The following is a 56,297-nucleotide window of genomic DNA, read 5'->3' as shown; positions in this document are numbered from 1 at the left end:
GTTGTTGAAGATCCACTCGACGTCGTAGCCCAGTACCGAGCGCACCGACGGACTGACGTAATTGAGGTGAAGCTGGTCGTCGGTGGAGAAGATCACGTCGCTGATGCTCTCGGCGAGCATGCGGTAGCGCTGCTCGCTGTCGCGCAGCGATTCGCTGGCTTCGAGCTGGTCGGTGACGTCCTTGGCCACGCCGATGATCCGTGTGACCTGGCCGCTGGCGTCACGGGTCAGCACCTGTTCACGGATGTCGTAGCGGCGCCAGCGCTGGTCGTGGTGACGGAAGCGCAGCTGGCAATGCAACTGTTCGACATAGCCGTTCTCGCGCTGCTGCTGGCGCAGGCCGCGATACAGCTCGGCGTCCTCCGGGTGCAGGAGGATTTCCCAGAAGAACTCGCCCATGCGGGCCAGCTCGTGGCGCTCGTAGCCCAGGGTCTGGCCCAGGTGGCGGTTGCTGAAGATCATCCGCAGGGACTGCACATCCTGCACGTAGAGCTGGTCGGGGACGGTGCGTACCACATCGGACCAGAAGCTTTCGCGCTCCAGCAGCGACAGCTCGACACGCTTGCGGCTGGTGATGTCGCTGATGCTGAGGATCACCGCCTGATAGTCGCGGCGCTGTTCGGGGAAGCGCACCATCAGCCACAGGTGCTGGTCGAGGCCCTGGTCGGTGGGCAGACGCACTTCCAGTTCCAGTTGCGCCTGGTGGTCCAGCACCGCGCCGACCAGATGCAGGCCGACCCCGTCGTTGTCCAGGGCATTGCCGGCGATCAGGTGACGCCAGGCGCCTTCGCTGCAATCGACGCCGAGCAGGTGCAGGGCGACCTGGTTGACCTCGGTGACCTTCAGTTCGCGCAGCAGCAGCTCGCGCAGGGTCGGGTCGGCTTCCAGGCGGCGCTCCAGGTCGTTGCGGCTGCGCAGGCGCAGGCGCTCGAGGAGGGTCGTGAGTCCGGACAGGTCGAGCACGCAGAGGGCCACGCCGGTGCTTTCGAAAATGTCCTGGTAGCGTCGGCGGCCTTCCTGCAGCAGCAGGTTGCGCCGCCGCATGTTGAACAGCGCGAGCAGCGGCAGCAGGGCGCAGAGCACGCCGAACATGGCCTTGCCGATCAGCGCCGGGAGCAGCTCGCGACGGCTGCGCTCGGCGTCGTGGAAGCCGCGCAGTTGCCAGTTGCTGTTGTCGATGAAGGCCAGCATCACGCTTTGCAGCGGCGCGTCCTCGCTGTTCGACGAGGGCGGCGGACGCAGGCGCAGGTGAGCGCTGATGACCTCGGCGCTCTGGCCGTTCTCCAGTTGCCACTGTGGTGGATTGGCATGTTCCAGGCGTTCGGCCAGTTGCTGGTACCAGGCCGGCTCGAAACGCAGCAGCCACCCGGGGCTGTCCGTGTCGTCGCTCTGGCGCAGCAGCAGGTAGACGAAGGCATTGCCCTCGGCGTTGTTGAAGAAATAAGCGTGCTGGTGACTGCGGCGCAGCAACTCGGCCATCTCGGCCTGGTCGGGCGAGTCGTCCAGGCTGTCGCGCAGGATCCGTCCGTCGGCCGCGACCCAGGCCAGGCTGTCGAGCGCCGGCAGGCGCTGGTGCAGACGGCCGAACAACGCCGGCATGGCCTCGGCGTCCGGTGGCGTGGCGCCGGCGGGCAGCAGGTTGCGGGCGCGCTGGGCTTCCAGGGCCAGGTTCAGGGTCATCCGCTCGGCCAGTTCGGCGTTGGCGTCGATGCTGTGCTGGCGGCGGTCGGCCAGGGTGTGCCGGTACTGCTCCAGGGTCTGCCACGACAGCAACGCCAGCAACAGCAGGACCAGGATCGCCAGGGCGCCCTTCAACGAGCCGCGCAAGGACTGACCCGACGCGGCGGAGGCTTTGCGCGAGGAAGACGGCAGATTGAGATTGGTCAAACGGTGATCCTGCGGTATGGCTGGGACGCGGCAGCGCGTGGTCAGTGCCGACCACACGGGCGGCGATCCAGGGCTGCACTATAAGCCGGACGCCCGAAGGGCGGCTAGCATGCCCTGAAGCGTGGCAAAGTGCCAGTCCTGTTCGTCGCCATGGTGTTTGCCGTCACTACCCTGTCACGCCTCGCGCTACAGGCTGCACCGGGCTGCCCCCTGCCCGCCGTCGCCCAGTTCGGGTAACCTTACGGGTTCCGACTATCCGTTGCACAAGGGTGAGGCCACGGCCTGTACCCGCCGCGATCCTGCCCCGGGAAAACCCGCGAGCGCAGCGACGCCGGCCCGATACCCGGTTTGTTCCAGCCCTGTCCGAGGACGGGGCTTTTCCAACGATTCGAGCGAGGTCCGCATTTTGGCTCAATACGTCTACACCATGCACCGGCTGAGCAAAGTTGTTCCGCCCAAGCGTGAAATCCTCAAGAACATCTCCCTGTCGTTCTTCCCAGGCGCCAAGATCGGCGTACTCGGCCTGAACGGCTCGGGTAAATCCACCCTGCTGAAGATCATGGCCGGCGTCGACAAGGAATTCGATGGCGAAGCCCGCCCGATGCCGGAGCTGAACGTCGGTTACCTGCCGCAGGAACCGCAACTGGACCCGAGCAAGACCGTGCGCGAAGTGGTCGAGGAAGCGGTCAGCGTGATCAAGGACGCCCAGGCCCGCCTGGACGAGGTCTACGCCGCCTACGCCGAACCGGATGCCGACTTCGACAAGCTGGCCGCCGAGCAGGCCAAGCTGGAAGCCATCCTGCAAGCCAGCGACGGCCACAACCTCGAGCGTCAGCTGGAAGTCGCCGCCGATGCCCTGCGTCTGCCGGCCTGGGACGCCAAGGTCGAGCACCTGTCCGGTGGTGAAAAACGCCGCGTCGCCCTGTGCCGCCTGCTGCTGTCCGCCCCGGACATGCTGCTCCTCGACGAACCGACCAACCACCTGGACGCCGACTCCGTCGCCTGGCTGGAACACTTCCTCCACGACTTCCCGGGCACCGTGGTAGCGATCACCCACGACCGTTACTTCCTCGACAACGTCGCCGGCTGGATTCTCGAACTCGACCGCGGCGCCGGTATTCCATACGAGGGCAACTACTCCGGCTGGCTCGAAGCCAAGTCCGACCGTCTGGCCCAGGAATCCAAGCAGCAGTCGGCCCACGAGAAGGCCATGAAGGAAGAACTGGAGTGGGTGCGCAAAGGCGCCAAGGCCCGCCAGTCCAAGTCCAAGGCCCGTCTGGCGCGCTTCGAGGAAATGCAGTCGCAGGAATTCCAGAAGCGCAGCGAGACCAACGAGATCTACATCCCGGCCGGTCCGCGCCTGGGCGACAAGGTCATCGAGTTCAAGAACGTGTGCAAAGGCTATGGCGACCGCGTGTTGATCGACAACCTGTCGTTCACCATGCCGAAGGGCGCGATCGTCGGTGTCATCGGTGGTAACGGCGCGGGTAAATCGACCCTGTTCCGCATGCTGATGGGCAAGGAGCAACCGGACTCCGGCAGCATCGAGATCGGCGAAACCGTGCAACTGGCCTGCGTCGACCAGAGCCGCGAGGACCTGGACGGCAGCAAGACCGTGTTCCAGCAGATCTCCGACGGTTCCGACCAGATCCGCATCGGCAACTACGAGATCCCGTCGCGTACCTACGTCGGTCGCTTCAACTTCAAGGGCGGCGACCAGCAGAAGTTCGTCAAGGACCTGTCCGGTGGTGAGCGTGGCCGTCTGCACCTGGCCCTGACCCTGAAGGAGGGCGGCAACGTCCTGCTGCTCGACGAACCGTCCAACGACCTGGACGTGGAAACCCTGCGTTCGCTGGAGGAAGCCCTGCTGGACTTCCCGGGCGCCGCCATCGTGATTTCCCACGATCGCTGGTTCCTGGACCGCGTCGCGACCCACATCCTGGCCTATGAGGACGACTCGCAGGCGGTGTTCTTCGAAGGCAACTACACCGAGTACGAAGCGGACCGGAAGAAGCGTCTGGGTGACGCTGCTGCCCAGCCGCACCGGGTACGGCACAAGAAGCTGGCCCAGTAAGGTCGGTTATTGATGCACAGGAATGGGGCCCTTGGTGGCCCCATTTTTGTGCCTGTGATTCGGGGAGCGCGTTGCGCTCCTTCGCGGTGGTTCGTCACACGACAAGCCACGCTCCTATGGGGTTGGCCTGCGCTTCCCCGGTAGGAGCGTGGCTTGCCCGCGAAGGACCGCAAAGCGGTCCCAATGTGTATACATTTATAGAAATGCACCAAAAAATTTCAGAAAAACGACATTTCGCCCTGTTCCGGTGCGATGGCTTCTTGGTAAAGTCGCGAAAAAACCAAAAAGTCCAACTCCCTCGGTGAGATGTCTACTCATGACTGAATCTGTCGATCACTTCCTCGCGCGTCTGAAACAACGCGATCCCGCCCAACCCGAATTCCACCAGGCTGTGGAAGAAGTCCTGCGCAGCCTCTGGCCTTTCCTCGAAGCCAATCCTCACTACCTCGAAGCCGGCATTCTCGAACGCATGGTCGAGCCCGAGCGGGCCGTGTTGTTCCGTGTGTCCTGGGTCGATGACGCAGGCAAGGTCCAGGTCAACCGCGGCTACCGCATCCAGATGAGCAGCGCCATCGGCCCGTACAAGGGCGGTCTGCGTTTCCACCCGTCGGTGAACATCGGCGTGCTGAAGTTCCTCGCCTTCGAACAGGTGTTCAAGAACTCCCTGACCTCCCTGCCCATGGGCGGCGGCAAGGGCGGTTCCGACTTCGATCCGAAGGGCAAGAGCGACGCCGAAGTGATGCGCTTCTGCCAGGCCTTCATGAGCGAGCTGTACCGCCACATCGGCGCTGACCTCGACGTGCCGGCCGGCGATATCGGCGTGGGCGCGCGGGAAATCGGCTTCATGTTCGGCCAGTACAAGCGCCTGGCCAACCAGTTCACTTCGGTGCTGACCGGCAAGGGCATGAACTACGGCGGCAGCCTGATCCGTCCGGAAGCCACCGGCTACGGTTGCGTGTACTTCGCCGAGGAAATGCTCAAGCGCGAAGACAAGCGCATCGACGGCCGCCGCGTGGCCATCTCCGGCTCGGGCAACGTCGCCCAGTACGCCGCGCGCAAGGTCATGGACCTGGGCGGCAAGGTCATCTCGCTGTCCGACTCCGAAGGCACCCTGCACGCCGAGGCCGGCCTGACCGACGAGCAGTGGAACGCGCTGATGGAGCTGAAGAACGTCAAGCGTGGACGCCTGAGCGAACTGGCGACCCAGTTCGGCCTGGAGTTCCGTGCCGGCCAGCGCCCGTGGAACCTGCCGTGCGACATCGCCCTGCCATGCGCGACCCAGAACGAGCTGGACCTGGCCGACGCCCGCGCGCTGCTGGCCAACGGCTGCATCTGCGTGGCCGAAGGCGCCAACATGCCGACCACCCTGGAAGCGGTCGACCTGTTCATCGAAGCCGGCATCCTCTTCGCCCCGGGCAAGGCCTCCAACGCCGGCGGCGTCGCGGTCAGCGGCCTGGAAATGTCGCAGAACGCCATGCGTCTGCTGTGGACCGCCGGTGAAGTGGACAGCAAGCTGCACAACATCATGCAGTCGATCCACCATGCCTGTGTCCACTACGGCGAGGAAAACGGTCGCATCAACTACGTGAAAGGCGCCAACATCGCCGGCTTCGTCAAAGTCGCCGACGCCATGCTGGCGCAGGGCGTGGTCTAAGGTTCGGGCTCCGGCTCGATGGCGATGACCTCGATCAGCTGATCGCCCGCCGGTCGTCGCCACACAACCTCGTCACCGGGTGCCGCTCCCAGCAGCGCCCGGCCCAGCGGGGAACCCCAGTTGATCAGGCCGGCAGCGATGTCGGCCTGATCTTCCCCCACCAGTTGCACCACCTGTTGCCGGTCCTGTTCGTCGATATAGGTCACCCGGCTGCCGATCTGTACCTTGTCCCGCGATGTCGCCGCCGGTACCACCTGGGCGCTCTGCTGTCGCGCGCCGAAATAGCGCAGGTCGCGTTCGGTATCGGCCAGGCGCTGCTTGTCGGCCCGCTCACCCTGGGCGAGGAGGTCGCTGCGCAGGCGATTGAGTTCCATCACCCGCTGCTGCAGGTCGGCGAGACCGCGGGCGGTAACGTAGTTGGGCTGGTCGCTGACCTTGCGCTCGACCGGCTGGCTGGCCTGGGCGGCAGCCTGGTCCTCGTTGACGAATGCTCGGCTCATGAACGGTCTCCTTTGCCAGAAGACCATGCTGGCAGGGTCGCGGTTTCAGCGGATGTCCGATTGCGACGCCGTCATCGCCGATAGGCCCGTGCCGCGTCACGGTCCTTTTCCTGTTGCCAGCGTTCTTCGCGCTCGTCCCAGTGGCGGTCGTAGTAGTTCTGCTGATCCTGGTTCCGGCGCATCGCCTGGCACTGGCGGAAGCCGTCGTCCCAGCCGGTTTCGTACTGGCGGTTGTGCAGGTAGCGCGGGACATCCTTGCGGAATTCGCCGGCCATGACCCCGGCGGCTTGCCGGCCACTGCCGCAGCCGTCCCCGAAGCCGTCGGCGTAGGCCGGTGGATAACCTTTTTCGATCAACTGCTGGTGGGTCGATTGACAACCCGTCAGGAACAGCACCGCTACAACCCAGTACCACCGCATCGCAAGACTCTCCGCATGATGGGGAAAGTCTAGGAGGGGGATTGTCGGTGTGTTGTCAAAAGGTGGTGAATGGCGTGTTCCGGGAGCGCCTCAGTAGTGATACCACTTCAACTCCAGCATCACCTCGTTCTGCGCCGTCGCCAGCTGGCTGAACTCGCGCCTGGCGCTCAAGCGCAGGCCCAGGCTGTCGCTCAATTCCCATTGCTGGTTGAGGCTCAGGCTGCGCCGCACCTCGCCATTGACGAAGTAATCCCCCTTGGCTTCGAGGCTCAGGTTGCCCAGCCCGTTGCGCCACAACACCCCGGTATTGAACCCGGCGGCAGGGGCGATGAACTGGGCGAAGTCGTTGTGGTGCTCGACCCGCACGGTGCCCAGGGCAAAACCGAGCAGGTCGTCGCCCAGCGCCCAGGTCCCGCCGGCGCCGCCGTTGACATGACTGACCAGCACTTCGTCGTCATGCTTGCCCGGCACCCGCTCCAGGCCGCCAGCCACCTGCCATGACCAGGGCTTGAGCAGATCGTTGCGCGGGGTCAGCGAGCGGATGGTCGCCAGGTCCAGGCGCTGCACCTGCCAGTCATTGCCTTCGTACTGGCGCAGCTTGAGCTGGAGAATCTCGATCTGCGCGCCGAGCGGGAAGCCATAGGCGTTGTCGTTGAGGTCGTGATAGGCCATGCGCAGACCATATTCGGCGAACGCGCGGTCCTCGCGGGTACCGACGCCGAGCTGCCAGGTGCGCGATTCATGACCGTCCTCGGGCAGGCCGGGACGCTCGATGTCCAGCGGCGGCGGCGGGTTGCGGTTGATCGCCCGCAGCAGTTCGAAACTGCGCTTGGCCTGCGCCGGATCGCGCTCCTGGCCGGTGGCGCGGTAACGCTCCAGGCGGTAGGCGGCGTCCTGCACCAGGGCCTGGCGCGGCTTGGGCAGGGCGCTGAACTCGGGGCTTTGCAGATAGGTAGTATCGGCAGCCAGCGTCAGCACCTGGCGCTGTTCGGCTTTTTCCAGCGGCGCGGCGCGGGCCAGCAATTCCCGTTCTCGCGACGGCCGGTAGTCCACCCGCTCGACCAGCCCGGCCTTCTTCACCGCCTTGACCGTGTCGGTGGGGATCGCGGTCAGGGGGAAATGCGAGGTCAGGTCCAGGCTCGGGCGGGCCACCTGGAGCAGTTCCAGCAGGCGATAGGAGCAGTTTTCGTCGAAGAAGAAGTAGTCGAAGCGGATCTGCTTGAGCTCCCAGATATGCTCGACCATGCGCCCGGTTTCCTCGGGCGAGAGGTTCAGCCGGTATTCCCACAGGTCGCGGTTTTCCAGGCTGCGGTACTCGGAAAGTTTCTCCTGGTAGGGGACGAAGGCGAACAGGCCGGGATAGCCGCCCATCAGGCCCTTCCAGGCATAGAGAATGCTGTTGTCGTTGCCTTCGATATAGGCGCCGAAGTTGACCGCGTAGCTGAGCAGGGCGGTTTCGTTGCTCTGCACGTCGGCCTGGTCGATGCGCAGCAGGGTGTGGCCGAACATCGACGACGGGCTGTTCAGGTAGGCGGCGGGGAAGATCAGCACCGCGCTGTGCGGCGCCACGTCCTGGAACCAGCGGGTGTATTCGGTGCAGTCGGGGGTCGGCAGATCGCCGAGCTGCAACTGCTCGCGCAGCCAGCGGGTGCGTGCCGGGTACACGCATTGGGCATGTTTGTCGCCCAGGCTGGCGGGCTCGTAGAGGGCCCGCACGGTGGCGGCCAGTTCGCGATCGGGATGGTGCGCACCGTCCTCGGCAAGAAAGAACCGTTCGTCGTCGACATAACTGCGCCAACCGCCCAGCTTGCCGGTCTCGTAGTGGCCCAGGGCAATCCAGTAGGGATCGGTGGCCAGGGCCTGGAGGCGCGATTCGTCCATGAAAGGTGCCGCGTGCAGCGGGGCACAGGCACAGAGCGCCAGAGCGGCGAGGCGTTTGAGCATGTCGGGCAACTACTTCTCGAATGAAGCCGATGGGATCAACGACCCGCTCCGTTCCCGGAGCGGGGTGACGCAGCGTCAGCGTCAGGCTGCAGGAGCGTACTTGGCCAGGCGGGCATCCGCCTTGAGCACGGCGAGGGTATTGCTGTGGACGTCTTCGGCGGTGATGTCCGCGGTCTTGAAGATGTCCTGGAAGTGCTGATGGGTGACGGCGGCGAAGTGCGCGCGGTCTTCGGGGGCCACACCGAGAACCACGGCATAGGTGGTCAGGGCTTCGCCCTGGCCCTTGGCCATGTCTTCGGAGAGCTCGTTCATCATGCCGTTCATGGCGAACCAGGATTTGCCGCCGTAGGTCAGCGCGGCGTTGGTCGAGCAGCCGTTGGTACCCGAGGTCATGCCGAAGGTGGCGTTGCCCGAGGTGCCGTTGGTGGTGGAGGCGAGGAAGTGAGCGGGAGTGCCGCGTTGGCCTTCGAACAGCATGTTGCCCCAGCCGCAGTCCGGTCCGCCGGGCGCCTGGGCCATGGCGTTGATCGAAACCGCGGTGAACAGAGTACCCAGAAGAATCCGTTTCATAGCGTTGTTCTCTTTTTGATTTGCAAACCAAAGGTCAGGGTTGTCCGGCGTGCCGCGGGGGGACTGCCGGATCGGGTCCGGTTATCTACCCGGCCGCGCAGTGTAAGAGTTTAGGCACGATCCCCGGGTTCGGTTATTAATTGCGAAATATTGCGTTAACACGCGTGGCTCATCACGTTTTGCGCACCCGTAGGCAAATGCGCCAAGAGCCTTGCAACGCGGGCGCAGGCGGCGCCAGAATGCCCGCATCTGCCCCGCCGAAGTAAGGAAGCCCGATGCCCGATTCTGTCGCTGCGAGCCTGCGTCTTGCGCCCGAAGCCCTGACCCGGCCGTTTTCCGCTGAACAGTTCGCTTTTTCCACAACCAATGATCTGGAGCCATTTCGCGGTGTGCTGGGCCAGGAACGTGCGGTAGAGGCCCTGCAGTTCGGCGTCGCCATGCCCCGTCCGGGCTACAACGTGTTCGTCATGGGCGAACCGGGCACCGGTCGCTTCTCGTTCGTCAAGCGCTACCTGAAAGCCGAAGGCAAGCGCCTGCAGACCCCGTCCGACTGGGTCTACGTCAACAACTTCGACGAACCGCGCGAGCCTCGCGCGGTGGAGCTGGCGCCTGGCAGCGCGAGCACCTTCATCGCCGATATCGGCAGCCTGATCGACAACCTCGTGGTCACCTTCCCGGCGGTCTTCGAGCACCCGTCCTACCAGCAGAAGAAGAGCGCCATCGACCGTGCCTTCAACCAGCGCTACGACCGCGCCCTCGACGTGATCGAGCGCGCCTCGCTGGAGAAGGACGTGGCGCTGTACCGCGACAGCAGCAATGTCGCCTTCACCCCGATGAGCGATGGCAAGGCCCTCGACGAAGCCGAGTTCGCCCAGTTGCCGGAAGCCGAGCGCGAGCGCTTCCACGAAGACATCGCCGCGCTGGAAGAGCGCTTGAACGAAGAGCTGGCGAGCCTGCCGCAGTGGAAGCGCGAGTCGAACAACCAGTTGCGTCAGCTCAACGAGGAAACCATTACCCTGGCCCTCCAGCCGCTGCTCGGCCCTCTGTCGGAAAAATACTCGGAGAACGCCGCGGTCTGCGCCTACCTGCAGGCCGTGCAGGTGCACCTGTTGCGTACCGTTGTCGAGCAGTTGGTGGACGACAGCAAGATCGACGCGGTGGCGCGCAAGATGCTCGAGGAGCAGCTTTCGCCGAGCCTGGTGGTCGGTCATTCCGCCAGCGGCGGTGCGCCGGTGGTGTTCGAACCGCACCCGACCTACGACAACCTGTTCGGCCGCATCGAATACAGCACCGACCAGGGGGCGCTGTACACCAACTACCGGCAGTTGCGCCCGGGGGCGCTGCATCGCGCCAACGGCGGTTTCCTGATCCTCGAAGCGGAGAAGATGCTCGGCGAGCCGTTCGTCTGGGATGCCCTCAAGCGCGCCCTGCAGTCGCGCAAGCTGAAGATGGAATCGCCGCTGGGCGAGCTGGGTCGCATCGCCACGGTGACCCTGACGCCGCAGATGATCCCGTTGCAGGTCAAGGTCGTCATCATCGGCGCGCGCCAGCTCTACTACGCGCTGCAGGACCATGATCCGGACTTCCAGGAGATGTTCCGCGTGCTGGTGGATTTCGACGAAGAGATCCCGATGCACGACGAGAGCCTGGAGCAGTTCGCCCAGTTGCTGAAGACCCGTACCAGCGAGGAAGGCATGGCGCCGCTGACCGCCGACGCGGTGGCGCGCCTGGCGACCTACAGCGCGCGCCTGGCGGAAAACCAGAAGCGTTTGTCGGCGCGCATCGGTGACCTGTTCCAGCTGGTCAGCGAGGCCGACTTCATCCGCCACCTGGCCAACGACGAAATGACCGACGTCGGTCATATCGAACGTGCGCTCAAGGCCAAGGCCACGCGCACCGGACGGGTTTCGGCGCGGATTCTCGACGACATGCTCGCCGGGATCATCCTCATCGATACCGAGGGTGCGGCGGTGGGCAAGTGCAACGGCCTGACCGTGCTGGAAGTGGGCGACTCCGCGTTCGGCGTGCCGGCGCGGATTTCCGCCACGGTATACCCGGGCGGCAGCGGTATCGTCGACATCGAGCGTGAGGTCAACCTCGGCCAGCCGATCCACTCCAAGGGCGTGATGATTCTCACCGGCTATCTCGGCAGCCGTTACGCCCAGGAATTCCCCCTGGCGATTTCCGCGAGCATTGCCCTGGAGCAGTCCTACGGCTATGTCGATGGCGACAGTGCCTCGCTGGGCGAGGCCTGCACGCTGATCTCGGCGCTGTCGAAGACACCGCTCAAGCAATGTTTCGCGATCACCGGCTCGATCAACCAGTTCGGCGAAGTGCAGGCGGTCGGCGGGGTCAACGAGAAGATCGAAGGGTTCTTCCGCCTTTGCGAAGCCCGTGGCCTGACCGGCGAGCAGGGCGCGATCATCCCGAAAGCCAACGTGTCCACCCTGATGCTCGACGAGCGGGTGCTGCAGGCAGTTCGTGCCGGGCAGTTCCATGTCTACGCGGTGAGCCAGGCCGACGAAGCGCTCAGCCTGCTGGTGGGCGAGCCCGCCGGCACGCCGGACGCCGACGGCCAGTTCCCGGAGGGCAGTGTCAACGCCCGGGTGGTGGAACGCCTGCGGGTGATCGCCGAGATGATCAGTGAGGAAGACCTCAAGGAAGCCGAGAAAGAGCAGGCGGAACAGGCACTTGCCGAGGTCAAACCGGCCTGACGGTTGGCTGGCGGGCGCCGCGATGGCATGACCATTCGGCGCCCGTTTGCCGCCGGTCGCTTGTGCCGAGCGGTTTTCTTCTATTCTTCAAAGCATGGATAGTCGTCGGTACAGGATGGAAACAGCCTTGTTCGAAGGCTGAACGAGATTCTTCCGAGGGTCGTCGCCATGCCGCGCAGCCTCAGCCTTACCCGCCAATGCCTGGGTCTGGTCACCCGCATTGAGTGCAGCATACGTCCCCTGGCCGGCGACACCGGTATGTGGACACTCCTGTTCGCCGCCGGCATGGCTGGCGAACAACCTTCCGCGATCAAGGCCCAGGGGCCGTTCCACGGTCCTTTCGTCGCCGAGTCGGTGCTCAATGCCATCGTCGACAGCCTGACCCTGCACGGCTATCAGCTCGCCGACGATCCGCAGATCTGGAGCGTTCATCTGCAGGCGCAGCTGCGTCGGGTCAACGGATACGTGCATCACTGAAGTCGTGGCTGTACAAAAAATGAACGGTCGCTAGACTGTTCCCGCTGCGAGGTACGCTCATGAACCTGCACGAACTGAACGCCCAGGCCCGCACGGGCCATATCCAGGAGATCAACCTGATCGCCATCGAAGGTGGTGACTATCTGCTGGAGGCGCGCGCCCACGGGCACGCACATGCTCTGACCGATGTCCGCGGCGGACGCCTGAAAGTGCATTCGCTGGTGGAAGCGCATCATCTGCTCAGAGGCCTGCCGACCCTGCCGCTGCACCTGGTGCATTGGTCGGTGCAGGACGAAATGTGCGGCATGCCCGATATGCCTGAAGAAGATCTCAAGCTGCCGCTGTCCGGTCGTTCGCCAGGTAGCTGATGCGCTTCGTCGCAGTGTGCTAGGCTGCTCGCCCTTTTCATGAAGGGCGCGGTCGTCAGTGCGCCCTGCTGCGGAGTAGATCAATGTCCGAAATCAACCTGTCCACCGACGAAACCCGCGTCAGCTACGGCATCGGCCGCCAACTGGGCGGCCAACTGCGCGACAACCCGCCGCCGGGCGTGAGCCTGGACGCCATCCTGGCCGGCCTGACCGACGCCTTCAACGGCGCCGAAAGCCGCGTCAGCGAAGCCGACCTGTCGGCCAGCTTCAAGGTCATCCGTGAAGTCATGCAGGCCGAGCAGGCCGCCAAGGCTGAAGCCGCCGCTGCCGCCGGCAAGGAATTCCTCGCCGAGAACGCCAAGCGCGAAGGCATCACCACCCTGGCTTCCGGTCTGCAGTTCGAAGTGCTGACCGCTGGCGAAGGCGCCAAGCCGACCCGCGAAGACAACGTGCGTACCCACTACCACGGCACCCTGATCGACGGCACTGTCTTCGACAGCTCCTATGATCGTGGTCAGCCAGCTGAATTCCCGGTGGGTGGCGTGATCGCCGGCTGGACCGAAGCTCTGCAACTGATGAACGCGGGCAGCAAATGGCGCCTGTACGTGCCGAGCGAGCTGGCTTACGGCGCGCAAGGCGTTGGCAGCATCCCGCCGCACAGCGTGCTGGTCTTCGACGTCGAGCTGTTGGACGTTCTGTAAGACCTGTCGGGCCGCTTATCTGCGGCCCGGACATCCTTTGTAGGAGCGTGGCTTGCCCGCGAAGGACCGCAACGCGGTCCCTGACAACACTGCAATCGGGGACCGCTGCGCGGTCCTTCGCAGGCAAGCCAGCTCCTACAGAGCAATCATGGCCCTACCAGGTCAGAACCCGGTATGCGGGGTATTCGGGCGCAACGCCCGGGCATAGCAGAACAGGAACAGGTTCCTCACCAGTTCCTTGAGCACGATCGGCTCACTTGAATTCAATCCGTTCAGATCCAGGTCGCCCTGGTCGCGCAGTTCGTCCAGCGCCGCCTCTTCGAGCACGGCACAGACCTCGCCGGTCTCGCGGTGGAGGATGCGCAGGTAGGGTTGTGGGCGGTCAAGCCAGGCGTCGATCAGATAAGTCATGGCTATTCTCCTTGAAAGCGTTCAGTGAGAATAATTCTTATTACCGGAATAGCAAGTGACAAATGGGAATAATTTGCATTTTCTGCCGAGGTGCGCGCCCGTGTCGCGCTGCGCACCTGGAAAGGCGGGGGATCAGACCTTGCGGACGAACTCCGATTTCAGCTTCATCGGGCCGATGCCATCGATCTTGCAGTCGATATCGTGGTCGCCGTCGCACAGGCGGATGTTCTTCACCTTGGTGCCGACCTTGACCACCAGCGAGGTGCCCTTGACCTTGAGGTCCTTGATCACGGTGATGGTGTCGCCGTCCTGCAGGACGTTGCCCACTGCGTCCTTCTTCACCACGTCATCGTTGGCCGCCTCGGCTTCGCCGCTGGCCGACCACTCGTGGGCGCACTCGGGGCAGATCAGTTGAGCGCCGTCTTCATAGGTGTATTCGGAGTTGCATTTGGGGCAGGGTGGCAAGGTGCTCACTAAATTTCCTCGGGTCATGCGTGCAGAAAACCCACATTGTATAGGGTTTTGCCTGACAGAGGAAAAGCGGGCCCGTCGAGCGACGGGCCCGGCGGGGACTCAGTGTGTGCGGGCGACCGCGAATTCGCTGAGTTCGATCAGCGCATCGCGGTATTCGCTGGCCGGCAGCACTTCCAGGCAGGCGATGGCGCGGGCCACGTAGTCGCGGGCCAGGTTGGCGGTGTAGTCCAGCGAGCCGGAGGCTTCCACGGCTTCGCGAATGCGTTCCAGGTCCTCGATTCCGCCTTTCTGGATCGCCTGGCGAACCAGGGCCGCCTGTTCAGCGGTGCCTTCGCGCATGGTGTAGATCAGCGGCAGGGTCGGCTTGCCTTCGGCGAGGTCATCGCCGACGTTCTTGCCCAGGGTCTGCGCGTCGCCCTTGTAGTCGAGCAGGTCGTCGACCAGCTGGAAGGCCACGCCCAGGTGGTCGCCGAAGGTGCGCAGGGCCTCGCGCTGCTCGTCGCTGGCACCGGCCAGGGCGGCGGCGCTGTGGGTCGAGGCCTCGAACAGCATCGCGGTCTTGCCGCGGATGACATCCATGTAGATTTCTTCGGTGGTACTGGCGTCACGCACTCGCGACAGCTGCAGCACTTCGCCCTCGGCGATGACCCGGGTGGCCTTGGAGAGGATCTGCATGACCGGCATCGAACCCAGCTCGACCATCATTTCGAACGAGCGCGAATAAAGGAAGTCGCCCACCAGCACGCTCGGCGCGTTGCCCCACAGGGCATTGGCGGTGGAGCGGCCACGGCGCATGCCGGACATGTCGACCACGTCGTCGTGCAGCAGGGTGGCGGTGTGGAGGAATTCGATGGTGGCGGCGAGCAGGCGCAGGTCGTCGCCTTCACGGCCCAGGGCCTTGCCGCAGAGCAGGACCAGCAGCGGACGCAGACGCTTGCCGCCGGCGGAGGTAATGTAGTCGCCGATTTTCGATACCAGCGGAACGCGGGAAGTCAGCTGTTTCTTGATGATCTCGTCAACGGCGCTGAAATCGTCCGCTACCGCGCGGTAGAAAGCTTGGGGTTGCATCGGCCACAGGTGCTCCATATAGGTTGCGCGGCATGCTAGGTTGCGGGTTCCGGCCTGTCAAGGCGCCCGGCCGGGCGGGCCTGGGCGCCACTTGCAAGGGCCGGATGGCTTGCGTACAATCGCGCACCCTACTTCCTGGGCAGCACCTGCCTTACGCAATTGCACCGGGCCGTTCCAGCCCCATGCAGCCATGCCAGCCAATACTCTTCCTATAAAGCGCTGGGTGAGCAGGATTATCGGAGAAATACCATGTCTTACGCAGTAATTGTTACCGGTGGCAAGCAGTACAAAGTCGCCGAAGGTGAATACCTGAAGATCGAGAAACTGGAAGTCGCCACTGGCGAATCCGTTACTTTCGACCGCGTTCTGCTGGTTGCCAATGGCGACGACGTGAACATCGGCGCTCCAGTCGTTGCTGGTGCAAAGGTTGTTGCTGAAGTGATCTCCCAAGGTCGTCACGACAAAGTGCGCATCATCAAGTTCCGCCGCCGTAAGCACCACATGAAGCGCATGGGCCACCGCCAGTGGTTCACCGAGATCAAAATCACCGGTATTCAGGCTTAATTCCAGCCTAATCCCCCTTCAGGAGAATTGAACTCATGGCACACAAAAAAGCTGGTGGTAGTACCCGTAACGGTCGCGACTCAGAAGCCAAACGCCTTGGCGTGAAGATGTATGGCGGCCAGGCTATCGTTCCAGGCAACATCATCGTCCGCCAACGCGGCACCCAGTTCCACGCCGGCTACGGCGTTGGCATGGGCAAGGATCACACCCTGTTCGCCAAGATCGCGGGTAAGATCAAGTTCGAAGTAAAAGGCGCCTTCGGTCGTCGTTACGTGAGCGTTGTCGCCGAGTAATCGCGCGCACGCTGGAAGAGCCCTGTCTTGCGACGGGGCTTTTTCGTTTTTGGAGTGAGTCTCTTGCAAAGCTGTCCGCATGGGCTGCTGGCGCTGTATTCGCTTGACGGGTTCGCCGCGCTCATTTTTGCAAGAGCCTTACGTTATCTGGTCACTCAGCTCGTCGGTCTGACGAGAGGCGGTTTTTATGAAGTTTGTTGACGAAGTATCGATCCGGGTCAAGGCCGGTGATGGCGGGAACGGTTGCATGGCCTTCCGCCGCGAAAAGTTCATCGAGAACGGCGGCCCCAACGGCGGTGACGGTGGTGATGGCGGCTCGATCTACATGGTCGCCGACGAAAACCTCAACACCCTGGTCGACTACCGCTACACCCGTCATTTCGAAGCCGAGCGTGGTGCCAACGGCGGCAGCACCGACTGCACCGGCAAGAAGGGTGAAGACCTGATCCTGCGGGTTCCGGTCGGTACCACAGTGATCGACGCCAGCACCCAGGAAATCATCGGTGACCTGGTCAAGGCCGGACAGAAACTGATGGTGGTGCAGGGCGGCTGGCACGGCCTCGGCAACACCCGTTTCAAATCCAGTACCAACCGTGCGCCACGCCAGACCACGCCGGGCAAGCCGGGCGAGCAGCGTGACCTCAAGCTGGAAATGAAAGTGCTGGCCGACGTCGGCCTGCTGGGTCTGCCGAACGCTGGCAAGAGCACCTTCATCCGCGCCGTCTCGGCCGCCAAGCCGAAGGTCGCCGACTACCCGTTCACCACCCTGGTGCCGAACCTGGGCGTGGTCAGCGTCGACCGCTGGAAGAGCTTCGTCATCGCCGACATCCCCGGCCTGATCGAAGGCGCCTCCGAAGGTGCCGGCCTGGGCATCCGCTTCCTCAAGCACCTGGCACGCACCCGCGTGCTGCTGCACCTGGTCGACCTGGCGCCGCTGGACGAAAGCAGCCCGGCCGATGCCGCCGAAGTGATCGTCAACGAGCTGGAGCGCTTCAGCCCGTCGCTGTGCGAGCGCGAGCGCTGGCTGGTGCTGAACAAGGCGGACATGATCCCGGAAGACGAGCGTGAAGCGCGGGTCAAGGAAGTGGTCGATCGCCTGCAGTGGGAAGGTCCGGTCTACCTGATCTCGGCCATCTCCCGCCAGGGCACCGAGCAGATCAGCCACGACCTGATGCGTTACCTCGAAGACCGTGCCGACCGCCTGGCCAACGACCCGGCCTACGCCGAAGAACTGCGTGATCTCGACCAGCGCATCGAAGACGAGGCCCGCGCCCAGCTGCAGGCCCTCGACGACGCCCGCACTCTGCGCCGCACCGGCGTCAAGAGCGTGGCCGATGCCAGCGATGACGACGATGACTTCTGGGGCGACGAGGACGACGAAGACGGTCCGGAAATCATTTACGTGCGCGACTGATCCGTTGCAGTACACTGAACGCCGCTTTTTCAAGCGGCGTTTTGTTATCTACAGAATCCACACAGATCGATAGGTTGGAAGAAGATGCGGAGCAAGGTGACAGGTGCCCAGCGCTGGGTCGTGAAGATTGGCAGTGCCCTGCTGACGGCGGATGGCAAGGGCCTGGATCGCGCGGCCATGGGTGTCTGGGTCGAGCAGATGGTGGCCCTGCGTGAAGCGGGCGTCGAGTTGGTGCTGGTCTCCTCGGGAGCCGTGGCTGCCGGCATGAGCCGTCTGGGCTGGACCAAGCGACCGAGTGCGATGAACGAACTGCAGGCCGCTGCTTCGATCGGCCAGATGGGCCTGGTGCAGGCCTGGGAATCGAGTTTCGCCGAGCACGGCAAACACACCGCGCAGATTCTCCTGACCCACGACGACCTCTCCGACCGCAAGCGCTACCTCAACGCCCGCAGCACCCTGCGCACCCTGGTGGAACTGGGCGTGGTACCGGTGATCAACGAGAACGACACCGTGGTCACCGACGAGATCCGCTTCGGCGACAACGACACCCTGGCGGCGCTGGTGGCCAACCTGGTCGAGGCCGACCTGCTGGTGATCCTCACCGACCGCGACGGCATGTTCGATGCCGACCCGCGCAACAACCCCGAAGCCCAGCTGATCTACGAAGCCCGCGCCGATGATCCGGCGCTGGACGCCGTGGCCGGCGGCACCGGTGGCGCGCTGGGGCGCGGTGGCATGCAGACCAAGCTGCGTGCCGCTCGTCTGGCGGCCCGTTCTGGTGCCCACACCATCATCATCGGCGGGCGCATCGAGCGCGTGCTCGACCGCCTCAAGGCCGGCGAGCGCATCGGCACCCTGCTGTCGCCGGAGCGCGGCATGCTGGCGGCGCGCAAGCAGTGGCTGGCCGGGCATCTGCAGACCCGCGGTACCCTGGTGCTGGACGCCGGTGCCGTGCAGGCGCTGCGTGAGGCCAACAAGAGCCTGCTGCCGGTTGGCGTGAAGACCGTGCAGGGCAGCTTCCGCCGTGGCGAGATGGTGGTCTGCGTCGGTCCGGACGGCGTCGAGGTCGCCCGCGGCCTGGCCAACTACAGCGCGCTGGAAGCACAGAAGATCATCGGCCAGTCGTCGGAAGCCATCGAGGGTCTGCTCGGTTACAGCGCCGAGCCGGAGCTGGTGCACCGCGACAACCTGATTCTGGTTTGAGGAGTGATTCGCATGTTCAAGGGACTGTTTGCCGCTGCCTTGCTGGCACTGCCGATGCTGGCTTCGGCGGATGTAGTGGGTGAGGTCTCCACGGTGTTCAAGGTCCTTGGGCCGAACGACAAGATCGTCGTCGAGGCGTTCGATGATCCGAAGGTCGAAGGCGTGACCTGCTACCTGTCGCGGGCCAAGACCGGCGGGGTGAAGGGCGGGCTGGGCCTGGCCGAGGACCGTGCCGAGGCGTCCATCGCCTGCCGTCAGGTCGGGCCGATCAAGTTCAGCGGGCAGCTCAAGGACGGTGAGGAAGTGTTCAAGGAACGCACCTCGCTGGTGTTCAAGACCATGCAGGTGGTGCGCTTCTTCGACAAGAAGCGCAATACGCTGGTGTACCTGGTTTATAGCGACCGTATTATCGAGGGCAGCCCGCAGAATGCGGTGACGGCGATTCCGATCCTGCCCTGGGCGCAGTGAGGCAGTCGGGGACCGCTTTGCGGTCCTTCGCGGGCAAGCCACGCTCCTACGAGATCAAGCGGTACCTCTGTAGGAGCGTGGCTTGCCCGCGAAGGGCCGCAAAGCGGCCCCAGAAACGCTCAGGCTGAAGTCTCTTCAGCCTCCTCCCGAACCACCGCCTTCTCCACATCCAGTCGGCTGATGTACTTCCAGTCCGCCTCGTCGATGTAGATCCCGTTCGGTCCGCTACCGCCTTCCAGGTCGATCGCCACCCGCGCCGACACCTGCGGCTTCACGCTCGCCAGGATCGGCACGAAGCCCAGTTGCAGGCTGGTTTCCAGCAGCGCGGCCTGGTTGCGTTCGTCGATGTCCGCCGCCTCGTCGAGGTAGTACGGCAGACGCACGCGGCCGGCCAGGTCGCGGTCCATCAGGTGCAGCAACAGGTACATGTTGGTCAGCGCCTTGATGGTCATGGTGGTGCCGTTGGACGCGGCGCCGTCGATGTCGGTATGGATCACCGGCTGGCCGTTGACCTTGGTGATCTCGAACGCCAGTTCGAACAGGTCCTTCAGGCCCAACTGGTTGTGGTTGGCCGCGACCAGTCGCGCCAGGTACTCCTTGGCTTCCTCGTTCTTGTTGTCCTGCTCGGCGCTCTGGCTCAGGTCGAACACCGACAGGGTCTCGCCTTCCTCGTACTGGCCGGCGCTGTGGATGATCTGGTCGATGTGCTTGAGCGCTTCCTTGTTCGGCGCGAGGACGATGCGGAAGCTCTCCAGGTTGGACACCTGGCGCCGGTTGATCTCGCGGTTGAACAGGGCCAGCTGGTGTTCGAGGCTGTCGTAGTCGCTGCGGATGTTGCGCAGGGTCCGGGCGATGTCGGTGACCGCCGCGCGACGCGCCTTGCCCAGGGTCAGGGCTTCGTCGGTGCGGTGCGCGTAGGCGTTGATCAGCAACTGCAGGCGACGCTCCATGTCGTCTTCGCTGTCGAACTTGGCCACGCCCTTGAGGCGTACCTGGGCGTACAGCGCTTCGATCTGGTTGTCGACGCGCAGCAGGCCCTGCCAGCTGTCCTGGTAGTCGTTGAGCAGCGGCAGCAGGTTGTCCATGGAGTCGTCCACCGGCTCCATGAACGGCGTGCCGAATGGCAGGTCCGCCGGCAGCAGCTGGCGACGGCGCAGGGCGTCGTCGAGAGTGCGCTGCTTGGCTTCCATGTCGGCGATCTGCCGGCCGACCAGTTGCAGCTTGGCGGAGAGCTGCTGGACGCGCTCGGTGAAGGCGTCGCTGGAGCGCTTGAGCTCGTCCTGCGCGGCTTCCAGCTGGGCCAGCTGTTCCAGCTTGTCGCCTTCCTCGGCACCCAGGGTCTGGCTGCGGCGGAAGTCTTCCAGGGCCTTCTGCGCGTCCAGTACCTGCTGGTACAGCGCCTCGGTCTGGGTCTTGCTCGCGGCGCGGTCGGCGGTCACGGATTGCTGGGTCTTGAGCTGCTTGAGCTCCTTCTCCAGGCGTTCCTTCTGGTCGCGCAGGGCGGCGCGGTCGGCCAGGGCCTGCAGGGCCGGCGGCTCGATATGCGACAGGTCGATGGACAGCCCCGGGACTTCGAAGCGCTCGCCCTTGAAGCCGTCCAGCAGCGTTTCGAGGGTCTTGATCCAGACGTCGCTCTCGTCCAGCTCGATGCCGCGCTCGCCCAGCGGCAGGCTGAACAGCGCACCGTTGAACAGGCGCATCAGGCGCTCGACGTCCTGCTGCGAGAACTCTTCGCGCAGGCGGGCGTAGCTGTTGTTGTCGGCGTGGTCGAGTTGCTGCTTCACCGACTTCAGGCGTTTTTCCAGGTCGCGCAGGCGCTCTTCCAGATCCTCGGCGCTGAACTGGCGGGACTGTGCCAGCGCACCGGCCAGTTCGTCGTGGGCGTCCTTGGCCGCCAGCAGTTGCTGCTCCAGCACCTTGACGTCGTCGACCAGGGCGAAGCGGTTCTTCAGCACCGACAGCTCGCCGAGCCAGCGCTGGATGCCGCTGATTTCGCGCTCCAGGCGCATCAGCTCCTGGGTGCCGTTGCGCTGGTCGTTCTGCAGCGCGTCCTGTTCGCCACGGTAGTGCTCGGACTGGATAAGCAGTTCTTCCTTGCGCGCGCCGGCGTAGTCCTGCCAGGTGCCGAGCAGCGAATCGAGCAGCGGCGACAGGCGGTGCAGCTTGCCGCGCAGGATGTCGCGCTGCGCCACGCCGTTGGCCAGGGCTTCGACCAGGGGGCCGGCGGCCACCAGCGAGTTGTAGTCCTGCTCCATCCGGCGCACGTCGCGGAAGGCTTCGTCGCAGGCGGCGATGTAGTCGACGCTGCCGGAGCGCAGGCTGTGCTCGAAGGCGTCGAGGAACAGCTGCTTGAGCTTGGCCGCGGTGATCTCGCGCATGTGCAGCAGGTTGATGAACAGGGCGCGGAAGGTCTTCAGGCTCTGCTCGCTGGTGGAACGCAGCGGGATCAGGGTCAGGTCCAGCGGGATCGAGGTGTGGCCACCGACCAGCAGGCGGCGCAGTTCGTCCGGCTTGAGTTCGTAGGCCTTCAGGCCGTTGCGTTCGAGGTTGGCGAACAGCTCCTTCTGGCGCAGGCAGGTGTCGTTCTTCTGGTAGTGGGCCAGGTCCAGCTCGCCGGCGTAGGCGAAGAACTGGTGGCCGAAGCCGCCGCCCGGGCCGCGACCGACCACGCCGATCACGTGGGGGCCGTGGGGCAGGTTGACTTCGCAGAGGATGTAGCTGGTGTCGCTGGCGAAGTAGAAGCGCCGCGACTGCTCCAGGCTGTACTTGCCGAAGCTCATGTCCGACATGCGCGCCAGGATGGGGAACTGCAGGGCGTTGATCGAGGCACTCTTGCCCAGGTTGTTGGCACCGTAGACCGACAGCGGGTGTTCCAGGGGGAACAGGCCGAGGCTGTAGCCGGCGGTGTTGAGCAGTGCGAAGCGGCGAATGCCGTAGCGTTCCTGGCTCATGCGTCAATCTCCTGTTGCTCTTCGGCGATGGCCCGGGCCAGGGCCTCTTCTTCGCTTTCTTCCGCGAATGGCGCCAGATCCAGCGGATCGTCGGTGTGGTTCAGTTCTTCCGGGGTTTCCTCGACGACCAGCACCGGGGTCGGCAGCGGCAGGTTGCTGTGCAGGCTGGCGGCCAGGTCGCGGTCCTGCTGGACCGACAGGCAGACGTCGAGGAAGCGGTGCATCGGCGGGAGGAAGCGGTAGATGCCGTTCTCCTCGTGGGCGAAACCGAGCTGGGTCATGCGGCGCATGATCTTTTCTTCCAGCTCGTCCGGGGTCTGCACCTCGGCCTGGAGGAACAGGTCGCGGTACTTTTCGAGCATCGACGGCAGTTCGTCGCGGCCGATGCTGCCGCCGTCGAGTACCGACATCGGGTCGCGGCCCTGGTCGGCCAGGTGCTCGACGAGGATGAAGGTGAACAACGCCAGGCGCTGCGCGGTCTTGTTGACCTGGGCGGCGGCCTGTTCGGGGACGAAGTAGTAGAAGCCGCGGGTATCGCACACCAGCTCGTAGCCCAGGGCCTTGAACAGGCCGCGGTACTGGTCCTGGAAGTTCGACAGCTGGGCATACAGCTCCGGATCGCGCCGGCTGATGTGGAAGCCCTTGAACAGCTCGCGGAAGATCGGTGCGAGCTGGGACAGTTCGGAAAGATCAAGATGCATGGGTAGGGCTCGCAGCAGGTTCGGGCGAAGATTCGGGCGACGCTTCGCGGCTGGATGTCAGGGCGAAGGAGCGCAGGCTCACCAGGTGTTCGCGGGTGGTGTAGTCGCGGCGTTCGAGGCGTTCGCGGGTGAAACGCTTTTCCCGCGAGAGGCGCGAGAACCAGTACAACAGCTCGTCGGTGGCGCCTTCGGGCTCCTGCTCCAGCAGCCAGACCATCAGGTCCGGCAGCGGCAGGGCGTCTTCGCAGCGTTCGAGCATTTCCTTGACCGTGCGCGGCGCGCGGGTCGGTTCGCCCTTGTGGCTCTTGTGCGCCTTGGGGAAGCGCGCGGGCTTGGGTTCGAAGCGGGCCAGGGCGTAGACGTAGGCCTCGACCTGGCTGGCGCTGCCGAGGAAGGTGCTCTGCGGCCGGGTGAACAGCGGCATCGCCGCCTGCGGCACGGCGTCGATGCCCTTGCGCCGGATCACCGAGAGGGCGAGGGCGGCGCCGCGGGTCACGGCGTTGTGCCGGCGCGCTTCCTCGCGCAGCGGCAGGAGCAGTTCACGGGCGTGGCGCAGGGTCAGCTGGGCGCTGGTCTGCATTTCCAGGATGCGCGCGTGGGTGCGCAGGAGCATGTCGTCGTCGACCAGCTGACCGAGCCGCGCCTGTTCGCTGAGCAGGCGCAGGAGTACGGTCTCGACCTTGCGCACGCCCTGTTCGAAGGCGCCGTCGGCGTTGACCAGCTGGATCATCGGCTCGACGTACTCGTCCCAGGTCGCCAGAACCTCGGCATAGCGCTGGCGCAGAGGGATCTGCCGGTCGCTGGTCTTGGCCCGCTCGGCCACGCCGACCAGGGCCTGTTCGTCGTTGTCGAGCTTCTTCAGCACGTCGCGCACGCGCATGTCGAGCAGGCGCAGCTGGCGCGCCAGGTCGTGACCGTCGCGAATGTCGAAGGCGTCCTGGATATGCCCGGCCAGACGCTCCAGATGGCGCAGATAGGCCTCGATCTCCAGGCACAGGCCGAGGCGGTGCTCGCGGCGCAGGTAGGCGAGGAAATCGTGGATCTGCGCGTTCAGCTCGAAGCGGTTCGGGCTTTTCGCCACCGGGACCAGGATGTCCAGGCGGATCCACACGTCGAGCAGGGCGGTGATGTCCTGTGGCGTGCTTTCCAGCTGCTGGGCGGCCAGTTGCTGGCGCAGTTCGCCCAGGCTCAGGGTGCCGCCGTCAAAACGCTCTGACAAAGGTTCCAGCAGGTTCCAGTGCTCGGCCAGGGCGCGCAGGACGCGTTTCGGTTCGATCATTGGCGGGTCGACTCGCTGCCAAATAAAACGCCGGATTGTACTGCATTGAACGGGAATGGTTTCACCCTTGATCGTTTGCCAGGGTTGTCCGGCGGATTTGTGCCGATCGGCAGCGGCGCCGAGCGCGCAACGGCGTTAGAATGTCGCCCCGACTTATCCACAGATGGCCGAACCGCCTTGCTCACCGAGTCCCGCCGCCGCGCTTACCTGAACGCCATGCAAGTGGTGCACTGGCTGCCGCGTACCGAACTGCCGTTCGCCGCGCCGTCGCGCCCGGAACTGCTGCTGCCGCTCGAGCCGCTGGCGGACGAGCCGCCCGCGGCCCAGCCGACCCAGGCCGCGCCCGCCAGTGTCGCGCCGGCACAGGTCAAGCCGGTGGAGCGGACGAAGATCGAGATTCCGCGCCCGGGGACGACGCAAAAGGCGGTCAGCAAGCCGGTGGAAAGCGAGGAAGACAAACCCGCCCCGGTCCGCGTCGTGGCGCCGCCACCGCCGCGTTTCGCCCTGCAACTGCTGCGCGCGGGCAGTTGCCTGCTGCTTGTGGAACTGGCCACCGGCCAGCCATTCCAGAGTCGCGACCCGTCCTATCTGCTGCTCAAGGACATGCTGCGCGCCGCCGGCCTGCCGGACAGCCCGCAGATCATCGGCGAGCCGGTGCGCTGGCCGTTGCTGGGCAAGGGCAGCCTCGATCAGGGCCCGGATGGCGCGCGGGACTTCGTCCAGGGCTTTACCCAGGTCCAGCTGGAGCGCGAGCCGGCTGCCTGCCTGTGGCTGATCGGCCTGCCGGCCGTCCGCCATGCCGGCGAGCGCGACGAAGACGCGTATTACCAGGAATTTTCGGTTCAGGGCCTGGGCACCGCCTGGGCGCTGCCCGGTCTCGAAGTGTTGATGGACGAACCGCAGCGCAAGGCGGACGTCTGGAAAGCCATGCGCCGGCTGATGGCGCGCTGGAAGCCAAGCAATGAGTGACACCGTCAGTTTTCGCCGGATGACCGAGGCGGATCTGGATGCCGTACTGAAGATCGAATACGCCGCCTTCAGCCACCCCTGGACCCGCGGGATCTTCCTCGACGGTCTGAAGAGCTACGAAATCTGGCTGATGTTCGAAGGCGGGCAGCAGGTCGGCCACGGCGTGATCAACGTGATCATCGACGAAGCGCACCTGCTCAACATCACCGTCAAGCCGGAAAGCCAGGGCCGCGGCCTGGGCCTGCGCCTGCTGGAACAGTTGATGAAGCGCGCCTACGAAATGAACGGCCGCGAGTGCTTCCTCGAAGTGCGCGCCAGCAACCAGTCGGCCTATCGCCTGTACGAGCGCTATGGTTTCAACGAAGTGGGTCGGCGCCGCGACTACTACCCGGCGGCGGGTGGTCGCGAGGATGCGCTGGTGATGGCCTGCACCCTGATCGAATGAGCGTGGCGTGACCTTGTCGGGTCGTCGCCTGTCATAACGAAGCATCATTTCATGAGGCTTGACCATGCACGACCTGCAGGAACTGATCGACAACAACGAACGCTGGGCCGACGCCATCACGCAGCGCGACCCGGATTTCTTCGCCAAGCTGGCGCGCCAGCAGACCCCTGAATTCCTCTGGATCGGCTGCTCCGACGCGCGGGTGCCGGCCAACGAGATCGTCGGCATGCTGCCGGGCGACCTGTTCGTCCATCGCAACGTGGCCAACGTGGTGCTGCACACCGACCTCAACTGCCTGTCGGTGATCCAGTACGCGGTGGATGTGCTCAAGGTCCGCCATATCCTGGTGACCGGGCACTATGGTTGCGGCGGTGTGCGGGCGTCCATGCAGGATCGTCAGTTCGGCCTGATCGATGGCTGGCTGCGGGCGATTCGCGACATCTACTACGAGCATCGCGTGGAGCTGTCGAAGCTGCCGACCGAGGAAGAGCGGGTCGACCGGCTGTGCGAGCTGAACGTGATCCAGCAGGTGGCCAACGTCGGCCATACCACCATCGTGCAGAACGCCTGGCATCGGGGCCAGGAGCTGTCGGTGCATGGCTGCATCTACGGGATCAAGGACGGGCGGTGGAAGAGCCTGGACGTGACCATCAGCGGGCTGGCGCAGCTGCCGCCGCAGTATCGGTTGCGGCCGCAGGACTGAAGCGAATCTCCGGAACGGGCTCCCCGTAGGAGCGTGGCTTGCCCGCGAAGGAGCGCGCAGCGGTCCCGGACCTCACTGCTGTCGGGACCGCTACGCGGTCCTTCGCGGGCAAGCCACGCTCCTACAGGTTTTTCGCGGGGCTTCAGATTTCCGCTGGCTTCTGCAGATTGCGCAGGCTGCGCGTCACCGTCCCGGTATTGCACTTGGCGCTGGCCTGCTCCGGGGTCATGTTGCGAATGGTCCGGTAGAACAGTTCGCAGGTCTGCTTCTTCGCCGTCACCTGCCACTTCTGCGTACAGGCATTCAGCGTCGCCTGCGCATCGGCCTTCGGATTGCTGCCCACCCCCGCCTGCCAGCACGCCGCGCTGAGGTCCTGGCCCATCATCTTCAGGCCCGCGGCATCGGCCTTGTCTTCGTCGCCGTCATAGTTGGCCTTGTCCGCCGCGTACCAGATCGCGCTCGGGTGGTTGGAGCCGAGCACCGGTACCTTCTGCCCCGGCGTCGGGCTGATGGTCGCCAGGCCCAGCACCTTCAGGTCCGCGCCGTACTGCTGCTTGATCCAGCTGCGCACCGGCGCGCCGAACGCCACCATCGGCAGCGAGGCACCGTTCGAGGTCACGGTCACTTCCTTGACCATGCGCGCCTGGTAGTCCTGGAAGTAGCTGTACACACCCTCCAGGTCCTTGCCGGCACTGGCCGGGGCGGCGATCGGGGCGATGTCGACGATGGTCTGGTAGGCCGGGGTCTTGTCCGCGGGAATGCCGTTGAAGGTCAGCAGGCTGGCCCAGCGGTCGGTGGTGTTGGAGCGCAGGTAGTCCTGGGCCTGGGTCAGCGAGTAATCCGGCGGGAAGTGCAGCAGTTCGATGCTGCGGCGATTCTCCAGGGCCATGCCCAGTGGCAGGAACAGGTACCAGTTGTAGGCCCATTTGCCGTCGCTATTGAGTTTCTGCGCGCCGTTGTAGGCCAGTTCGCCGGTGTCGAGCAGGGCGTTCAGGGGCTTCTGGTAGTCGCTCGGTACGCCAGCGATATCGGCGTAGTACTTGTCGTTGTCGCGCAGCACCTTGACCGTCGCGGCGGGATAGCCGTCGCGCTGGACGCTCTGGGTCAGGTAGTGCTCGACGGTCTGCTCCAGCGTCCAGTTGCGAAAGCAGATCACGTTGCAGTTGTTGGGGTAGGCGAACAGCCGGGTCACCCGTTCCTGGTTGCCGAGTTCCACCCGGGTGTCAGCCAGTGCCAGGCCGGCAACGCCAAGAGTGATCAGGCCGAGGGCGATCGGTGCAATCTTGTGCATGCTTAACTCCTTGTCAGGTAGCTCCCCGCGGATGGGAGGCACGCCATACTGGAGGACTTGCCATGCCTATGGGAAGAGGGCGAATGAACGGACGCAAAGTACTGTTGGCGGCGCTGCTGGCCAGTGCTGTGGTCCAGGCCGACGAGCGCGATCCGTGGGCGTTCGCGCAATGGACCGGTACGCATGACACCCGCGCCTTCCGCGAGATGCTGGTGGAGGCCCGCCTGTATGGCGTGGTGCCGTTGCATCAACTGCTGCGTTCGGCCAGTGACTGGCGGCAGTGCCGGGCCGAGCCGTTCGCGGTGGCGCCAGTGGCGCAGTGGGCGAGCGTGCGCGGCACCTTGCGCCTGCTCGACCTGCTGGCCGACGAGCGCGTGCTCGGCCCCTACGAGGTGGTGTCCGCTTACCGCGATCCGGCGCTCAATCGCTGTGCCGGCGGGGCGCCGGGCAGTGCCCACATGCGCGCCTTCGCCGTCGACCTGCTGCTGACGAGGGGGGCCGATGCGCAGGCGCTGTGCCGTTTCTGGCAGTCCTACGGCAAGGCCTGGAACATGGGCTTTGGCCGTTATCCCTCGGGGCGGATCCATATCGATACCGCGGGCTATCGTACCTGGGGCGGGGCCTGCTCGATGACCCACTCGCTGAAGCGCTGACACTTCTCCGACTCCGCCAGCGCCCGCGGACACAACAGCACATACGCCGAGCCGTCGCGCACGAAGCCATGGGGCGCAACCAACTGCCCGCCGGCCAGTTCGTCACCCACCATCAGCCGCGACGCCATGGCCACCCCAAGCCCCGCCACCGCCGCCTGGATGCACAGATAGAAATGCTCGTAGTCGGCCCGCTCGCTGCCACGTTCGGTCTGCTCGTGCAAACGCAGCCAGGTCGCCCAGGCGCCGGGTCGGGTGGCGCTGTGCAACAGGCGCTGGCCGGCGAAGCCCTTGGCCGGCAGCGTGAGCGCGGGACTGGCCACCGGTCCGACCCATTCATCGCAGACCTTCTGTACCTGCAAGCCGTCCTCCCATTGGAAATCGTCACGCCGCAGGGCCAGGTCGACCCCGCTGCGCACGAAGTCCAGCGGTCCGCCGGCCGCCAGCAGTTGCACCTGGATATCCGCATGCCGGGCCTGGAAATCCGCCAGGCGCGGGATCAGCCACTTCATCGCCAGGGTCGGTTCGCAGGACAGCACCAGCACGTTCTCCCGCGTCTGCTGCTGCAGCCGCGACACCGTGCCTTGCAGTTGCTCGAACACCGACTGGGTGGTGGCGAGCAGGCTGCGACCGGCGGCGGTCAGGAAGATCGCGCGGTTGCGCCGCTCGAACAGCTCCACCCCCAGCGAGGCTTCCAGCAGACGCACCTGGCGACTGACCGCGCCATGGGTGACATGCAGCAGTTCGGCGGCGCGGACGAAACTTTCGGTGCGCGCGGCGACATCGAAATAGCGAAAGGCGGTGAGGGCGGGCAGTTTCATATCTGTGAGGAAAACTAGCGGATTTGTCGCACTATAAATCGCTTTTTTCCTTGTAGTCAGGCTTTCGATAATGGCGACCTTCACAACCATCCGTGCTGTTTCGTAGCGCATCAGAAGAAGGAAGCCTGCCTTGAACGAACTCGTCGCCGTCGCCCTGTTCACCGTACTGGCGGTCATCAGCCCGGGGCCGGACTTCGCCATGGTCACCCGGGCCAGCTACGCCCATGGCCGGCGCAGCGGACTGCTCGCCGCCCTGGGTATTGCCTGCGGGGTGCAGGTGCATGTGCTGTACACGGTGCTCGGGGTGTCGGTGCTGGTGCAGCATTCGCCGGCGTTGTTCCTGGCGATGAAGGTGCTCGGCGCCGGTTACCTGATCTACCTCGGCTACCGCTCGCTGACCAACACCACCCGGTTGTCGCTGGACGGCGACGGCGGGGCGCGAAAGGGCACCTTTCTCTCGGGCTTCCTGACCAATGCGCTGAATCCAAAGACCCTGCTGTTCGTGGTCAGCGCCTACACCCAGGTGGTGCGGCCGGGCAGTTCGCTGGTCCAGCAGTTCGGCTACGGGGTGTTCATGTCGCTGGCGCACGGGGTCTGGTTCGGCATCGTCGCGCTGTGTTTTTCCAGCGCACCGTTGCGCCGGGTGATGATCGATCGCCAGCGCGTGGTGGATCGGGTGATCGGCGTGGCCCTGCTCGGGCTCGGCGTGACGGTGTTGTTTGCCAGTGTGCGTTGAGCGGATTGCAACTATCTGTGTCGGCTTGATAAGACAGGTGTACACCAGCCTCTTCAAGCCGCAGACCTACAAGGATCGCAACGGCAGCGTCCGAAAGCTGGATGCTGCCCCGGGCGTCGACCTGCAAGCAGGATGACAATGCGGTGGTGGGGTTGATGGCGCGCTATCAGTTGACTCCGCAGTGGTCGGCGACGGCGACGCTGAACAATCTGTTCGATGAGAAATATGTGAGTTCGCTGGATGAGAATTTCTATAGCGGGAGTTATGGGGAGCTGCGGAATTTCGTGGTGACGAGCAAGTGGGAGTTTTGAGGGATGAGGTGACCGGGTCCGGGGGCATGGAAAAAGACTGGCGCCTTTGAGTGGATCGTAAGTCGCGTTGACGGCTTGGCGGGATACCGAGATGTGTGGATACCTATGTTCATCGCAGGCAAGTCGGGGCGCCGAGCCGCTGCTCCCACAGTGCCGCGGCGTTCTCAAGGGCAGTGACCTGACCATCCCTGACACAAACACCAGTGGGCATCTTCCCGATCTTTCGTCAGAATGCGCGACAAAGAACCATTCTCATTAGCAGGTCCGCCCTATGCAGCTCGCCACCGCCCCCCGCGCCCCGGTGCGCATCCTCGCCATTGAGGACGATCCCTTGCTGGCCGCGCACATCGACAGCCACCTCGGCCAGCGCGGTTTCGCCGTGACCTTGCGCCACGACGCCCGGGATGTGCTCGAACTGGTGCGCGACGGCGGTTACGACCTGGTCCTGCTGGATATCCTCCTGCCCGACAGCAACGGCCTCGACACGCTCGCCGAGCTGCGCCGCCGCCAGCGCGTGCCGGTGATCCTGATGTCGGCGCTGGGGGCGGAGCAGGACCGCATCATCGGCTTCAGCCAGGGCGCCGACGACTACCTGCCCAAGCCGTTCAGCATGGGCGAGATGGATGTGCGCATCGATGCGATCCTGCGGCGCGTGGCCTATGAGCGCGCCGAACAGAACGCGCACGAGGAACTGGGCCAGGCCCTCGGCCTGACCTTCGATCCGCTGCGCAGCGATGTGTGCAACAACGGCACCTGGGCCGACCTGACCAGCACCGAATACCGCATCCTGGAAACCCTGCTGCACTCGCCCAACGAGGTGCTGAGCAAGACCTTCCTCTACCAGCAGGCCCTGCACCGCGCCTATTCGATCCATGACCGCAGCCTGGACATGCACGTCAGCCATATCCGTCGCAAGCTGCAGGCCATCGGCTACAGCGCCGGGCGGGTGGAGACCGTGCGCGGTGCCGGCTACGTGCTCAAGCGCGTCGCCCCATGAGCCTGCCCGAGCGCCATTCGCTGTTCTGGAAACTGATCGGCGGCATCGTCCTGCTCAGCCTGTTGATCATCAGCCTGCATGTGGACGTCAGCCAGCGCATCGAGATGGCGACGGCGAAGCTGCCCCCGGCCACCCAGAAGATCCTCGCCGGCTATGCCCTGGACGCCGAGCAGGCGTGGAATACCAGGGGCACCGCCGGCGTCGATGATTTCCTGCGCGACCTGGGCGAGCGCGAAGGCGTCTGGGCGGCGGTGGTGGGGCAGCATGACCGTTCGCTGTCGTCGCAGCCGCTGCGCGGTCGCGAGCGCAGGAAGCTGAATTTCATGCGCACCCTGGACTGGTCGGTCGGCCGTCCCGGCGGTACGCCGACCTTCTACATACCGTTCAGCGACAGCGAAGCGCGGCTGGTGATGGACCTGCCGGCGCGCCTCGATCCGCGCAAGTACAACCACCTCTGGCGCGCGCTGCTGGAACGCATCCTGCCCGCCTGCCTGGCCATCGGCCTGGGGCTGTTGCTGTACCGCACGGTGATCGCGCCGATGGTGATCCTGCGGCGTCAGGCCAATGCCCTGAGTACCGGCAATCTCTCGGCGCGGGTGGGCCCGCGACTGACCCGCCGCCGCGACGAACTGGGCGAGCTGGCGCGGGCCTTCGACCATATGGCCGGGCGTCTGGAAAACACCGTGCAGTTCCAGCGCCAGTTGCTGCGCGACCTGTCCCACGAGCTGCGCACACCCCTGAGCCGTCTGCGCGTGACCGGCGAGCGCGAGCAGGACACCACGGCCCTGCGCCAGCGCCTGGAGCGCGAAGTACAGGGCATGGAGCGACTGATCAACGACACCCTGGAGCTGGTCTGGCTGGATACCGAACGCCCGCAACTGCCGGTGGAGTGCGTGGATATCGGCCGCCTGTGGGATGTGCTCTGCGAGGACGTCTGCTACGAAAGCGAGTGGCCCGCCGAGCAGTTGCGCAACGACTTGCCAGGCCCTTGCCGGGTGCTCGGCAATCTCAACAGCCTGGCCCAGGCGTTGGAGAACATCCTGCGCAACGCCGTGCGCCATTCGCCAGCCGGCGGGCTGGTGCGCCTCGGCGGCACGCGCGACGGCGAGGACTGGCACCTGTGGATCGACGACCAGGGACCGGGCGTCGATCCGGCCAGCCTGGAAAGCATCTTCCGACCCTTCACCCGGCTCAATGCCGCACGCCCGGGCGGGGATGGCTTCGGCCTGGGCCTGTCGATCGCGCGCAGCGTGGTGCAGTTGCAGGGCGGCGAGGTGTGGGCGCAGAACCGCACGCCGGGCCTGCGCATCAACCTGCGGCTGAGAAGTGTATGAAATGTAAAAAAGATTTACTCTCATTTGCGAGGCAGTAGCATTCGCGCTCGTCCCGGTCAGGTTCTGGGGCGAGCCGGCTGAGCCCCTCGCGCCTTTCCTGACGTCCGTCATTGCGAAAGGAGCATCGTCGATGCAGCCCCGTTTCAAGCTCAATCCTCTCTGCCTGGCCCTGCTGGCCGTGTCCCCGTCCTCGTTGCTGGCCGCCACCGCGGCGCAGAGCGGCGAGGTCCTGGAACTGACCGATACCCACGTGGTGGCCACGGCCGCGGAAGAGTTGAAGCAGGCGCCCGGCGTTTCGCTGATCACCGAGGAGGACATCAGGAAGCGTCCGCCGGTGAACGACCTTTCCGAGATCATCCGCAAGATGCCCGGGGTCAACCTGACCGGCAACAGCGCCAGCGGCACCCGCGGCAACAACCGGCAGATCGACCTGCGCGGCATGGGCCCGGAAAACACCCTGATCCTCATCGACGGCAAGCCGGTCACCTCGCGCAATGCGGTGCGTTACACCCGCTCCGGCGAGCGCGACACCCGTGGCGACAGCAACTGGGTACCGGCCAGCGAAGTGGAGAGCATCGAAGTCCTGCGCGGTCCGGCGGCGGCGCGCTACGGCTCCGGCTCCATGGGCGGGGTGGTCAACATCATCACCAAGCGCCCGACCCAGGCCCTCACCGGCAGCCTCTCGGCCTTCACCAATCTGCCCGAAGACGACGCCGAGGGCATGACCAAGCGCACCACCTTCAGTCTCGCCGGAGCGCTGACCGACTCGCTGACTTTCCGCGTCTACGGCAACCTGAACAAGACCGATGCCGATGACGCCGATATCAACGCCGATCACACCGCCAGCGGCGGTTCGCTCGCCGCCGGCCGCGAAGGCGTGCGCAACAAGGACGTCAACGCGCTGCTCAGCTGGGCGCTGGACAACCAGCAGACGATCGATTTCGAAAGCGGTTTCAGTCGCCAGGGCAACATCTACGCCGGCGATGTCGGCACCGGCGCCACCGATTCGCTGACCCCGGGCAGCACCATCAACCAGTGGCTGGGCCGCGAAACCAACACGATGTACCGGCAGAACTTCTCCGTCACCCATCGCGGCGACTGGGAATTCGGTACCTCGCGCCTGCTCGCGCAGTACGAGAACACCCGCAACAACCGTCTGCTGGAAGGCCAGACCGGCTCGGTCGACGGCGACATCAGCGGCAGCGACAAGTCCACCAGCACCTACGACAGCTACCTGGTGCAAGGCCAGTTGGACATCCCCCTGCAACTGCTGCTGGCGCAGACCCTGACGCTCGGTGCCGAGTGGAACCACCAGGAACTGGACGACCCGAGCACCATGGACCGGGCGATCGGCACCACCCTGCCGAATTCCGCCGCCGGTTCGCGGCCCACCGACATGGACGCGACCATCATGGCGGTCTATGCCGAGGACAACATCGAGCTGACCCCGAACTGGTTCCTCACCCCCGGCCTGCGCCTGGACCATCACGACCAGTTCGGCGCCAACTGGAGCCCGAGCCTGAACACCTCGTACAAGCTCACCGAGGACATCACCCTCAAGGGCGGTATCGCCCGTGCGTTCAAGGCACCGAACCTGTACCAGTCCAACCCCAACTACCTGTACCGCAGCAACGGCAACGGTTGTGCGCCGAGCCTGAGCTCCAACGGCTGCTACGTGCTGGGCAATGCCGACCTCGATCCGGAAATCAGCATCAACAAGGAAGTCGGCATCAGCTTCGCCCGCGACGGCTGGAGCGCGGGGCTGACCTACTTCCGCAACGACTACGAGAGCAAGATCGTCTCCTCCAACGATCTGGTCGGCCGCACCTCGACCAACGAGGCGATCCTGCGCTGGGACAACGCCAAGGACGCCGTGGTCAAGGGCTGGGAAGGCAACATCGGCGTGCCGTTGCTGGGCGAGGTGGGCGAGATCCTCAGCTGGAACACCAACTTCACCTACATGGATTCCAACGAGGACAGTGACGGCAACCCGCTGTCGGTGGTGCCGGAATATACGGTCAACAGCATGCTCGACTGGCAGGTGACCCAGGCCCTGTCGCTGAGCCTGACCGCGACCTACTACGGCAAGCAGGAGCCACGGCGCTTCAACCCGACCCGGGATGTCGGCGTGACCGCGGCGAACGAGTTGCGGACCCTCGATCCGTACCATGTCTGGGGGATCGGTGGCACCTATGAGTTGACCCGGAATGTCTCGTTCGGCGCCGGCATCAACAACCTCTTCGACAAGCGCGTGTACCGCGAGGGTGCGGGTACCAGTGCCGGGGCCAGTACCTACAACGAGCCGGGGCGAGCGTTCTATGCGTCGGTGACGACGACCTTCTGACGAAGAACTGGAAGCAGGGCGCGGACCCTGTGGGAACGCCGCCCGGCCAGCTCCCACAGGGTTCGCGTCGCCTCATGCTGAGATGCCAATGAAAACCACAACCTTCTCCTGGCCAATGCTCTCGCGCATCGCCGCCGCGATCCTCGGCGGCTATGCCTTCACCTATGCCTTCACCGCTGCCCTGGCGCGCCTGCTGCCACTGGCCAAGGGTGATGCGCTGATCGTCGCCACGCTGTTGTCTTTCGCCGTCTACACCGGCGCCATCCTCTGGGCCTTCGCCTGCCGCAGCGCTCTTCGCGCCTGGGTCGGACTGGCCACGGCGGGGCCATTGGCGCTGATCGGCTTCTGGCCGCACCTGCTGGAGCGCTTCGGATGAAACAGAAGACCCTCACCCAGTCCCTGTCGTGGATGCACACCTGGAGCGGCCTGGTGTTCGGCTGGGTGCTCTTCGCCATCTTTCTCACCGGCACCCTGGCCGTTTTCGACAAGGAAATCGACGCCTGGATGCGCCCGGAAATTCCGGCGCATTCAGTGAGCCAGGTACAAGCGGCACAGCGCGCACTGGACTATCTGCAAGCCAACCACGCCAACGCCAGCGCCTGGAACATCGGCCTGCCGAGCGAGCGTTCGCCCACCTTGAGCGTGTCCGCCGGCGAGCAGCGGCGCGGTGGCGGCCAGGCCCTCGATCCCGTCACCGGCGAGGCGCTGCGGGTGCGCGAAAGCGCCGGTGGCAGCTTCTTCTTCCGTTTCCACTTCACCCTCAACCTGCCGCGCAATTTCGGTATCTGGGTGGTCGGGCTGGCGGCCATGGCCATGCTCGCGGCGCTGGTCAGCGGCATCGTCATCCACAAGAAATTCTTCAAGGAGTTCTTCACGTTCCGCCCGGCCAAGGGCCAGCGCTCGTGGCTGGATGCGCACAACGCAACGGCGGTGCTGGTACTGCCATTCCACCTGATGATCACTTACACCGGGCTGGTGATCTTCTACCTGATCTACATGCCGGCGGCGTCCGACGCGCTGTTCGACGGCGATCGCGAGGCGCTGAATCGGGCGCTGCGCGGGATGCCGGCGGAGCAGCATGCCCGGCACGGGCAACGGGGCGCCGGGGAGGCGCCGGGCGAGGCGGCACTGACCGATCTGGCACCGATACTGGTTGCGGCCGAGCAGGCCATGGGGCCGCTGTCCGGTCTGTCGATCCAGAATCCCGGACGCAGTGATGCACGTATCGAAGTACGTCCGGTGCTGGGTAATCGCATCGAGCTGACCAAGGGCCAGAGCATGCTCTTCGACGGTGTCAGCGGCAGAGTCCTGCGTGAACCGGGGCAAAGCCGCCCGAGCCTGCTGACCCAGCGGGTCATGGCGGGGATGCACTTCGCCCAGTTCGGCGGTTATTCGATGCGCTGGCTGTACTTCCTCTGCGGCCTGGCGAGCTGCGCCATGATCGCCACCGGGTTGGTGCTGTTCACCGTCAAGCGTCGGCGTCGGCATGACGGTGAAGGGGTGCTTGGCGCGTTGCTGTATCACGTCGCCGAGCGCCTGAACGTGACCGTCGTGGCCGGGCTGTCGCTGGCCTGCATTGGTCTGCTCTGGGCCAATCGCCTGCTGCCGGTGGAGCTGGCGCAGCGCGGTGGCTGGGAGGTGCGGGTGTTCTTCCTGATCTGGCTGGCGACCCTGGGGCACGCCATCGCGCGGCCATGGCTGAGGGCCTGGCGCGAGCAACTGGGGCTGGCCGCGCTGATGTGCCTGCTGCTGCCGTTGCTGAACCTCTTCACGGTCGATCGCGGCGGGTTCGTTTACCTGGAGATCACCAGTGTGGTGATTGGCGCGCTGCTGGGGTGGTGCTGCTGGAAGCTGGGCCAGCCACCGAAGGAGCGTGTGGCGCGGCGTGGGCGTTCTGCCGGGGTGGAGGCCAATTGAGATGAGCCTGATGTTATCCACAGGGCTGCTGTTGGCCTACAGCGGCATGCTCGGACTGTGTCTGGGGCTGGAGCGGCATTACCGGCAGGTCTGGCCGCGAGTGCCTGGCCCGGTGTTGCGCCGCGTTCTGCGCATGGGCGGCTGGCTGGCGCTGCTCGGCAGCTTCGCCGCCAGCGTGGCGGCGTGGGGCTGGGCGATGGGGCCGATTGGCTGGTTCGGGTTGATGTCGCTGGCGGGGTTGGGCCTGGTGCTGCTGTTGCCGTACCGGGCGAAAGGCGCGGTGTGGGCGGCGGTGGCTGGCTGGCCGCTGTTGGGGGCTGTGGCTCTTTTATGAGAGGTTGTTGAGAATTTTCCCTTTGCGGCTTCTGCCTCTTCCGAACAGGGTCTGACGAGCCCCAACCCACATCGGTAGGACATCGAATTCAAGGCCGTAGGTTGCCAGAGCCTTGAACGGTCGTGTCCTCATGCTGTGGATGGATTTTTAATGGCTAGAAAAATTACCGTAAACAGCAATAAACCTAGTTTTCGGCTAAAAATGTAGCCAAAAAACAATTGAACGCTGTTTCTGTTTTTACGGCTAGAATTCTGATCAAACAGCGCCAAAAGGCGTGTTTCTGATCAGGAAATCATCCGTTATGAACATGCTGTCCATGAGCGATCAAGCCATCGCCGAACTCATCGGTTCGCGGGTCGAGGCCGTGAGGCTCAAGAAGAACGTCCCTCTGGAACTGGTTGCCCATGAGGCAGGCATTTCCCGTCAGACCCTCAGAAATGTGCTCAAGGGCAAAGGGACGCTTCTGAACCTGATCGCCGTGCTGCGAGTGATCGATGAGCTGGACCGGCTAGTCTCCTTGACCGAGGACGTGCGCCCCAGTCCGTTGCAGATGGCCAGGATGGCCGGCAAGCAGAGGCTGCGTGCGTCCAGTCCGCGCAAGAAGGACAACGAACCTTTGCCAGCCAGCGGCAGGAAGCCGTTGCTGGCCCCGACCGGCAAAAAGGACATTGACTGGTGATCGCGAAAATCCACCTGTGGGATCTGTATGTTGGCGCCTTGAACTGGGACGAGACCCGTCAGACAGGCGAGTTCGAATATTCCGCCGAATTCGTGCGCACGGGTCTGGAGATTTCCCCGATCCACATGCCGCTGCGGGAAAACCATGTCTACGTCTTCTCGCAACTGAATCGCGAGACGTTCCGCGCGCTGCCGTCGATCTTCGCCGATTCTCTTCCGGACGATTTCGGCAATGCACTGATCAATGCCTGGCTGGCCCAGCGTGGTCGAGACAGGCAGAGCTTCTCGCCGGTGGAACGGCTGTTGTACCAGGGCAATCGCGGCATGGGCGCGCTGGAATACCGTCCGGCCCTGAATGCCGGGATGGATCAGGACCAGAGCATCGAGATTCGCGCCCTGGTGCAGTTGGCCAGTGAGGTGCTGTCCAATCGGGCCAGTCTGGAGGAGCGGCTGACCGCCCATGACCCCAGCGTCGACGAGACGGCCCTGCAGCGCCTGATCCAGGTCGGTACCAGCGCCGGTGGTGCCCGGGCCAAGGCCATCATCGCCCTCAACGACGCGGGGGATATCCGTTCTGGGCAAATCCAGGCGCCACCCGGCTACAGCTACTGGCTGCTGAAATTCGACGTTGCCAAACACTCCGATCTGCTGGCGGACAGCCAGGGATATGGGCGTATCGAATATGCCTATTACCTGATGGCCAGGGAGGCGGGCGTGCTGATGAGTGAATGCCGGTTGTTGGAAGAGGGCGGTCGGGCGCATTTCATGACTCGCCGCTTCGACCGCACCGATGCCGGGGAAAAGGTCCACATGGCAACGTTGTGTGCGCTGGATCATGCCGACTACAAGAAGCCTGGCGAATACTCCTATGCCGAGGCGTTCGCCGTGTTGCGCCAACTGCGGCTCGGGCGCGACGAAGCCGTTCAGTTCTTCCGCCGCATGGTGTTCAACGTGATTGCCCGTAACCAGGATGACCACACCAAGAACATCGCTTTTCTGATGGACACCGACGGTACCTGGTACCTGTCACCGGCCTATGACGTCACCTGGTCGTATCTGCCGGGCAATTTCTGGGTCGACAGCCATCAGATGAGCATCAATGGCAAGCGTGACGACTTCACCCTGGACGACTTGCTCGCCGTCGGGGCCCAGGTCCGTGGCATGGATGTGAAGCAGATCGTTGCCGAGGTCGGCGCGGCGGTAGCGCGCTGGCCGGAGATCGCTCGGAGCGTGGGGGTGGCGGAGGCGACCCTCGCGGCGATCGCGAAGTCGCATCGGTTGTATCTGGCGGACTGAAGCGTGGCCGCCAGGTCTCCGCACTACAGTCTTGGCAAAAATGGACGAAAACCGCTTGCTCCTGCATACGGCCCTACGCTGCGCTCCGGGTCCCCTCCCTCCGGCATAGGTATCTACACAACTCCGAAAGCCTGACAGGAAACTGCATCAGGGCCGCCAGGTGCCCGTCTTGAGTCTTGCAGCGCCCTCAAGATCGAGCGCCGCCCGCGCGGCGCTTCGCGAGCAAGCTCGCTCCCACAGTTTGTTGCAACGCGCCATGGCCTGTGGGATTGGGGTTGTCAGCCTTGGTGCATGGCAGGGGTTGGCGTAGAGGCCATTTGGATCGACTTGATATCCCGTCGTGCTAACGAGGCGGTCAACCATGGCCTGACAGACATAGGTCCGTTGCAACAAACCGTGGGAGCGAGCTTGCTCGCGAAGCGCCGTGCGGACGGCGCGCGATCTCAAGAGCGCTGGAAGGGCATCGTCATGCACCGCGATGCGCCGCGCGGGCGGCGCTCGATCTTGAGGGCGCTGCAAGGCTTGAGGCAGGCACCGTCGAGCCGGCGTGGCCCCCTGTTCCCGCCGATCACCTCGCCCAGCCGCGCCTGTGTTCAGGCCCGCATTTACGCGGACTTCCCCGCCAGCACCCCCAGGCCCCCCACCAGCCACCTGACCTGGGGGGGCGTGCTCATGCCGATCGCCCGGCAGGATCAGCAAAACGCACAAGAACAAATCAAAGGTGCCTGTATGCAAAACCTGGAGTCGTTTCCCGACGATTGCATCGTCTGCCGGTCTGCCAGCGATGAGGGGGACAGGCGGTCAAGCGTCGCGTCCCCTGCTCGCGCAGCCCCATCAGCGGTCTCGATGAACACCCGAAGACCAGGCCTGGTCCTGCCGTGGCTGGCGAAACTGTCGCCCTGGATGCTGATCGCCGGTCTCGCCTACGCCGCGGTTTTCGTCGAGCCGTCGAGCAACGGCGCGCCACTGCTGCAGCCGGTGGTGGAGCCGCGCGACATGTTTTTCGGCGCGGCGGGCGATGCCGCCTCGCTGTGGGTGGTGGGCCAGGACGGCGCCGTGCTGCATGGCGTGGACGGTACCTGGCGCCGCGAGGTGCTGCCCGGCCGCGGCAATCTGCAGGCCGTGGCGGTGTCCCCGGACGGCGAGGTGGTCACCGTCGGCAGCCGGGGTGACCTGTGGCTGCGCCTGCCGGGCCAGGCTTGGCGCCACGCGCCGCTGCCGGTCGCCGAGGAGGGCGGCAAGCTGCTCGACGTGGCGTTCATCCATGGCTACTTCTGGGTGGTCGGCGAGATGGGCGCGCTGTTCCGCGCCGCCCCCGGGGCCACTACCTGGGAGCGCATGGGCGAGTCGCGGGACGTCGCCTTCAACGCCATCCGCCCTGGCGCTGGCGACGACCTGTGGATTGCCGCCGAATTCGGCCGCCTGCTGCGCAGCCGCGATGGCGGGCAGACCTGGAGCACCCAGGAACTGGGCAGCGAGAGCCTGCGCGCAGTGGCTTTCGACGGCCAGACCGGGGTCGCCGTGGGCAACACCGGGCACCTCTACCTCAGCGACAACGGCGGCGACGACTGGCGTCCGCTGGCCGCGTTCACCAGCGATCACCTGCACGACGTCGTGGTGCGCGACGGACTCTGGCAGGTGGTCGGTGACAACGGCAGCTACTTCCAGAGCGACGAGCCTGGCGGTACCTGGACCAATGCCGCCCTGGGCATCGCCGAGATGAGCAAGGGCTACCTCACGCGCATCCTGCCGATCGCCGGCGGCAACCTGCTGGTGGGACGGCAACTGATGATGCTGAGCGCCGGCCATCCGCAGTTCATCGGTGAAGGAGCACGGCCATGAAACAGTTGCAGAGTTTCGCCACGCGCTTCGCCGAGTGGTGCATCGCCCGCCGCGTGGCGGTCACCCTGGTGGTCGCGGTGATCACCCTGGGCTTCGCCCTGTGCCTGGTCCGCCTCGACGTGCAGACCCGCTTCGCCGACATGATTCCCCACAGCCACCCCTACGTGCAGGTGCACCAGACCTACAAGGACAGCTTCGCCGCGAGCAATCGGGTGACCATCCTGGTCAAGGCCACCCAGGGCGACATCATCGACAGCGAAATCCTCGCCGAGGTGCAGCGCATCAGCCGCGAACTGCGCAAGGTCGAAGGGGTCAACCCGCAGCAGATCGTCTCGCTGGCCTCGCGCAAGCTGAAGCGGGTCAACGCCTCCAGTGAGGGCATCGAGACCCGGCCGCTGATGAGCGAGGTGCCGACCACGCCGGCGGACCTGCGCCAGTTGCGCCAGGCGATCCTCAACAATTCCATGGTCTACGGCCTGTTCGTCGACCGCGAGTTCAAGTCGACCCTGATCCAGGTGGACTTCTACGATCACCTGGTCAACTACAAGGCGATCTTCCCGCAGATCCAGGCGATTCTCGATGCCTCGCCGGTCAAGGAGCGGGTCAGCCTGCACCTGGTCGGCGAGCCGGTGCTGTACGGCTGGGTCGCCCATTACCTGTCGGAAACCCTGAGCCTTTCGCTGCTGTCGCTGGGCGCCATGCTGGTGCTGCTGTTCGTGCTCAGCCGGACCTGGCGCGGCACCCTGCTGCCGCTGCTGGCCGGGAGCATCTCGGGCATCTGGGCACTGGGGATCAGCGCACTGCTCGGCTACAACTGGGATCCGCTGGTGGTGGTCGTGGCCTTCATCATCACCGCGCGCGCTTTCTCCCATTCGGTGCAGTTGATCACCCGCTACGACGACCTCGCGGTGGACGGCCAGGTACCTTCGCGGCGCGCCGCCGAGCAGGCCATGGCCGAGCTGTTCCGGCCGAGCATGCTCGGGCTCTACGCCGATGCCGGGGCCATTCTCTGCGTGATGCTCACGCCGATTCCGCTGCTGCACAAGGTGGCGATCATCGGCGCGGTGTGGGTGATGAGCATCGCCGTGTCGGCGGTGGTGATGACCCCGATCATGCTGTCCTGGGTGCGTCGCCCGCAGGGCTTCGTGCACCCGCTGAAACTCGACTTCATCCTCGATGCGGTGCTGCGCGGCGCGTCCCTGCTGGTCTCCACCCGGGCCCGCTACCTGGTGGCGCCGGTGTGCCTGGCGGCGCTGGCCGGCCTGGTGTTCGAGGCGTCGCGGATCCAGGTCGGCGATGCCAGCGACGGCTCGCCGATTCTCTGGAAGAACGCCTCGTTCAACCGCGACAGCGCGCTGATCAACCAGCTGTATCCGGGTTCCGAACAGCTGTTCGTGGTCATCGAGGGCCATGCCCCGGATGCGCTGAAGACCCCCGAGGTGCTGGCGTGGGCGCAGCGTTTCTCGCGCTACATGGAGCGCCAGCCGGAAATCGGCGGCAGCGTCTCGCTGGCCGATCTGGTGGTGGACGTGCGCCGCAACCTCTACGAGGGCAACCCGCGCTATCGCGAACTGGGCGCCTCGCAGACCGAGAACGGCGAGCTGATCAATTTCTACCTGCAGGGGGCCGCGCCCGAGGACATGGCGCAGTACGCCGACCGCCATTTCCAGAACGGCGCCATCACCCTGTTCTTCCGCGACCACAAGGGCGAGACCCTGCGCAACGCCATGCACTACGCCAAGCAGTTCATCGCCGAAAACCCGCTGGAGCAGGCCAATGTGAAACTGGCCGGCGGCGGCCTGGGGGTGATCGCGGCGGTCAACGAGGTGCTTCTGCGCGACCAGATCGAAGCCATCGCCCTGGCCTTCCTGGTGGTGGTGCTGTGCTGCCTGGTGGTCTATCGCTCCTCGGTCAGCGGCATCTTCTTCATCATTCCGGTGCTGGTGTCCAACGTGGTCACGTTCGCCTTCATGTCCTGGCAGGGCATCGGCATGAGCATCAGCACCCTGCCGGTGGTCGCGCTGGGCATCGGCCTGGGCGTCGACTACGCCTTCTACATCGTCGACTCGATCAAGGAGTACCTGGAGAAGAACCCGCGGGCCAGCAACCTGGAAGCGGTGCTGCAAGCCATCGGCTCGGCCGGGCGCGGCGTGCTGCTGACCGCCTTCACCCTGGCCGCCGGGGTGCTCCTGTGGGGCTACTCGTCACTGCGCTTCCAGGCCGAGATGGGCCTGCTGATCGGCCTGTGGCTGATGGTCTCGGCCTTCACTTCGCTGTTCGTCATGCCGGCCCTGGCGCTGGTGTTCAAGCCCGACTTCATCTTCGCCCCCGCTCACCAGCAGGAAACGCAGGGCGCCCGCGACTCCGAGGCCGCCGTGTAGACGACCGCCTGCGAGAGCAACAACTACTGCCATCCAACAAGAACAATGAGAGGTAATCGGGATGCAATCGACCCTTCGCGCCAAGCGGCCGACCTGGCTGCTCGCGCTGCTGCCACTGGGTGCCATGTCCGCCGCTGCGCAGGCGATGGACTATGGCAATGACGAATACGGTTTCAGCCTTGGCGGCTATCTGCGTGGCTGGTCGTCGTTCAACCTGAACAACGCGCCGGAAACCCATGGCAACGACAAAGGCAAGCTGTCCATGCTGCGCGGTTCGCTGCTGCTGGATGCCGACGCGGTGACCGGACCGTTGAGCTGGAAGGCCATCGGCCGCTTCGACAAGGAGTGGATGACCGGCTATCAGGACGACCTGCAGGACATCAACCGCTCCATGGTCAACACCGGTAATCGGGGCCGCGGCAGCGACCTGATGGACGAGTACGACCGGGCCGAGCTGCGCGAGTTCTACTTCGACTACGAGTACGACCGGGTCAAGTTCCGCGTCGGCAAGCAGCAGGTGGTGTGGGGCGAGACCGACTTCTTCCGCGCCATGGACGTGGTGCACGGCTTCGATTACCGCTGGCGCTCCTTCCTCGAACCCGAGAACGAGGAGCTGCGCAAGCCGCTGATCATGTTCAACACCACCGTGCAGGTGCCCGAGCTGGACGGCTCCCTGCAGGTGCTGGTGCGGCCGGGCTGGGACGCGCACAACGCGATCGGCAACAGTGTCGACTTCTACGGCGGGCGCTGGGCGCCGCAGCCGTATCGCGGCACCGACTTCTTCTCCCTGCTCGACACCGACTACGACCACCCGGCCGGCGACAACGAAAAGGTCACCGGTGGCCTGCGCTGGTCGGGCCTGGCCGGTGACGTCAACTACTCGCTGGCCTGGCTCAAGTCCTATCAGGGCGATCCGGTGGTGAACTCGCGCTTCGCGCCCTACAAGAAGATGCCCAAGGGAGTGCTCGGCGATGTGATCCACCCGGAGATCACGGTGTGGGGCGCCACCGCTTCGACCTACGTGGCGGCGGCGGACGCGGTGTTCTCCTCCGAGGTGGTGTACACCGAGGGCGTGGGCTTCAACCAGGGCAGCTACCAGAACCCGATGTTCGGTGGCGCAGTGCCGCCGGGCTTCGCCGGCCTGCAACGCAAGGACACCCTGACCACCATGCTGCGCATGGACAAGACCGTGGACCTGACCCGCGTGCTCGGCACCAGCCGTCCGTCGTTCCTCTCCATGCAGCTGTTCAACACCCGCGTGCTCGGTTTCGACAGCGACGACGACCTGGTCGAGCTGGCCGCCTACGGCGCGAAAAAACGCCGCGACACCACGCTCTTCACCACCGTGCTGCAGACCAACTACCGCAACGACACCATCAACCCGTCGCTGGCTGCCGGTATCGATGTGAACAACAAGGGCGGCTTCCTCATCCCCGCCGTGGAGTTCGCCCTGGGCGACAGCTGGCGCCTGCGCGCCGAGGCCGACCTGTTCTACGCCGCTGGTCGCGGCAGTGATGGTGGCGGCGATGCCCAGGGCAAGGGCGACACCCGCCTGTTCGGCTATTTCGACAACCATGACCAGCTCGTGCTGCGTCTGACCCGCCAATTCTGACCCGGAGTCGCTGACCGATGAAAACCCTCTTCAAACACGCGGCGCTGAGCTGCGCCCTGCTGGCCAGCAGCGTTACCGCGCTGGCCGCCGATCTGCCCGCGGGCACCCTGGTGAACAAGGCCAACCTCGACCAGGTGCTCAACGAAACCTTTGAGGGCAAGCCGCTCAAGACCCTGCTGACCGACAAGGTGCAGTGGCAGATCCGCAACTACAACCTGGGCCTGACCCTGGCCCCGTCGCGGCCGGTGGACCTCGACCCGAGCTACCTCGCGGCCAGCGCTGCCAACGTCGGCAAGGTCGGTTTCGACAAGGCCACGCGGACCGTGCAGGGCTGGGAGAAGGGCGTACCCTTTCCCAGGATCGACAGCAACGACCCGGACGCCGGCGACAAGATCGTGTGGAACTTCATCTACGGACGGCCCATGGGCGACTCCCAGGAAATGAAGAACTTCCACTACATCCTCATCGACGCCAAGAAGGGCGTGGAGCGGGTCCAGCGTTACCGCCTGGACCGCTTCTACACCCGCGGGCGGCTCAACGGCCCGGCCAGCATCGGCAGCGACTTCATGCTGCAGAACACCCTGCTGTTCGCCGAGGCACCGCAGGACATCAAGGGCATCGGTACCTATACCAAGCGCTACGCCGACGGCTTCAAGGCCGACGACGTGTGGGCCTACCTGAAGTCGGTGCGCCGCGTGCGGCGCATCTCCGGCAACGCCTGGATGGACCCGGTGGGCGGGCTTGACCTGCTCGGTGACGATATCGACGTCTGGGATTCGCCGCCCAACTGGTACAAGGGCGTCAAGCTGATCGAGAAGCGCTGGATCCTCGCCGTCACCGATACCCCGGCGACCGTCGGCGTCGTCGGGGGCGAAAACGCCGCGGCGTTCCCGCAACAGGACGTGAGTACCCCGCCGTACTGGAACCCCAATCCCAAGCTGGGCTGGCAGCCGCGCGAGGTCTGGGTGCTCGAAGGTACGCCGCCGGACGCCCACCCCTACGGCAAGAAGGTGCTCTACGTGGACGTGCAGGCCAACCGCCCGCTGATGGCCGAGATCTACGACAAGAGCGGCGAGTTCTGGCGCTTCCACCACATGCAGCAGCAGCCGATCGTCGGCGAGGACGGCTACAAGGCGATCCTGCCGGTCCAGGGCCAGCAGATCGACTTCAAGCGCCAGCACTCGACCAACTTCGTCTCCACCTTCGTGATCAACCGAAAGGGGGCCAAGGAGTCCGACTTCACCCTGGGCAAGCTCGAAGCGGCCGGCAAGTGACGCTCTAGCACGCGACACCTCCACCACCACCCATCACTCCCGCTTCGGCGGGAGTGATGCTTTTCAGGGCCACCTCCACCTCTGCCCGGGAGTTGTACATGTACCTGTTATCTTCCGCCTTCAGCATTCGCAATCTGTTGCATCGAGTCGTCGTCCTGGCCGGTGACGATGACGCCTGCGCGCTTTCCGATCGACGTCTGGTCGCCCGCGCGGAAAGCGCGTTGCAGTGCCTGCAGCAGCGCCTGGACGAACTGACGCGCCAGGTCGAAGAGGCCACCGCCGAGCGGTGCCTGCTCGAAGCCGGCAATGTGCGGCTGCTGGCCGACCTCGCCCATGAGCGCAATCGCTGCGAACTCATGGCGGCCTGCGCCGACGGTTGCTGGGAAACCCGCGTCGCGGGCGACGGCACGCTGCCGCTGGAGGCCGAGCTGGTCTCGTCGGTGGGCCTGCGCGGGTTGCTCGGGCTCGATCCGGGCAGCCGCCTCGGCGCATTCCTCGCCTGCGTGCACCCGGACGAGCGCACCAGCCTGCAGCGCTTCGTCCACGGCAACCTCAAGGCGGGCGCCGATCGACCCTCGGCGGCGTACCGGCTGCGCCTCGCGGCTGGCGACTACCGCTGGTTCCAGATTCGCTGCGACAGCCTGGCCGAAGCCGACGGCAAGGGGATCAGGCTGATCTGCACGCTGCGCGATATCGACGACGGCCGGCGCCTGGGCGAAACCCTGGAAACCAGCGAGCAGCGCTTCCGGCTGATGCGCGAAACCATCCGCGAAGCGCTGTGGGAGATGGAGGTGGTCGAGGGCGACCCGGTGAACCCGCGCAACCGGCTCTGGTGGTCGCCCCAGTTCATCCGCCTGCTCGGCTTCGACGAGGGCGAGCACTTTCCCGCGGAGCTGGACAGCTGGGCCTCGCGCCTGCACCCGGAGGACCGGCAGAAAGCGCTGCAGGCCTTCGCCGAGTACATGACCCGGCGCGAGGCGTCCGGGCCGCTGGAACTGAGCTACCGCCTGCAGCTCAGGAATGGCGGCTACAGCTGGTTCCGCGCCCGCGGCATGGCCTGTCGCGACGCCCACGGCCTGCCCCTGCGGGTGATGGGGTCGCTGGTCGATGCCCAGGACGAGTACGAGGAAAGCCAGTTGCGCCGCCTGCAGGCGCGTCAGCACGCGGCGCTGCAGGACAACCTGCAGAAGCTCGGTGCGATCGTCGGCACCATCCAGGGCATCGCCACCCAGACCAACCTGCTGGCGCTCAATGCGGCGATCGAGGCGGCCCGTGCCGGCGACCTCGGCCGGGGTTTCGCGGTGGTCGCGGACGAAGTGCGCACCCTGGCGATCCGTACCACCGAGGCGACGCAGCAGGCCAAGGCGATGATGACCGCGGTGGAGTGACCTCCCCCCATCGGCCACCAGTGTCGGGGGGACGTCGGGTCTCCGGCGACCCGGCATGATCGGTTCATACAAGAACAATCAGCAGGTATCCCCCCATGTCGAGCCCCCGTGCCCTCGTTCGTCCCGCCGCCGCGGCCCTCGCTGTTTCCCAGACCACGCCCGCCCAGTGATTTCATCGTCACCGGTCGGCTGGCCGGTGACTCCCGACACAACAGGAGTCCACCCTATGAACCCTAGCAACCTGCCCCCGCAGCAATGGCCCGCAGAACCCAGGGTCACCCTGGGGCCCTGGGCCTGCGAGCCCCCGCTGGACGAAGAGTCCGAAGCCTTCCGCCAGAGCCTGCGCCAGTTCGCCAGCAAGGTCATGCGCCCGATCGGCCAGGAGCTGGATCGCCTCAGCGCCGAACAGGTGGCGGCCAAGGGCTCGCGCCTGTACGAGTTCTTCGCCGAGTACGACAAGCTCGGCATCAGCCAAGAACTGCTGGCCAGCCTCGACGACGAGCAGCGCGCGGTGATGTTCCCGCTGCTGTTCGAGGAACTCGGCTGGGGCGATGCCGGCCTGGCGATTTCGGCGGCCACGCGCATGCTGCCGTTGTACATGGCGGCCAAGCTGGGCAATTCGTTCGTGCTCAAGGAGTATTCCGAGCAGTTGATCGGCTGCTGGGGCATCACCGAACCGGACCATGGCTCCGACTCGCTGGATGTCAGCCGGCAGATCTTCCATGCCCAGGGCAGCTATGGCCGGCCCAACTGCGTGGCCCGGATCAGCGATGGCCAACTGGTGATCAACGGGCAGAAATCCGCCTGGGTTTCCAACGGCTGCATCGCCGATCTCTGCGTGTTGTACTGCGCCGCCGAGACCGCGAGCGGCCCGGACACCCAGCACGGCTACTGCGTCGTCGTGCCGACCAACCTGCCCGGCGTTTCCCGGGGCAGGCCGCTGGAGAAAATAGGCCAGCGTCCGCTGCCCCAGGGCGAGCTGTACTTCGACAACGTCAAGGTCAGCCTCGACCACATCCTCGCCGGACCGGACGACTACAAACGCGCGGTCTATGCGATCCACACCGACGCCAACCTGCTGATGGCCGCGACCTTCACCGGCGTGGCGCGCTCGGCCTACGACCACGCGCTGGCCTATGCCCATGAACGCAAGCAGGGCGGCCAGCCGATCATTCGCCACCAGGACGTGGCCCGGCGCCTGTTCCACATGCTGCGCAAGGTCGAGGCCGCCCAGGCGCTGACCCGCCGTGTCGCGCGTTTCAACAACCTGTCGTCGGTGCCGGCGCTGCAGGCGGCGATGCTGGCCAAGGTCACCGCCACCGAGCACGCGTTCGAGGTCGCCAGCGACGCCATCCAGATGTTCGGCGGCAACGGCCTGACCCGCGAATACCCGGTGGAGAAGATCTTCCGCGATGCCCGCGCCTCGATGATCGAGGACGGCTGCAACCAGATCCTCGCGATCAAGGGCGGCTACAACCTGATCAACCAGGAGTGGCTGTGATGAGTGTGAGCGAACTGGACCAGCAACTGATCCGCAATGCCCGGCAGAACGCCTACGTCATCGGCGTCGGCATGACCCGCTTCGGCAAGCACCTGGGGCGCAGCCTCAACAGCCTGGCACGCGAGGCGATCAAGCAGGCGCTGGACGACGCCGGCATCGAGGCGCGCCAGCTCGAAGCGGCCTGGATGGGTACCGGCGCCGCGCCGGTGATCACCGGCCAGGTGTGCATCGCCGGCCAGGCGGTGCTGCGCGGCCTGGGTGTCGGACGCATTCCGGTGGTGAATGTGGAGAACGCCTGCGCCACGGCGTCCACCGCCTTCCAGCAGGCCTGCAGCATGGTCACCCACGGTCTGTACGACGTGGTCATCGCCGCGGGTTACGAGAAGCTCTACCACGAGGACAAGGCGCGCACCTTCTCGGTCTTCGACGGCTGCGTCGATGTCGACGAGCAGGACGCCGTGCTCGGCTTCCTGCGGGACGGCCTGCTGCGCTCCGGCGCCCAGGTCGACCTGGCCCAGGCCGGCAAGGATCGCTCGTTGTTCATGGACATCTACGCCACCTGGGCACGCGACTACCTGACCATGGCCGGCGGCGAGCCGCGTCACCTGGCCATGGTCACCGCGAAGAACTCCCGGCACGGCGCGCTCAACCCGCGCGCGCAGTTCCAGGACGTGCTCAGCGTCGAGCAGATTCTCGCCTCGCGCAAAATCGCCGATCCGCTGACCCTGCCGATGTGTTCGCCGATCGGCGACGGCGCGGCGGCGGCGGTGATCGTTTCCGAACGTGCGCTCAAGCGTCTCGGCGCACGTCAGCCGATCCGCGTCGCCGCCTCGATGATCGTCAGCGGCTACGACTACGCCGATGACGACACCCCGGACGTGGCCTGCTGGGCATCCGGACTGGCCTACCAGGCCGCCGGCGTCGGTCCGCGGGACTTGAGCCTGGTGGAGCTGCACGACGCGTCCTCGGCCTCGGAGCTGATGTACTACGAAAGCCTCGGCCTGTGTGGGCGTGGCGAAGGCGTGGCGCTCCTGGAGTCCGGCGCCACCGAGCTGGGCGGGCGCATTCCGGTGAGCGTGTCCGGCGGTCTCAACCGCAAGGGCCACCCCATCGGCGCCACCGGTCTGGGGCAGGTCTTCGAACTGGTCGAGCAGTTGCGCGGCAACTGTGGCGCGCGCCAGGTGCAGGGCGCCAGCGTCGGCCTGGCCGAGAACGGTGGTGGCTTCATCGGCGCGGATGCCGCGGTGATGAGCATGACCATCCTGACCCGCTAGGAGCCTTCCATGTCCAACGATTCCCTGATCCTGGCCCACGTCATCCAGCGCAAGGCCGCCGAGCAGCCGGACCTCGATGTGCTGACCTTCGTCCACGTCGATGCCGACCAGCAACTGCGCGACTGCACCCGCAGCTACCGCCAGCTGTGGGAGAACGGCCAGCGCATCGCCTCCGGGCTCAACGACGAGTGGATGGCCCAGGGCGATGCCTTCGCCCTGGTCATGTTCAACCATCCCGAGTTCGTCGAGGCGATGGTCGGTTCGTCCATCGCCAACACCGTGTTCGTGCCCATCGATGCACGGGCCTGTGGCGACAAGTTGCAGTACCTGCTGGACTTTTCCGGCAGCCGCGGCGCCATCGTCGCCGACCACGCCCTGGCCGCGGTGCTGGCGCTGGCCGGGTCCTTGCCGAAGCTGGAGTGGCTGTGGGTGCTGGAGACCGGTGCGGGTCTCGGCGAACTGCCCGTTCACCCGCGCATTCGCATCCGCGCATTGGGCGACGTGCTGGACGACCGCGTGCCCGACATCGCCATCCGCGCCAACGATCCGCAACAGCCGATGCAGTTGCTGTTCACCTCCGGCACCACGGGCAACCCCAAGGCCATCGTCGCCCCCCATGCGCGCTTCGCCGCCATCGCCAGCCTTGGCGCCCAGGTCGGCCTGCAGGCCGGCGACCGGCCCTATACCGGGCTCAGCCTGACCCATGCCAACGCCCAGTGCATCACCCTTGGCAACGCCCTGTTCATGGGCCTGCGCGCGGTGATCAGCCGTCAGTTCACCAAGTCGCGGCTGTGGGAGATCCTGCGTCGCCACCAGTGCACCGTGTTCAACCTGCTCGGCGGCATGACCACCGCCGTGTACTCCGAACCGCCGCGCGCGGACGACGCTGACAACCCGGTGCGCTACGTGTTCAGCGCCGGCATGCCGGCGAGCATCTGGCAGGACTTCGCCCGGCGTTTCGACGTCGAGATCTTCGAGTTCTACGGCACCGCCGAAGGCGGCCTGACCCTCAATCCGCCAGGCGGCCCGATCGGCTCCATCGGCAAGCCGCCGACGCACCTGCGCTGCGCGATCCTCGACGGCGAGGGCCGCGAAGTGGCGGCCGGGCAGCGCGGCGAGATCTGCTTCCGCGCCGCCAATGGCGGCGAGCACCCGCCGGTGGCCTACCTGAACAACCCGCAGGCGTCCGCCGCCAAGACCCAGGGTGGCTGGTTCCACTCCGGCGACATCGGTCACCAGGACGAGAACGGCTGGGTCCACTTCGACTATCGCGACGGCAGCGGCATTCGCCGCAACGGCGAGTTCATCGAGCCGGCGCAGATCGAAAAGGTCATCGCCGAGATGGGCCCGGTCGCCGACGTGTATGTCTACGGCCTGCCCACCGCCCACTGCGCGCCGGGCGAAAAGGAAGTGGTCGCCGCCGTGGTGGCGTTGCCCGGCCAGCACCTGGACAGCCGCGAACTGCTGGCGCATTGCGCCCGGCACCTGCCACGCAACCTGCTGCCCAGCCATGTGCAACTGCTTGACGAGATACCCAAGACGGCCTCGGAGAAACCGCTCGAACGCATCCTGCGCGAGCGCCTCGAAGCCGCGTTGGGTGCTGCCTCCTCACAACAACGATCCGCATGAAACAGGAGAACAAGAAAATGTCCGATATCAAGGTCGTGGTCTACGGTGCCAGTGGCTACACCGGCAAACTGATCGCGCGTCACCTGGCGGCCCGCCAGATTCCCTTCATCGCCGCCGGCCGCAGCGCGGCGAAGATCCACGAGCAGTTCGCCACCCAGCCGGAGCTCAAGGCTGCCCGTTATGAAGTGCTCGAAGTGGCCAACGAAGAAGGCCCGCTGACCGAGCTGCTGACCGGCAAGGCGGTGGTCTACAACACCGTCGGCCCGTTCATGCAACTGGCCGAGCCGATGGTGCGCGCCGCCCTGGCCGCGGGCTGTCACTACCTGGACAGCACCGGCGAGCAGGACTGGATGCTCCATGTCCGCGAGAAGTACGGTGCCGCCTATGCCGAGCGCGGTGTGGTGCTGATCCCGGCGCTGGCGTTCATGTGGACCTCCGGCCACCTGGCCGCGGAAGTCTGCCTGGAGACCCCCGGCATCGACACCCTGGACCTGGTCTACGTCACCCGTGGTTCCCTGCCTTCGGTCAGCTCGACGCTGTCGTTCCTGCGCATGTGCTGCCAGCCGCAGTACCACCTGGCGCAGCGTGAGCTGGTCGAGTGGCAGCCCGCCACGCCTTACCAGGCGGTGGCGCCGACCTTCCACCAGGTGCTCGATTGCCTGCCGTGGAGCGGCGGTGGCGAGCCGGTGTGGTACCTGGACGACGCGCGCGTGCGCAACTGCAGCATGCTGGTGAATTTCGGCAACCCGACGGTGATGAGCAGCGTGCTCAAGCTGGCCCGCGAGTTCAACGAGGTGCACCGCTTCAAGTCGCCGCGGGAGCAGGAAGAGGTGACCAACGGCTGGGGCCACGAGTGGACGCCGCTGGAGCCGCCACGGGAAAACCCGGAGCACTGCCGCGCGGTGATTTCCTGCCACGGCAGTGGTCCGTCCAGCCAGTCCACGGTGATCCTGCAGGGCAACTGTGGTTACGAGCAGGCCGGCTCGGTGGCCGTGGCCGGTATCGAGCGCATCCTTGCCGGCCAGGTCGCGGCGGGCGGTTTCGTCAGCCCGGCGGCGGCCTTCGGCGCGCGCTACCTGCTGGCCGCGATGGAGCGTGACGGCCTGACCAAAGTCATCGTGCGCAACTGATCCACTTCGTCGAATCGACGCTTTGCGGTGCGTGCCTGTGATGGCTCGCGCCGCTTTTTTATCAGGGAGGTTCGTGGACATGAAAGAACTGCTGAGTACCTTCGGCCTATCCGGCAAAGTTGCCTTGATCACCGGCGCGGCGTGTGGACTGGGGGCCCAGGCCGCCGAGGCGCTGGCCCGTGCCGGGGCCCGCGTGGTGATCAGCGACATCCTGCCGGAGGTGGCGCAGGAGACTGCCGCAGGCATTCGCGAGCAGGGTGGCCAGGCACTGGCGCTGAAGCATGACGTCACCCAGGAGTCGGATTGGCAGGCCGTGGTTGCCGAGGTCGTTGAGGCGTGCGGTGGCCTGGACGTGCTGGTGAACAACGCCGGCATCGAACAGGTCGGGTTGATCACCGAAACCCGCCTGGAAGATTTCCAGCGGGTGCACGAGATCAACGTTTCCGGGGTGTTCCTCGGCCTCAAGCACGCCTCCCGCGCCATGCGTCCGGGTGGCGCCGCCGGGCGTGGCGGGGCGATCGTCAACCTCTCGTCCGTGGCCGGTATGGTGGGTGTGCCGGGGCTTGGCAGCTACTGCTCATCCAAGGGCGCGGTGCGCCTGCTGACCAAGGCCGCGGCGGTGGAGTTCGCGGCGTTGGGTTATGGCATCCGGGTCAACTCGCTGCATCCGGCCATCGTCAAGACCGAGTTGGGTGCCAACGTCGTGCGCGGCTTCGCCGATGTCGGCCTGGTTGCCGACGAGGCGCAGGCGGAGAGCCTCGTGCAAAGCATGCATCCGCTGGGCTACGGCCAGCCGCGGGACGTCGCCAGTGCAATTCTGTACCTGGCCTCCGATGCGGCCTGCTGGATCAACGGCACCGAGCTGGTGCTCGATGGCGGATTGAGTGCGCGATAACCGAGGAGACAGATGATGGGACGTTTGCAAGACAAGGTCTGCGTGATCACAGGTGCGGCCAAGGGCATCGGCCTGAGCACCGCGCAATTGTTTGCCCGCGAGGGCGCCAGCGTACTGCTCACCGACATCGACCAGGCTGGCGGCCTCGCGGCGGCCAATGCCCTGGGCGAGCAGGGTCTGACGGTGGGCTTCCTGCAGCAGGATGTCACCGACCCGGCGCAATGGCGCGACACGCTGGACTTCTGCGAGCAGCTGTTCGGACGCGTCGACGTGCTGGTCAACAACGCTGGCGTGGGCGCGTTCTGCGATGTCGAGCAACTGAGTCTGGAGCAGTGGCGGCACACGCTGGCCTGCAACCTGGACAGCGTGTTCCTCGGTACGCAACAGGCTATCGGGCGGATGAAGGCGCGCGGCGGCTCGATCATCAATGTGGCTTCCATCGAGGGCCTGATCGGTGAGCCGCTGGTGCCGGCCTACAACGCCAGCAAGGGAGCCGTACGTTTGCTCACGCGCTCGGTCGCGGCGCATTGCGCGCGTCAGGGCTACGCCATCCGGGTCAACGCGCTGTGCCCCGGCTATGTCGAAACGCCGATGGTGCAGGGTGCGTTGGCTGCCGCGCCGGACGAGCAGGCCCAGGGCATGCTGGAGTACCTGCGCCAGCGCATTCCCATGGGGCGCATGGCCCGGCCCGAAGAGATCGCCAAGGCCATGCTGTTCCTGGCCAGCGACGACTCCAGCTACATGACCGGCGCCGATCTGGTGGTCGATGGTGGTTATCTCGCTCAATAGTCGGGGTGAGCGCTCATTTCCATCAGCTTGCGGGCTGCCGGGAACCGCATCGAGGCCGGCAGGTGCCTGCCTTGAGCCTTGCAGCGCTCTCAAGATCGAGCGCCGCCCGCGCGGCGCATCGCAGTGCATGACGACGCCCTTCCAGCGCTCTTGAGATCGCGCGCCGTCCGCACGGCGCTTCGCGAGCAAGCTCGCTCCCACAGTTTGTTGCAACGTACCTATGTCTGTCAGGCCATGGTTGACCGTCTCGTTAGCACGACGGGATATCAAGTCGATCCAAATGGCCTCTACGCTAACCCCTGCCATGCACCAAGGCTGACAACCCCAATCCCACAGGCCATGGCGCGTTGCTACAGACTGTGGGAGCGAGCTTGCTCGCGAAGCGCCGCGCGGGCGGCGCTCGATCTCAAGGGCACTGCACCTGTCACTGCGAGCACCTGGTGGCCTTGATACGGTTCCCCGGCGAGCCTTTCAAAGAGGTGCAGATACCCACCCCCAAGGCCCCGCCCCGACCGATCACCCCGAATTCCGCTCACCCACCAACTTCTCCCGACGCGCCTTGTCGATCGCATGCACCCGGTCGCTGACGTTGAGCTTGGCGAACAGCTTCTTCAGATACCACTTCACGGTTTCCGCCGAGATGTTCAGCGCCAGGGCGATGCGCTTGTTCGGCATGCCCTGCACCAGCAGGTCGAGGATGTCCTGCTCGCGGCCACTGAGGTTGTACTCGGAGTGCTGGCGTACCGGTTGCTCCATGCGTGGCCGCTGCAGGCTGCCTTGATACGGTTCCCGGCAAGCCTTCAAGGATGTGCAGATCCCCATGCTGCGATAGGGCCAAAGCATCCCTTCACACCGGCACGCTCACCGTCGAGCGCGACAACGCCACCGTCAGCAACGCCTTGCAGATTCTCATGTCCAGCAGCGCATCACTGAGCATTCGCTGATGCTTCACGCTGGTGTGGGCGGGCAGATAGGACGTGAGGGCGATTGCCTTCTTCAGATGGTCCTCGGCACGGCGGATCGCGTCTTCATGGGACAGACCGGGACCGACGCAGAGGATGGGAGGGTCGGGGACTAGCTTTTTCATGGTTTTGGATTCTCAGGAGGTTGAGGAATGAAAAACCACAATTCGCTGCTAAACGAAGGGTGGCGACTGTACGCGGGTTAGCAGACCGGGCCTCCAGAATCCACATTCACCCGGCGCACCCGAAGGCGCCCCGCGCACAGCCGCCATAAAACTGGTGGCTGGTGGATACAAGAGGTGACGGACTGCTAAATCCGGTCGTTGATTTGGCAACGACCGACGCAGACTAGGCACCCTTTCCAGGTCACGCAACCGATAAGCGGGCCGGGGAGTATGCTTGGGAAATTACCTACAAGAAAGTCGGAGATCGGTGAATTTTCCGAGCCTTATGCGACATTTTGTGCCTGATTTTCCTTCCTGAAAGATGCCCCGTCCTGGACGACGGCTCGGCTGGCCAAGAACCTACAAGGCATTCAGCCCTTTCCAGTGAAAATTCCGAAGCACTGCTGAGATTTCCTATAGATCGCGGGGAAATGCCCTGCTGACTGCATTCACCTTCACATCAATGATTCCGCCCCTCACACGACGATGGAGGGGT

Annotated in this window: 50 protein-coding genes and 2 pseudogenes (1 of these 52 running past the window's edge); 37 read left to right on the top strand and 15 right to left on the bottom strand. The window is 65.2% G+C overall.

Annotation, left to right across the window (positions count from 1 at the left end; all coding sequences use genetic code 11):
• Positions 1 to 1,887: the start of a sensor domain-containing protein gene (locus CHB99_RS23585; protein ID WP_042124802.1), read on the bottom strand. 1,962 nt of this gene lie to the left of the window's left edge; only the first 1,887 of its 3,849 coding nucleotides appear in the window; the start codon lies at positions 1,885 to 1,887; the stop codon falls past the left edge of the window.
• Positions 1,888 to 2,293: 406 nt separating this feature from the next.
• Here CHB99_RS23585 and ettA point away from each other — a divergent pair, with 406 nt between their 5' ends.
• Complete coding sequence (ettA, locus tag CHB99_RS23580; RefSeq protein WP_042124800.1) at positions 2,294 to 3,961, top strand: energy-dependent translational throttle protein EttA; 1,668 nt, start codon at positions 2,294 to 2,296, stop codon at positions 3,959 to 3,961.
• Between the two features lie 316 nt (positions 3,962 to 4,277).
• Positions 4,278 to 5,615 (top strand): NADP-specific glutamate dehydrogenase, encoded by a 1,338-nt coding sequence (gene gdhA / locus CHB99_RS23575; RefSeq protein WP_042124798.1) that lies wholly within the window; start codon positions 4,278 to 4,280, stop codon positions 5,613 to 5,615.
• Here gdhA and CHB99_RS23570 read toward each other — a convergent pair.
• From CHB99_RS23570 to CHB99_RS23555, 4 genes are all read right to left on the bottom strand, one after another.
• Positions 5,612 to 6,115, bottom strand: coding sequence for a GreA/GreB family elongation factor (locus CHB99_RS23570; RefSeq protein ID WP_042124796.1), 504 nt, complete (start codon positions 6,113 to 6,115; stop codon positions 5,612 to 5,614). The two genes, gdhA and CHB99_RS23570, sit on opposite strands and share 4 nt — an antisense overlap.
• A 71-nt stretch (positions 6,116 to 6,186) precedes the next feature.
• Complete coding sequence (locus CHB99_RS23565) at positions 6,187 to 6,534, bottom strand: lipoprotein (RefSeq protein WP_042124794.1); 348 nt, start codon at positions 6,532 to 6,534, stop codon at positions 6,187 to 6,189.
• A gap of 90 nt (positions 6,535 to 6,624) precedes the next feature.
• On the bottom strand, positions 6,625 to 8,478 hold the full coding sequence (locus tag CHB99_RS23560) for an Lnb N-terminal periplasmic domain-containing protein (RefSeq protein ID WP_042124792.1): 1,854 nt from the start codon (positions 8,476 to 8,478) through the stop codon (positions 6,625 to 6,627).
• 81 nt (positions 8,479 to 8,559) lie between these two features.
• Positions 8,560 to 9,048, bottom strand: a complete 489-nt coding sequence (locus tag CHB99_RS23555) for a DUF3015 domain-containing protein (RefSeq protein WP_042124790.1) — start codon at positions 9,046 to 9,048, stop codon at positions 8,560 to 8,562.
• Between the two features lie 275 nt (positions 9,049 to 9,323).
• Between CHB99_RS23555 and CHB99_RS23550 the strand changes: the two genes are divergently transcribed.
• The 4 genes from CHB99_RS23550 to bamJ all read left to right on the top strand — a co-directional run bounded on the left by CHB99_RS23550 (position 9,324) and on the right by bamJ (position 13,308).
• The gene (locus tag CHB99_RS23550; RefSeq protein WP_042124788.1) at positions 9,324 to 11,762 is read left to right on the top strand and encodes a Lon protease family protein; all 2,439 of its coding nucleotides are present in this window, start codon (positions 9,324 to 9,326) and stop codon (positions 11,760 to 11,762) included.
• A gap of 168 nt (positions 11,763 to 11,930) precedes the next feature.
• On the top strand, positions 11,931 to 12,239 hold the full coding sequence (locus CHB99_RS23545; RefSeq protein WP_042124786.1) for a PA4575 family protein: 309 nt from the start codon (positions 11,931 to 11,933) through the stop codon (positions 12,237 to 12,239).
• 59 nt (positions 12,240 to 12,298) lie between these two features.
• Positions 12,299 to 12,607: a DUF6482 family protein gene (locus CHB99_RS23540; RefSeq protein WP_042124784.1), complete on the top strand. Its 309-nt coding sequence runs from the start codon at positions 12,299 to 12,301 to the stop codon at positions 12,605 to 12,607.
• A gap of 83 nt (positions 12,608 to 12,690) precedes the next feature.
• The gene (bamJ, locus tag CHB99_RS23535) at positions 12,691 to 13,308 is read left to right on the top strand and encodes a BamJ family beta-barrel-assembly machinery protein (protein WP_042124782.1); all 618 of its coding nucleotides are present in this window, start codon (positions 12,691 to 12,693) and stop codon (positions 13,306 to 13,308) included.
• Between the two features lie 162 nt (positions 13,309 to 13,470).
• Here bamJ and CHB99_RS23530 read toward each other — a convergent pair whose 3' ends face one another.
• From CHB99_RS23530 to CHB99_RS23520, 3 genes are all read right to left on the bottom strand, one after another.
• Positions 13,471 to 13,719, bottom strand: coding sequence for a PA4570 family protein (locus CHB99_RS23530; RefSeq protein WP_042124780.1), 249 nt, complete (start codon positions 13,717 to 13,719; stop codon positions 13,471 to 13,473).
• A gap of 132 nt (positions 13,720 to 13,851) precedes the next feature.
• The gene (locus CHB99_RS23525; protein ID WP_042124778.1) at positions 13,852 to 14,193 is read right to left on the bottom strand and encodes a zinc ribbon domain-containing protein YjdM; all 342 of its coding nucleotides are present in this window, start codon (positions 14,191 to 14,193) and stop codon (positions 13,852 to 13,854) included.
• 99 nt (positions 14,194 to 14,292) lie between these two features.
• Positions 14,293 to 15,261, bottom strand: a complete 969-nt coding sequence (locus CHB99_RS23520; protein WP_042124897.1) for a polyprenyl synthetase family protein — start codon at positions 15,259 to 15,261, stop codon at positions 14,293 to 14,295.
• Positions 15,262 to 15,510: 249 nt separating this feature from the next.
• On the opposite strand from CHB99_RS23520, the gene rplU reads away from it, so the two are divergent.
• The 5 genes from rplU (at position 15,511) to CHB99_RS23495 (ending at position 19,203) form a co-directional block, all read left to right on the top strand.
• Complete coding sequence (gene rplU / locus CHB99_RS23515; RefSeq protein WP_009398990.1) at positions 15,511 to 15,825, top strand: 50S ribosomal protein L21; 315 nt, start codon at positions 15,511 to 15,513, stop codon at positions 15,823 to 15,825.
• Positions 15,826 to 15,860: 35 nt separating this feature from the next.
• Positions 15,861 to 16,118 (top strand): 50S ribosomal protein L27, encoded by a 258-nt coding sequence (gene rpmA, locus CHB99_RS23510; RefSeq protein ID WP_009398991.1) that lies wholly within the window; start codon positions 15,861 to 15,863, stop codon positions 16,116 to 16,118.
• A 187-nt stretch (positions 16,119 to 16,305) separates the two neighbouring features.
• A complete protein-coding gene (gene cgtA / locus CHB99_RS23505; RefSeq protein ID WP_042124776.1) occupies positions 16,306 to 17,532 on the top strand; it encodes an Obg family GTPase CgtA in 1,227 nt (408 codons plus the stop codon).
• 84 nt (positions 17,533 to 17,616) lie between these two features.
• A complete protein-coding gene (gene proB, locus CHB99_RS23500) occupies positions 17,617 to 18,735 on the top strand; it encodes a glutamate 5-kinase (protein WP_042124774.1) in 1,119 nt (372 codons plus the stop codon).
• A gap of 12 nt (positions 18,736 to 18,747) precedes the next feature.
• Positions 18,748 to 19,203, top strand: coding sequence for a CreA family protein (locus tag CHB99_RS23495; protein ID WP_167335860.1), 456 nt, complete (start codon positions 18,748 to 18,750; stop codon positions 19,201 to 19,203).
• A 119-nt stretch (positions 19,204 to 19,322) separates the two neighbouring features.
• Here CHB99_RS23495 and mksF read toward each other — a convergent pair whose 3' ends face one another.
• Genes mksF through mksB form a run of 3 tightly spaced genes read right to left on the bottom strand, consistent with a single transcriptional unit; the run spans position 19,323 to position 24,134 of the window.
• Positions 19,323 to 22,154: an Mks condensin complex protein MksF gene (gene mksF / locus CHB99_RS23490; RefSeq protein WP_042124772.1), complete on the bottom strand. Its 2,832-nt coding sequence runs from the start codon at positions 22,152 to 22,154 to the stop codon at positions 19,323 to 19,325.
• Entirely contained in the window at positions 22,151 to 22,855 is a 705-nt protein-coding gene (gene mksE, locus CHB99_RS23485; protein WP_042124770.1) for an Mks condensin complex protein MksE, read from the bottom strand. The genes mksF and mksE overlap by 4 nt, the downstream gene beginning before the upstream one ends.
• Complete coding sequence (gene mksB, locus CHB99_RS23480) at positions 22,845 to 24,134, bottom strand: Mks condensin complex protein MksB (protein WP_042124769.1); 1,290 nt, start codon at positions 24,132 to 24,134, stop codon at positions 22,845 to 22,847. Before mksB ends, mksE begins: the two co-directional genes overlap by 11 nt.
• 177 nt (positions 24,135 to 24,311) lie before the next feature.
• Between mksB and CHB99_RS23475 the strand changes: the two genes are divergently transcribed.
• The 3 genes from CHB99_RS23475 (at position 24,312) to can (ending at position 26,251) form a co-directional block, all read left to right on the top strand.
• The gene (locus tag CHB99_RS23475) at positions 24,312 to 25,103 is read left to right on the top strand and encodes a hypothetical protein (protein WP_042124767.1); all 792 of its coding nucleotides are present in this window, start codon (positions 24,312 to 24,314) and stop codon (positions 25,101 to 25,103) included.
• Positions 25,096 to 25,548 (top strand): ribosomal protein S18-alanine N-acetyltransferase, encoded by a 453-nt coding sequence (gene rimI, locus CHB99_RS23470; RefSeq protein ID WP_042124765.1) that lies wholly within the window; start codon positions 25,096 to 25,098, stop codon positions 25,546 to 25,548. The genes CHB99_RS23475 and rimI overlap by 8 nt, the downstream gene beginning before the upstream one ends.
• A gap of 64 nt (positions 25,549 to 25,612) precedes the next feature.
• A complete protein-coding gene (gene can / locus CHB99_RS23465) occupies positions 25,613 to 26,251 on the top strand; it encodes a carbonate dehydratase (protein ID WP_042124763.1) in 639 nt (212 codons plus the stop codon).
• A gap of 142 nt (positions 26,252 to 26,393) precedes the next feature.
• Here can and CHB99_RS23460 read toward each other — a convergent pair whose 3' ends face one another.
• A complete protein-coding gene (locus CHB99_RS23460) occupies positions 26,394 to 27,542 on the bottom strand; it encodes a hypothetical protein (RefSeq protein ID WP_042124757.1) in 1,149 nt (382 codons plus the stop codon).
• Between the two features lie 83 nt (positions 27,543 to 27,625).
• Here CHB99_RS23460 and CHB99_RS23455 point away from each other — a divergent pair, with 83 nt between their 5' ends.
• Positions 27,626 to 28,195, top strand: coding sequence for a YcbK family protein (locus CHB99_RS23455; RefSeq protein WP_042124755.1), 570 nt, complete (start codon positions 27,626 to 27,628; stop codon positions 28,193 to 28,195).
• On the opposite strand, the gene CHB99_RS23450 is transcribed toward CHB99_RS23455, so the two are convergent.
• Entirely contained in the window at positions 28,144 to 29,013 is an 870-nt protein-coding gene (locus CHB99_RS23450; protein ID WP_042124753.1) for a LysR substrate-binding domain-containing protein, read from the bottom strand. The two genes, CHB99_RS23455 and CHB99_RS23450, sit on opposite strands and share 52 nt — an antisense overlap.
• Before the next feature lie 130 nt (positions 29,014 to 29,143).
• Between CHB99_RS23450 and CHB99_RS23445 the strand changes: the two genes are divergently transcribed.
• The 22 genes and pseudogenes from CHB99_RS23445 to CHB99_RS23345 all read left to right on the top strand — a co-directional run bounded on the left by CHB99_RS23445 (position 29,144) and on the right by CHB99_RS23345 (position 54,675).
• Positions 29,144 to 29,749, top strand: a complete 606-nt coding sequence (locus CHB99_RS23445; protein ID WP_042124751.1) for a LysE family translocator — start codon at positions 29,144 to 29,146, stop codon at positions 29,747 to 29,749.
• A 101-nt stretch (positions 29,750 to 29,850) separates the two neighbouring features.
• Positions 29,851 to 30,060 (top strand): TonB-dependent receptor, encoded by a 210-nt coding sequence (locus CHB99_RS23440; RefSeq protein ID WP_042124749.1) that lies wholly within the window; start codon positions 29,851 to 29,853, stop codon positions 30,058 to 30,060.
• 271 nt (positions 30,061 to 30,331) lie between these two features.
• Positions 30,332 to 31,057, top strand: a complete 726-nt coding sequence (locus CHB99_RS23435) for a response regulator transcription factor (protein WP_042124747.1) — start codon at positions 30,332 to 30,334, stop codon at positions 31,055 to 31,057.
• A complete protein-coding gene (locus CHB99_RS23430) occupies positions 31,054 to 32,391 on the top strand; it encodes a sensor histidine kinase (protein WP_042124745.1) in 1,338 nt (445 codons plus the stop codon). The genes CHB99_RS23435 and CHB99_RS23430 overlap by 4 nt, the downstream gene beginning before the upstream one ends.
• A gap of 130 nt (positions 32,392 to 32,521) precedes the next feature.
• On the top strand, positions 32,522 to 34,735 hold the full coding sequence (locus CHB99_RS23425; RefSeq protein WP_042124743.1) for a FepA family TonB-dependent siderophore receptor: 2,214 nt from the start codon (positions 32,522 to 32,524) through the stop codon (positions 34,733 to 34,735).
• Between the two features lie 88 nt (positions 34,736 to 34,823).
• A complete protein-coding gene (locus CHB99_RS23420) occupies positions 34,824 to 35,111 on the top strand; it encodes a DUF3649 domain-containing protein (RefSeq protein WP_042124741.1) in 288 nt (95 codons plus the stop codon).
• The gene (locus CHB99_RS23415; RefSeq protein ID WP_042124739.1) at positions 35,108 to 36,652 is read left to right on the top strand and encodes a PepSY-associated TM helix domain-containing protein; all 1,545 of its coding nucleotides are present in this window, start codon (positions 35,108 to 35,110) and stop codon (positions 36,650 to 36,652) included. Before CHB99_RS23420 ends, CHB99_RS23415 begins: the two co-directional genes overlap by 4 nt.
• A gap of 1 nt (position 36,653) precedes the next feature.
• Complete coding sequence (locus CHB99_RS23410; protein ID WP_170946408.1) at positions 36,654 to 36,986, top strand: DUF3325 domain-containing protein; 333 nt, start codon at positions 36,654 to 36,656, stop codon at positions 36,984 to 36,986.
• 301 nt (positions 36,987 to 37,287) lie between these two features.
• Complete coding sequence (locus CHB99_RS23405) at positions 37,288 to 37,665, top strand: DNA-binding protein (RefSeq protein ID WP_042124737.1); 378 nt, start codon at positions 37,288 to 37,290, stop codon at positions 37,663 to 37,665.
• A complete protein-coding gene (locus tag CHB99_RS23400) occupies positions 37,662 to 38,960 on the top strand; it encodes a type II toxin-antitoxin system HipA family toxin (RefSeq protein ID WP_089266655.1) in 1,299 nt (432 codons plus the stop codon). Before CHB99_RS23405 ends, CHB99_RS23400 begins: the two co-directional genes overlap by 4 nt.
• A gap of 846 nt (positions 38,961 to 39,806) precedes the next feature.
• Entirely contained in the window at positions 39,807 to 40,802 is a 996-nt protein-coding gene (locus CHB99_RS23395; RefSeq protein ID WP_042130037.1) for a WD40/YVTN/BNR-like repeat-containing protein, read from the top strand.
• A complete protein-coding gene (locus CHB99_RS23390) occupies positions 40,799 to 43,183 on the top strand; it encodes an efflux RND transporter permease subunit (RefSeq protein WP_052419565.1) in 2,385 nt (794 codons plus the stop codon). Before CHB99_RS23395 ends, CHB99_RS23390 begins: the two co-directional genes overlap by 4 nt.
• A gap of 61 nt (positions 43,184 to 43,244) precedes the next feature.
• Complete coding sequence (locus CHB99_RS23385; protein WP_042130035.1) at positions 43,245 to 44,795, top strand: DUF1302 family protein; 1,551 nt, start codon at positions 43,245 to 43,247, stop codon at positions 44,793 to 44,795.
• A gap of 17 nt (positions 44,796 to 44,812) precedes the next feature.
• Positions 44,813 to 46,069, top strand: a complete 1,257-nt coding sequence (locus CHB99_RS23380; protein WP_042130033.1) for a DUF1329 domain-containing protein — start codon at positions 44,813 to 44,815, stop codon at positions 46,067 to 46,069.
• Between the two features lie 56 nt (positions 46,070 to 46,125).
• A pseudogene (locus CHB99_RS30215) lies at positions 46,126 to 47,154 on the top strand (PAS domain-containing protein); the annotation flags it as partial.
• A gap of 81 nt (positions 47,155 to 47,235) precedes the next feature.
• Positions 47,236 to 47,445 (top strand): annotated as a pseudogene (locus CHB99_RS30380) (methyl-accepting chemotaxis protein); the annotation flags it as partial.
• Between the two features lie 238 nt (positions 47,446 to 47,683).
• On the top strand, positions 47,684 to 48,958 hold the full coding sequence (locus CHB99_RS23370) for an acyl-CoA dehydrogenase family protein (RefSeq protein WP_052419564.1): 1,275 nt from the start codon (positions 47,684 to 47,686) through the stop codon (positions 48,956 to 48,958).
• Complete coding sequence (locus tag CHB99_RS23365) at positions 48,958 to 50,232, top strand: thiolase family protein (RefSeq protein WP_042130029.1); 1,275 nt, start codon at positions 48,958 to 48,960, stop codon at positions 50,230 to 50,232. Before CHB99_RS23370 ends, CHB99_RS23365 begins: the two co-directional genes overlap by 1 nt.
• Before the next feature lie 9 nt (positions 50,233 to 50,241).
• Positions 50,242 to 51,861, top strand: coding sequence for a class I adenylate-forming enzyme family protein (locus tag CHB99_RS23360; protein WP_042130027.1), 1,620 nt, complete (start codon positions 50,242 to 50,244; stop codon positions 51,859 to 51,861).
• A gap of 17 nt (positions 51,862 to 51,878) precedes the next feature.
• Positions 51,879 to 52,991: a saccharopine dehydrogenase family protein gene (locus CHB99_RS23355; protein WP_042130026.1), complete on the top strand. Its 1,113-nt coding sequence runs from the start codon at positions 51,879 to 51,881 to the stop codon at positions 52,989 to 52,991.
• A 79-nt stretch (positions 52,992 to 53,070) separates the two neighbouring features.
• Positions 53,071 to 53,886 carry a glucose 1-dehydrogenase gene (locus CHB99_RS23350; RefSeq protein ID WP_042130022.1) on the top strand — a complete coding sequence of 272 codons (816 nt, stop codon included), beginning with the start codon at positions 53,071 to 53,073 and terminating at the stop codon, positions 53,884 to 53,886.
• A 15-nt stretch (positions 53,887 to 53,901) separates the two neighbouring features.
• A complete protein-coding gene (locus CHB99_RS23345; protein WP_042130020.1) occupies positions 53,902 to 54,675 on the top strand; it encodes a glucose 1-dehydrogenase in 774 nt (257 codons plus the stop codon).
• 516 nt (positions 54,676 to 55,191) lie between these two features.
• Here CHB99_RS23345 and CHB99_RS23340 read toward each other — a convergent pair.
• Both CHB99_RS23340 and CHB99_RS23335 read right to left on the bottom strand, forming a co-directional pair.
• The gene (locus tag CHB99_RS23340) at positions 55,192 to 55,431 is read right to left on the bottom strand and encodes a response regulator transcription factor (RefSeq protein ID WP_052419563.1); all 240 of its coding nucleotides are present in this window, start codon (positions 55,429 to 55,431) and stop codon (positions 55,192 to 55,194) included.
• A gap of 91 nt (positions 55,432 to 55,522) precedes the next feature.
• Positions 55,523 to 55,762, bottom strand: coding sequence for a hypothetical protein (locus tag CHB99_RS23335; protein ID WP_042130018.1), 240 nt, complete (start codon positions 55,760 to 55,762; stop codon positions 55,523 to 55,525).
• Between the last annotated feature and the right edge of the window lie 535 nt (positions 55,763 to 56,297).

It is taken from the genome of Pseudomonas japonica (assembly GCF_900188455.1).
In the GTDB taxonomy this organism is placed as follows: domain Bacteria; phylum Pseudomonadota; class Gammaproteobacteria; order Pseudomonadales; family Pseudomonadaceae; genus Aquipseudomonas; species Aquipseudomonas japonica.
This window is presented reverse-complemented; position numbering and strand designations above follow the sequence as displayed.

What these genes read in the sequence shown, in the direction of transcription:
- CHB99_RS23360 (WP_042130027.1), top strand. Translation starts at nt 50,242, where the DNA reads ATGTCCAACGATTCCCTGATCCTGGCCCACGTCATCCAGCGCAAGGCC.
- rpmA (WP_009398991.1), top strand. Translation starts at nt 15,861, where the DNA reads ATGGCACACAAAAAAGCTGGTGGTAGTACCCGTAACGGTCGCGACTCA.
- CHB99_RS23335 (WP_042130018.1), bottom strand. Translation starts at nt 55,762, where the DNA reads ATGAAAAAGCTAGTCCCCGACCCTCCCATCCTCTGCGTCGGTCCCGGT.
- mksF (WP_042124772.1), bottom strand. Translation starts at nt 22,154, where the DNA reads ATGAGCCAGGAACGCTACGGCATTCGCCGCTTCGCACTGCTCAACACC.
- CHB99_RS23435 (WP_042124747.1), top strand. Translation starts at nt 30,332, where the DNA reads ATGCAGCTCGCCACCGCCCCCCGCGCCCCGGTGCGCATCCTCGCCATT.
- CHB99_RS23425 (WP_042124743.1), top strand. Translation starts at nt 32,522, where the DNA reads ATGCAGCCCCGTTTCAAGCTCAATCCTCTCTGCCTGGCCCTGCTGGCC.
- CHB99_RS23340 (WP_052419563.1), bottom strand. Translation starts at nt 55,431, where the DNA reads ATGGAGCAACCGGTACGCCAGCACTCCGAGTACAACCTCAGTGGCCGC.
- CHB99_RS23530 (WP_042124780.1), bottom strand. Translation starts at nt 13,719, where the DNA reads ATGACTTATCTGATCGACGCCTGGCTTGACCGCCCACAACCCTACCTG.
- CHB99_RS23440 (WP_042124749.1), top strand. Translation starts at nt 29,851, where the DNA reads ATGCTGCCCCGGGCGTCGACCTGCAAGCAGGATGACAATGCGGTGGTG.
- CHB99_RS23545 (WP_042124786.1), top strand. Translation starts at nt 11,931, where the DNA reads ATGCCGCGCAGCCTCAGCCTTACCCGCCAATGCCTGGGTCTGGTCACC.
- mksE (WP_042124770.1), bottom strand. Translation starts at nt 22,855, where the DNA reads ATGCATCTTGATCTTTCCGAACTGTCCCAGCTCGCACCGATCTTCCGC.
- CHB99_RS23540 (WP_042124784.1), top strand. Translation starts at nt 12,299, where the DNA reads ATGAACCTGCACGAACTGAACGCCCAGGCCCGCACGGGCCATATCCAG.
- CHB99_RS23570 (WP_042124796.1), bottom strand. Translation starts at nt 6,115, where the DNA reads ATGAGCCGAGCATTCGTCAACGAGGACCAGGCTGCCGCCCAGGCCAGC.
- CHB99_RS23495 (WP_167335860.1), top strand. Translation starts at nt 18,748, where the DNA reads ATGTTCAAGGGACTGTTTGCCGCTGCCTTGCTGGCACTGCCGATGCTG.
- CHB99_RS23390 (WP_052419565.1), top strand. Translation starts at nt 40,799, where the DNA reads ATGAAACAGTTGCAGAGTTTCGCCACGCGCTTCGCCGAGTGGTGCATC.
- CHB99_RS23410 (WP_170946408.1), top strand. Translation starts at nt 36,654, where the DNA reads ATGAGCCTGATGTTATCCACAGGGCTGCTGTTGGCCTACAGCGGCATG.
- gdhA (WP_042124798.1), top strand. Translation starts at nt 4,278, where the DNA reads ATGACTGAATCTGTCGATCACTTCCTCGCGCGTCTGAAACAACGCGAT.
- cgtA (WP_042124776.1), top strand. Translation starts at nt 16,306, where the DNA reads ATGAAGTTTGTTGACGAAGTATCGATCCGGGTCAAGGCCGGTGATGGC.
- CHB99_RS23455 (WP_042124755.1), top strand. Translation starts at nt 27,626, where the DNA reads ATGAACGGACGCAAAGTACTGTTGGCGGCGCTGCTGGCCAGTGCTGTG.
- can (WP_042124763.1), top strand. Translation starts at nt 25,613, where the DNA reads ATGCACGACCTGCAGGAACTGATCGACAACAACGAACGCTGGGCCGAC.
- CHB99_RS23430 (WP_042124745.1), top strand. Translation starts at nt 31,054, where the DNA reads ATGAGCCTGCCCGAGCGCCATTCGCTGTTCTGGAAACTGATCGGCGGC.
- CHB99_RS23550 (WP_042124788.1), top strand. Translation starts at nt 9,324, where the DNA reads ATGCCCGATTCTGTCGCTGCGAGCCTGCGTCTTGCGCCCGAAGCCCTG.
- CHB99_RS23355 (WP_042130026.1), top strand. Translation starts at nt 51,879, where the DNA reads ATGTCCGATATCAAGGTCGTGGTCTACGGTGCCAGTGGCTACACCGGC.
- mksB (WP_042124769.1), bottom strand. Translation starts at nt 24,134, where the DNA reads ATGATCGAACCGAAACGCGTCCTGCGCGCCCTGGCCGAGCACTGGAAC.
- CHB99_RS23385 (WP_042130035.1), top strand. Translation starts at nt 43,245, where the DNA reads ATGCAATCGACCCTTCGCGCCAAGCGGCCGACCTGGCTGCTCGCGCTG.
- rplU (WP_009398990.1), top strand. Translation starts at nt 15,511, where the DNA reads ATGTCTTACGCAGTAATTGTTACCGGTGGCAAGCAGTACAAAGTCGCC.
- CHB99_RS23380 (WP_042130033.1), top strand. Translation starts at nt 44,813, where the DNA reads ATGAAAACCCTCTTCAAACACGCGGCGCTGAGCTGCGCCCTGCTGGCC.
- CHB99_RS23365 (WP_042130029.1), top strand. Translation starts at nt 48,958, where the DNA reads ATGAGTGTGAGCGAACTGGACCAGCAACTGATCCGCAATGCCCGGCAG.
- CHB99_RS23555 (WP_042124790.1), bottom strand. Translation starts at nt 9,048, where the DNA reads ATGAAACGGATTCTTCTGGGTACTCTGTTCACCGCGGTTTCGATCAAC.
- CHB99_RS23565 (WP_042124794.1), bottom strand. Translation starts at nt 6,534, where the DNA reads ATGCGGTGGTACTGGGTTGTAGCGGTGCTGTTCCTGACGGGTTGTCAA.
- CHB99_RS23460 (WP_042124757.1), bottom strand. Translation starts at nt 27,542, where the DNA reads ATGCACAAGATTGCACCGATCGCCCTCGGCCTGATCACTCTTGGCGTT.
- CHB99_RS23450 (WP_042124753.1), bottom strand. Translation starts at nt 29,013, where the DNA reads ATGAAACTGCCCGCCCTCACCGCCTTTCGCTATTTCGATGTCGCCGCG.
- CHB99_RS23345 (WP_042130020.1), top strand. Translation starts at nt 53,902, where the DNA reads ATGGGACGTTTGCAAGACAAGGTCTGCGTGATCACAGGTGCGGCCAAG.
- CHB99_RS23395 (WP_042130037.1), top strand. Translation starts at nt 39,807, where the DNA reads ATGAACACCCGAAGACCAGGCCTGGTCCTGCCGTGGCTGGCGAAACTG.
- CHB99_RS23370 (WP_052419564.1), top strand. Translation starts at nt 47,684, where the DNA reads ATGAACCCTAGCAACCTGCCCCCGCAGCAATGGCCCGCAGAACCCAGG.
- CHB99_RS23560 (WP_042124792.1), bottom strand. Translation starts at nt 8,478, where the DNA reads ATGCTCAAACGCCTCGCCGCTCTGGCGCTCTGTGCCTGTGCCCCGCTG.
- rimI (WP_042124765.1), top strand. Translation starts at nt 25,096, where the DNA reads ATGAGTGACACCGTCAGTTTTCGCCGGATGACCGAGGCGGATCTGGAT.
- CHB99_RS23415 (WP_042124739.1), top strand. Translation starts at nt 35,108, where the DNA reads ATGAAACAGAAGACCCTCACCCAGTCCCTGTCGTGGATGCACACCTGG.
- CHB99_RS23350 (WP_042130022.1), top strand. Translation starts at nt 53,071, where the DNA reads ATGAAAGAACTGCTGAGTACCTTCGGCCTATCCGGCAAAGTTGCCTTG.
- CHB99_RS23520 (WP_042124897.1), bottom strand. Translation starts at nt 15,261, where the DNA reads ATGCAACCCCAAGCTTTCTACCGCGCGGTAGCGGACGATTTCAGCGCC.
- CHB99_RS23405 (WP_042124737.1), top strand. Translation starts at nt 37,288, where the DNA reads ATGAACATGCTGTCCATGAGCGATCAAGCCATCGCCGAACTCATCGGT.
- proB (WP_042124774.1), top strand. Translation starts at nt 17,617, where the DNA reads ATGCGGAGCAAGGTGACAGGTGCCCAGCGCTGGGTCGTGAAGATTGGC.
- bamJ (WP_042124782.1), top strand. Translation starts at nt 12,691, where the DNA reads ATGTCCGAAATCAACCTGTCCACCGACGAAACCCGCGTCAGCTACGGC.
- CHB99_RS23420 (WP_042124741.1), top strand. Translation starts at nt 34,824, where the DNA reads ATGAAAACCACAACCTTCTCCTGGCCAATGCTCTCGCGCATCGCCGCC.